Genomic DNA, 57,671 nt, shown 5'->3' on the forward strand with positions numbered 1-57,671 from the left:
ACACCATATACGTCATAGAGCAATCATTCTTTTGGATGATGAAGGAAATGAAATTATTTTGCCGAAAGAAAAGCAAATTCCTTCAGATTTCTTCCGCAAGGGAGAAAATGTCCGTGGAATTATTGAGAGTGTAGAGTTAAAAGGCAATAAACCGGCTATCATTATGTCAAGAACAGCTCCTGTTTTCTTGGAGAAATTGTTCGAACAAGAGATACCAGAGGTGTTCGATGGCTTGATTACCGTTAAAAATGTTGTTAGAATTCCTGGTGAAAAAGCTAAGGTAGCAGTAGATTCTTATGATGATAGAATAGATCCTGTAGGAGCCTGTGTAGGTATGAAGGGGTCAAGAATTCATGGTATTGTAAGAGAACTTGGAAACGAAAACATTGATGTAATCAATTATACCAACAATATTCAGCTTTATATTACAAGAGCATTAAGTCCAGCAAGGGTAACTTCCATCAAAGTAAATGAAGAGACTAAACATGCAGAAGTATTGCTTAAACCAGAAGAGGTTAGTAAAGCAATTGGTAGAGGTGGCCACAATATTCGCTTAGCTGGTCAATTAACTGGTTATGAGATTGATGTATATAGAGAAGGTGCTGAAGAGGATGTTGAATTAACAGAATTCTCTGATGAGATTGAAGGATGGATTATAGAAGAATTCAGCAAGGCAGGATTGGATACCGCCAAGAGTGTATTGGAAGAGGATGTACAGGACTTGGTGAAGAGAACAGATTTAGAAGAAGAAACAATTCTAGAAGTAATAAGAATTCTTAAAGAAGAATTTGAAGAATAACAGATATAAGTTTATATTACAGGCAATTTATGGCTCAAACAATTAGATTAAATAAAGTATTACGAGAACTCAATATTTCTATTGACCGTGCGGTTGATTTTTTGGAATCAAAAAACGTGGAAATAGAGAAAAGTCCGAATACTAAAATTTCAGAAGAGGTCTACGGGATTCTTTCCAATGAATTTCAAACAGATGCCAGTAAGAAGGTGGCGTCTAAGGAAGTAAGTGAGGCCAAGCAGAAGGAAAAAGAAGAACTTCGTGAAATCCGCGAACGCGAGTTGGAGGAGAAAGCGAAAAAAGCTGAAGCTAGTAGGCAGCAAGTGGTCAAGGCGAGGGTTGAACTGAGTGGTCCAAAACAGGTAGGAAAAATCGACTTGGACACACCTAAGCCTGAAGAGGCCCAAAAAGAGGAGGCACCTAAAGAGGAAGAAGCTCCAAAGGTTGTTGAGGCACCTAAGGAAGAAGCTCCCAAAGTGGAACAACCACCTAAAGAGGAAGAGCAAAAACCAGTTGAAGCAGAAGTGAAGACTCCAGAACCTAAACCAGCACCAGCTCCTAAGCAAGAAGCTCCTAAAAAAGAGGAGAAAATATCCAAACCTGAGCCAAAAAAGGATATTCAACCTAAAAAAGAGCCTGTAAAGGAGAAGAAGCAGGTGCCTGCCGATAAACCAAAAGAGTTTCCAGAAGGCCGTGTGGAAACCAAATATCAAAAACTTACAGGGCCAAAAATTGCCGGTGAAAAAATAGATTTATCTCAGTTTGATAAACCTAAGAAGAAAAAAGAAGATAAAAAGCCAGCTGCTTCTTCAAATGACGCTAATAAGAAAAAGCGTCGTCGTATAAGCAAGACTGGAACTGATAATAGACCTAACTTCCAAAATAATCGCGGAAACCAAAAAGGTGGCGGATATAAAGGAAAAGGAAAGCGACCTACGGTTGTGAAAGAAGAGCCTAGCGAAGCAGAAGTACAAAAACAAGTTCGTGAAACTCTTGAAAAACTTCAAGGTAAATCCAGTAAAGGTAAAGGAGCTAAGTACCGTAGAGAGAAAAGGGAACATCATAGAGAACAGACAGAAAAGAGTCTTGAGCAACAACAAGCTGAAAGTAAAATCCTTAAAGTAACTGAGTTTGTTACTGCGAGTGAAGTTGCTACAATGATGGATGTGTCAGTAACACAGATTATTTCGGCATGTATGTCTCTTGGAATGATGGTAACCATGAATCAGCGTTTGGATGCAGAAACCCTTTCTGTAGTAGCAGATGAATTTGGTTACGAGGTTGAGTTTGTTACTGCTGATATTGAAGAGTCAATAGAAGAAGTAGAAGATAAACCAGAAGACTTGACACCAAGAGCTCCAATCGTTACCGTGATGGGACACGTAGACCACGGTAAAACTTCGCTTTTGGATTACATTCGTAAAGAAAATGTAATTGCAGGAGAGTCTGGTGGAATTACACAGCATATTGGAGCATATGGAGTAACCTTGGATGGAGGTCAGAAAATTGCCTTCTTGGATACTCCGGGTCACGAGGCCTTTACTGCCATGCGTGCGCGCGGTGCTCAAGTAACCGATTTAGCTATTATTGTAATTGCGGCAGATGATGCCATCATGCCACAAACAAAAGAAGCTATCGCTCACGCCCAAGCGGCTAATGTGCCAATTGTATTTGCAATCAACAAAATTGATAAGCCAGGTGCTAACCCTGATAAAGTAAAAGAAGGATTGGCAAATATGAACTTATTGGTGGAAGATTGGGGTGGTAAAATTCAATCTCATGATATTTCAGCCAAAACAGGTCAAGGTGTTAAAGAATTATTAGAAAAGGTATTACTAGAAGCCGAATTATTAGAGCTTAAAGCAAATGCCAATAAATTGGCTAATGGTACTGTAGTTGAAGCGTTTTTGGATAAAGGAAGAGGATATGTTTCAACTATTTTAGTTCAGGCTGGTACTTTAAAAGTTGGTGATTATGTGCTTGCTGGTAAAAACAGCGGTAAGATAAAAGCAATGCACGATGAAAGAGGTAATGACGTTAGTGAAGCAGGACCGTCGACACCAGTTTCTATTTTAGGTTTGGATGGTGCACCTCAGGCAGGAGATAAATTCAATGTATTTGAGGACGAAAGAGAGGCAAAGCAAATTGCTGCGAAACGTACTCAATTACAGCGTGAGCAGTCTGTAAGAACACAACGTCATATTACTCTAGATGAAATTGGACGTCGTATTGCACTTGGAGACTTCCAGGAATTGAACATCATTCTTAAAGGAGATGTGGATGGTTCTGTAGAAGCCTTGACCGATTCGTTTCAGAAATTATCTACCGAAGAGATTCAAGTTAATATCATTCATAAAGGAGTTGGAGCCATTACAGAAAGTGATGTGTTATTGGCAACTGCTTCAGATGCTATCATCATCGGATTTAATGTGCGACCAATGGGTAATGCCAGACAAATTGCTGATAAAGAAGAAATCGATATCAGAATGTACTCCATTATCTATGATGCTATCAATGATCTTAAAGATGCTATGGAAGGCATGTTGTCTCCTGAGCTTAAGGAGGAGATTACGGGGACTGCTGAAATTCGAGAAATATTCAAAGTCTCTAAGATTGGAAGTATTGCAGGGTGTATGGTTACCAATGGTAAGATATTTAGAAACTCTGGAATTAGACTTATTAGAGATGGTGTAGTAGTTTACACTGGGGAATTAGCCTCTTTAAAACGTTTCAAAGATGATGTTAAGGAAGTAGCCAAAGGCTATGATTGTGGTATGCAGATCAAGAACTATAACGACATCAAAGAAGGTGATATTATAGAAGCATTCCAAGAAGTAGAAGTTAAGAAAAAGCTGAAATAACTTTCAGTATCATAATAGGTATAAAAAAGGCGACCAAATGGTCGCCTTTTTGTTTGCTATGATGTCACTTTTATTTGATTTCTGTTTTTGGTTGAAAGATAAAAGCATTGGGGTAATTGGCTTTAATCTTGATAAGCGCTTTGTCAGCTTCTAAACGACTTCTAAAAGTGCCCACTTGTATTTTGTAGTGTGGAGTATCATATTCCATTGCTACCGGCCAATCTTCGTAGGTATCATTGAACTCTGATTGGGCTTTTTCTGCTCCAGAGCGATTTCCTGAAAAAATTTGTATTTTGTACAAAGCAACAGTGTTGATATCCTTTTTAAATTCCAAAAGTTGCGTGATTTCTTTGCTCTTGTCTACCGTTACAATTCCTTGTTGGGCATGTATGTAGGAAACAGCTCCTAAAAATAAGCAGAACCCTAGTAGCGCTTTTTTCGTATTTTTGTGAGTCATGATTCTAAAATGGTTTAAAATGAATGGTTTATTTGGGTGTAAATGATTTAGTATTATGGATTTACTGACGGCTAAAATATGAAAATAATTTCTAGAAATAGGCTGTCATATACATTATTATATATAGGCAAAACGGCTTATTTAGAATGCATATAAATTATCAGTTAACACTTCTGTAACATTTTTAGAATCCACTTTAAATGTTACTTTTGTGCGAGATTTTTATAACTGTATTTTTTTCTTTTTTTGAATGAAAAAATCATACCAAAGTTTGGAAGATAATTCAACTATTAATATGAAACAGGTGATATACCGTAAATTGACCTCTAAGATTATTCGATTAGGGTTTCTTGTTCTACTCACACTTTCAGCCTCTTTAAGGGCGCAAGAAGGAGACCCTGCAAAGGGGAAATCCTTGTTCAATACTAACTGTGCAGCTTGTCATAATTTAGACAAGCAAATGACAGGGCCTGCCTTGAGACACGTTGAAACTAGATTGGCCGATGAGCAAGGTTTGGACCGTGAGTGGCTTAGTGCTTGGATACGTAACAGTGCTGGATTGATTAAGTCTGGCGATGCGTATGCTAATCAAATTTTTGCAGAATTCAACAATACGCCTATGACGGCGTTCGCTACTTTAAGCGATCAAGATATAGCAGATATCTTAGCGTATACCGCGCAAGAGAAGGCTGAACCTAAAGTAGAAGTTGCCACGACGGGTGGTGCTGCTACACAAGCTTCTGGTTCGGGTATTTCAAATGAAATTATTTTAGGGGCTTTAGCATTGTTGTTTGCCTTGTTGGCAATGGCTTTGATTTTGGTGAGACAAACTTTAAACAAGTTTGCTGAAGCTAAGGGTGTTGACATTACTGAAGGCGAAGCTAGATTGCCATTATGGAAGGCGTTTGCTAAAAACCAATTCTTGGTTTTGGTGACTGCTATTTTCTTATTGTTGGCGAGTGCGTACTTTGTGTATGGTTACTTAATGCAGGTAGGGGTTGATCAAGGGTATCAGCCAGTACAGCCAATTCACTTCTCACACAAAATTCACGCAGGTGATAACGGTATCGATTGTAAATACTGTCACTCTTCTGCTCGTGTAAGTAAAACTTCAGGGATTCCATCTTTAAATGTTTGTATGAACTGTCACAAGTCAATCTACGAATATAATGGAGAGACTACTGTAGAGCATAGCAAAGAATTTTACGATGGTGAAATCCAAAAGCTATATGCAGCTGCAGGATGGAGCGATGCTGACCAAAAGTATACAGGAGAATCGCAGCCTGTGAAATGGATAAGAATTCATAATCTACCAGATTTCGCATATTTCAACCACTCACAACACGTTTCTGTTGGAGGGATTCAGTGTCAAACTTGTCACGGTCCAGTTGAAGAAATGGAAATCATGTATCAACATGCTCCACTTACTATGGGATGGTGTATCAACTGTCACAGAGAAACAGAGGTGAAAGTTCAGGATAATGAGTACTATGCTAAGATCCATGAACAATTATCTAAAAAGTACGGAGTAGAAAAGCTTACTGCTGCTCAAATGGGTGGTCTGGAATGTGGTAAGTGTCATTATTAATTTATTAAGAAGTAATTCAATTATATAATATGTCATCAAACAAGAAATACTGGAAAAGTGTTGAAGAGCTTAACGAGAACAGCTCTATTGTTGAGACGCTAAAACAAAACGAATTTGTTGAAGAGATTCCAACTGATGAGTTTTTAGGAGATAAGGCCTCCTTGGAGAGTTCTTCTACAACACGTCGTGATTTCTTAAAATACGTTGGCTTTAGTACAGCTGCTGCTTCTTTGGCAGCCTGTGAAGGGCCGGTAATTAAGTCTATCCCTTACGTAGTGCAACCGGAGGAAATCGTTCCTGGTGTTGCCAACTACTATGCAACGACGATTGCAGATGGATATGACTTTGCAAGCGTTTTAGTTAAAACCCGTGAAGGTCGTCCAATTAAAATCGAAAACAATGCTTTAGCTGCTGTTAATGGTAGTGCCAATGCAAGAGTGAACGCATCTGTTTTAGGATTGTACGATAGTTTAAGGGTGCAAGGACCAATGAAAGGTGATGCTGCGATCACTTGGAATGAATTTGATGCGCAAACAAATCAAAAACTGAATGAGGTTAAGGCTTCTGGAAAACAAATTGTGTTGTTAACTCAAACGTTTGCCAGTCCTTCAACTTCAGCTTTGATTGCTGAGTTTGCTGCCAAGTTTGGAAACGTTAAGCACGTACAATACGATGCGGTTTCTGAATCTGCTGCATTAGATGCTTACCAAGCTAAATACGGTGAAAGAGGTCTTGCTAACTACGATTTTTCCAAAGCGTCAACTATCGTATCGATAGGTGCAGATTTCTTAGGAGATTGGCAAGGAGGCGGATTTGATTCTGGATATGCTAAAGGACGTGTACCTAACCACGGTAAAATGTCTAGACATATTCAATTTGAATCAAACATGTCGTTAACTGGTGCCAACGCCGATAAGCGTGTACCATTAACACCTACACAACAAAAACAAGCTTTAGCAAAACTTTATACATTAGTGGTTGGTGGATCTGTATCTGCAGACTTACCAGAAGCTGTGGCTCAATCAGTTGCAAATGCTGCTGCTCAAATTAAGAGCGCTGGTGCTAATGCTGTAGTTGTAACAGGACTTCAAGATGTAAATGCTCAAACTGTGGTATTGGAAATCAATAGCCACTTGAAGAGTAAAGCATTTTATCCTAAAACAACTATCAAAACTAGACAAGGTAACGATAAGGCTGTAGCTGCTTTGGTAGCAGATATGAAAGCTGGTAAAGTTGGAGCTGTCATCATGAGTGGTGTAAACCCAATGTATACCTTACCTAATGCTGCTGATTTTGCTGAAGGATTAAAACAAACAGATTTGTCAATTGCATTCTCTTTGAAGAAAGATGAAACGTCTGCGTTGACACAATATATCGCTGCAGCACCTCACTATTTGGAGTCTTGGGGTGATGTAGAAATGAAGAAGGGACACTACGGGTTAACACAGCCTACTATTCGTCCTTTGTTCGACACAAGACAATTCCAAGAAGCTTTATTGAAGTGGAATGGAAGTGCAACAACTTATCACGATTATATCAAGCAAACTTGGAATGCTAGTGTATTGGGAGGAGCTTCTTTCAGTCAAGCATTGCATGATGGTGTGTTTACTACTAACCACAGTGTTGTAGTGGAAACTCCAGAAGGTGCTCACCACGAAGACAAAACGTTTGTTGGTGGTATCATTGAAGATGTTGCTGAAGGATTAGGTCTTAAGAAAGAAGAGGAAGGTACTGTAGAAACGACTACAGCTACTTCTGGAGCTGCCGCAGCAAGAGCTTTGGCAGGGGCCACTTCTCAAGGAATGGAATTGGTATTCTATTCTAAAACAGGAATGGGAGATGGTCAACAGGCCAACAACCCTTGGTTGCAAGAATTCCCAGATCCTATTTCTCGTGTGTCTTGGGATAACTACCTAACGGTATCCAAGGCAGATGCAGAAAGCTTAGACTTGAAAAACGTACACGTAGCTACCGGAGCTTTAGATGGTAGTTATGCCGATGTAACCGTAAACGGAACGACCTTGAAGAATGTTCCTGTGTTGATCCAACCAGGGCAGGCTAAAGGAACTGTTGGTTTAGCGTTTGGTTATGGTAGAACTGAAGGATTGAAAGAAGAAATGAAGACGGGTGTTAACGCCTTTACGTTATACCAAGATTTCAATACAGTTCAAAATGTAACGGTGGCTGCTGCTGCCGGAATGCATGAGTTTGCATGTATCCAGTTGCACAATACCTTGATGGGACGTGGAGATATTGTTAAGGAAACTACCTTAGAGATTTTCAATACGAAAGATAAATCTCATTGGAATGCTATTCCTGTAGTGTCTTTGAACCACGAAGAAACGCCTGTAACATCTCCAGATGTTGATTTATGGGATGAGTTCGATCGTTCTATCGGGCATCACTTTAACCTTTCTATCGACTTGAACGCTTGTACAGGTTGTGGGGCTTGTGTAATTGCATGTCACGCTGAAAACAACGTTCCTGTGGTAGGTAAAGAAGAAGTGCGTCGTAGCCGTGATATGCACTGGTTACGTATCGATAGATACTATTCTTCTGAAGACTCTTTCGAAGGGGATAATGAGAAGAAAGACAATATCGCTGGACTTGGAAGTTCATTGACAGGATTTGGAGAAATGGAACATCCAGCCGACAATCCTCAAGTAGCTTTCCAACCAGTAATGTGTCAGCACTGTAACCACGCACCTTGTGAAACTGTATGTCCTGTTGCGGCAACGTCACACGGTCGTCAAGGACAAAACCACATGGCTTATAACCGTTGTGTAGGTACTCGTTACTGTGCAAACAACTGTCCTTATAAAGTACGTCGATTCAACTGGTTCCTTTACAACGGAAACGATGAATTCGATTATCATATGAATGACGATTTAGGTCGTATGGTATTGAACCCAGACGTAGTGGTACGTTCTCGTGGAGTTATGGAAAAATGTTCTATGTGTATCCAAATGACACAAAAAACGGTTCTTGACGCTAAACGTGATGGACGTGTGATTAAGGATGGTGAATTCCAAACAGCATGTTCTGCAGCTTGTAGCAGTGGTGCCATGGTATTTGGAGATATCAATGATAAGGATAGTAAAGTAGCCCACCTTAAGGATGATAACCGTATGTATCACTTGTTAGAGCACATTGGAACAAAACCAAACGTGATCTACCAAACTAAGGTGAGAAACACAACAGAAGCATAATAAAACAAACTAAGAAATAATTATAAAAGGATTATGGCGTCTCATTACGAAGCACCTATTAGAAGACCTTTAGTTACAGGCGAGAAATCATACCACGATGTAACCGTGGATATTGCCAAGCCAATTGAAGGTAAAGCAAACAAACAATGGTGGATAGTTTTTAGTATTTCACTTGTGGCTTTCCTTTGGGGAATCGGGTGTATTTTATATACAGTATCCACAGGTATCGGTACTTGGGGATTAAACAAAACTGTGGGCTGGGCCTGGGATATTACCAACTTCGTTTGGTGGGTAGGTATTGGTCACGCAGGAACTCTGATCTCTGCAGTATTATTGTTATTCCGTCAAAAATGGAGAATGGCCATTAACCGTTCTGCAGAGGCGATGACTATCTTCTCGGTAGTTCAGGCGGGATTGTTCCCAATTATTCACATGGGACGTCCATGGTTAGGATACTGGGTATTGCCAATCCCAAACCAATTTGGATCGCTATGGGTTAACTTTAACTCGCCGCTTCTTTGGGACGTATTCGCGATTTCAACGTATTTATCGGTATCATTGGTATTCTGGTGGACTGGTTTATTACCTGACTTCGCAATGATCCGTGACCGTGCAGTGAAGCCTTTTCAAAAGAAAATTTATTCATTATTAAGTTTTGGATGGACAGGTAGAGCTAAAGACTGGCAACGTTTTGAAGAAGTATCTTTGGTATTGGCTGGTTTGGCAACACCACTTGTACTTTCTGTACACACCATCGTATCGTTTGACTTCGCAACATCGGTGATTCCTGGATGGCACACTACCATCTTCCCTCCGTATTTCGTTGCGGGTGCAATTTTCTCTGGATTCGCGATGGTAAATACCCTTCTTATTATTATGAGAAAGGTATGTAACCTTGAAGATTATATTACTGTACAGCACATCGAATTGATGAACATCGTAATCATGATTACGGGTTCTATCGTAGGTGTGGCTTATATTACTGAGTTATTTATTGCATGGTACTCTGGAGTGGAGTATGAGCAATATGCTTTCTTGAATAGAGCAACTGGTCCTTACGCTTGGGCGTACTGGATGATGATGTCTTGTAACGTATTCTCTCCACAGTTCATGTGGTTCAAGAAACTTAGAACAAGTATCATGTTCTCTTTCTTTATCTCTATTGTGGTGAACATAGGAATGTGGTTTGAGCGTTTCGTAATTATCGTTACCTCATTGCACAGAGATTACCTTCCGTCTTCTTGGACGATGTTCTCACCAACATTTGTGGACATAGGGATCTTTATCGGAACTATTGGATTCTTCTTTGTATTGTTCTTATTGTACTCTAGAACATTCCCAGTAATTGCACAGGCAGAGGTTAAGACAATCATGAAGTCATCTGGTGAGCGTTACAAGAAGATAAGAGAAGCAGGCGAAAGCCTAGTAGGTACAGGAGCAGACGCACGTACTTCTGGAAGTCAAGTTAACAACTCTAAAAACTAATTGCAGCATATGGAATCTTCATCAAAAGTAATTCACGCAATATATACCGACGACGATGTGTTGATGTCGGCAGTGAAGAAGGTAAGAGCTGAGAAACATCATATAGAAGAAGTTTACACGCCATTTCCGGTTCACGGACTAGACAAGGCGATGGGATTGGCACCAACACGTATAGCTATTGCAGCTTTTATTTACGGATGTATTGGTTTAACGGTAGCCATCACCATGATGAACTTCATCATGATCGAAGACTGGCCACAAAACATTGGTGGTAAACCTAGTTTTAGTTATATAGAAAACATGCCTGCATTTGTGCCTATCATGTTTGAGTTGACCGTATTTTTTGCAGCTCACTTAATGGTAATCACGTTTTACCTACGCAGTAGAATGTGGCCATTCAAGAATGCTGAGAACCCGGATCCAAGAACTACAGATGACCATTTCTTAATGGAAATCCCAGTTCACGGTAATGAAGCTGAATTGGAGCAACTACTTAAGGAAACCGGTGCAGTAGAAATTAATATAGTTAACAAAGACGAAGCACATTAATATGAAATGAACAGAGCGTTTTGGAAGTTTCTTAAACGCTTTGTGAGTTGCATCTGAGGACAATAAAAAACAGAAATTTACAGATGAAAGGCTTAATAAAAATAACAGTTTTATCAATTATAGCAGTGGCATTTGTGTCTTGTAAGAAGGATTCAAGACCAAACTACCAGTTTATGCCAAACATGTACGAGTCGGTAGGATATGAGACCTATTCAGAGTCTGATGCCTTTGCAAACGGAGTGGAAGCTCAAGTTCCTGCAGAAGGAACCGTAGCAAGAGGGTACTTACCTTTTGACTTTGACAACACTGCAGAAGGCTATGCGCTAGCAAAAACTAATTTAATGAGTCCTTTGGATTCTACTCAAGTAGATTTGGCTAAAGGAAAAGAACTATACGACATCTACTGCGGGATCTGTCATGGTAACAAAGGAGATGGCCAAGGTAACTTGGTAAAGCGTGAAAAGATATTGGGTATCCCTAGATATGACGATGCTGGACGCGCCATCACAGAAGGTAGTATCTACCATACTATATACTACGGTAAAAATGCGATGGGTTCATATGCCAATCAGTTAAGTGAAGAAGAACGTTGGCATGTGGTTGCATACGTTTTAGACCTAAAAGCGAAATTAGAAAAATAAGATTGATAAAGATTATATAAAGACATGTATACATTCTCAAATAGATTAAAGACATTCTCTATCGCATTAATGATTATCGGAGCGGTAGGTGTTCTTATTGGTTTTATGACATCTCATAAATCTTTTGAAGAGGTAGAAGCCATAGTTGCTGCTGAAAGTGCCCACCACGGTGGAGGACATGATGCTGAAGCAGCTCATGTAGCGCCTGCAGCTTCACATGACACACATGCTGCAGATGGACATGGTGGTGAAGAAGTTAACCATGAAGATGCACATAAAAAGCATATAGAACATGTGCAACACCAAATTGCCAACAGACCTTGGTCTGCGCTTTACGTAGCAGCTTTCTTCTTTATGATGATTGCACTTGGAGCTTTGGCGTTTTATGCTATCCAGTTTGCTGCACAAGCAGGTTGGTCTCCCGTATTGTTTAGAGTAATGGAAGGTATTACAGCCTATGTATTGCCTGGTGCAGTAATCGTAGTATTGATTGGTGTAGCCTCAGGAACTATTGGTCATTACAATCTATTTGTATGGATGGATCCAGAAGTTGTAGCTCATGATAAATTGATCCAAGGTAAAGCAGGATGGTTGAACACTTGGGGCTTCGCTATTAGAGGATTTATCTTTATTGCAGGATGGTTTTTATACCGTCACTTTGCTCGTAAATTTTCTATCGCTCAGGATAGCGCCGATGATAACAAGAACTTTAAAAAGTCATTCCGTATTTCGGCTGCTTTCTTAGTATTCTTCATTTACACTGAATCTATGATGTCTTGGGATTGGATCATGAGTGTTGACCCACACTGGTTCTCTACTTTATTTGGATGGTATGTGTTTGCAAGTATGTTTGTAAGTGCGATTACTGTAATTGCTATGATTACACTTTATCTGAAAAACAAAGGCTTATTGCCATTTGTAAATGATAGCCACTTGCATGACTTAGCTAAATTCATGTTTGGTATTTCTATTTTCTGGACCTACTTATGGTTCTCTCAGTTCATGTTGATTTGGTATTCTAACATTCCAGAGGAGGTAACTTACTTTGTAACGCGTTTGGAGGATTACAAATTGCCATTCTTAGGTATGGTTGCCATGAACTTCTTGTTCCCATTATTATTGTTAATGAACAGTGATTACAAACGTATTCCTTGGTTTGTTGTTATGGCTGGTGTAGTTATCCTTGCAGGTCACTACCTAGATATATTCAACATGATCATGCCTGCCACTGTTGGTGACAGATGGTTCATTGGAATTCCGGAAATTGGTTCAGTATTGTTATTTGGTGGATTGTTCATTTTTGTGGTATTTACCGCCTTGACAAAAGCACCTTTATTGGCCAAAGGAAATCCATACATCAAAGAGAGTGAACATTTCCATTATTAATATAACTAAATAAAGAAGAGAAACGACAATGACTGCTTTTTTAACAATTATAATAGTACTATTTATAGCTATTGCGATTTGGCAAATGGTGAAGATATTTGATTTGGCCCAAGTGGGGACTTCAAATTCTCAAATTGCCGATGATAAGGACAACAAACTTAATGGCTATTTAATGATAGGTTTCTTAGTCTTCATTTATGTTATAACGATTGTAAGTATCGTTAAATGGGGAGACTTACCATTATTGTCCAATTCTGCCTCAGAACACGGACCACAAATCGATAACTTAATGACCATTTCATTGGTAATTATCTTTATCGTACAAACCATTACTCAGTTCTTATTACACTACTTTGCCTTTAAATACAAAGGTGAAAAAGGAAGAAAGGCTTTATTCTATGCCGATAACAACAAATTGGAAGCTATCTGGACTATTATTCCTGTAATTACTTTGGCAGGTTTGATTATCTACGGTTTGTTCACTTGGACAAGCATTATGAATGTAGATGAAGATGCCGATCCTTTAGTAGTTGAATTGTATGCACAACAGTTTAACTGGAAAGCGCGTTACGCTGGTCAAGACAATGTGTTGGGTATGGCTAACGTAAGATTGATTGATAACGACCGTGCTAACATCCTTGGTTTGGACGAAGCTGATCCAAATGCTCAAGACGATGTAATCACTACAGAATTACATTTACCGGTTGGAAAGCCTGTATTGTTTAAAATGCGTTCTCAGGATGTATTGCACTCTGCTTACATGCCACACTTTAGAGCACAAATGAACTGTGTTCCTGGTATGATTACTCAGTTTGCATTCACGCCTACAATCACGACTGCTGAAATGCGTCAAAACCCAGATATCGTTGATAAAGTGAAAAACATCAACGACATTAGAACAGAGAAAAGTAAAGAGTTAGTTGCTGGTGGCGAGGAAGCTTTAGATCCTTATGAATTTGATTATTTGCTATTGTGTAATAAGATTTGTGGAAAATCTCACTACAACATGCAAATGAAGATCATTGTGGAAACACAAGAGGAATATGACGCTTGGATTAAGGAGCAAGCAACTTTTAAGAATACGATAACAGCTAACTAAAAAAAGATAAAAACGATATAAGATTATGTCAGCACACGCAGATACTCACGCTCACGACGATCACGGGCATCATCATAAAGAGACTTTTGTAACTAAGTACATCTTTAGTATGGACCATAAGATGATTGCCAAGCAGTACTTGATTACAGGTACTATCATGGGAATTATCGGAATTGTTATGTCGCTTATGTTCCGTATGCAAATTGCATGGCCGGAAGAACCTAATGTGCTTTTTGAAGCATTATTAGGGAAATGGGCACCTAATGGTGTTATGGATGCCGATATTTATTTGGCTTTGGTTACTATTCACGGAACCATCATGGTATTCTTTGTATTAACTGCTGGTTTGAGTGGTACGTTCAGTAACTTGTTAATTCCCTTGCAAATTGGAGCAAGAGATATGGCCTCAGGATTCCTTAACATGGTATCTTACTGGTTGTTCTTCTTGTCAAGTGTTATCATGGTATTGTCTTTGTTTGTTGAAGCTGGTCCAGCTGCAGCAGGATGGACTATCTACCCGCCACTTTCTGCCTTACCAATGGCACAAGGAGGTTCTGGAGCAGGTATGACACTTTGGTTGGTAGCTATGGCTATTTTCATCGCATCTTCTTTGTTAGGATCTTTGAACTATGTGGTAACTGTTATCAACTTGCGTACAAAAGGAATGTCTATGACACGTTTACCGTTGACTATTTGGGCGTTCTTTGTAACTGCTATCATCGGTATTATTTCATTCCCGGTATTATTATCTGCAGCTTTGTTATTGATCATGGATAGAAGTTTTGGAACATCATTCTTCTTATCAGATATCTTTATTCAAGGTGAAGTATTGCATTACCAAGGAGGGTCTCCTGTATTGTTCGAGCACTTGTTCTGGTTCTTAGGTCACCCTGAGGTATACATCGTATTGTTACCTGCATTGGGGATTACTTCGGAAATTATCTCTACCAACTCACGTAAGCCTATCTTTGGTTACCGTGCCATGGTAGTGTCAATTTTGGCAATTGCATTCTTGTCAACCATCGTATGGGGTCACCACATGTTCGTATCAGGTATGAACCCATTCTTAGGGTCGGTATTTACCTTTACAACATTATTGATTGCAATTCCATCGGCTGTAAAAGCATTCAACTATATCACAACGCTTTGGAAGGGTAACTTGCAAATGAACCCTGCTATGTTGTTTTCTATTGGTTTGGTATCTACGTTCATCACTGGAGGTCTTACCGGAATCATCTTAGGGGATAGTGCTTTGGATATTAACGTTCACGATACATATTTCGTAGTGGCTCACTTCCACTTGGTAATGGGGATCTCTGCATTGTACGGAATGTTCGCTGGTATCTACCACTGGTATCCAAAAATGTTCGGACGCATGATGAACAAAAACTTGGGTTATATCCACTTCTGGATTACTGCTATCTGTGCTTATGGAGTATTCTTCCCAATGCACTTTATCGGGATGGCAGGTTTACCAAGACGTTACTATACGAACTCTAACTTCCCATTGTTTGACGATTTGGCAAACGTAAACGTTGTAATTACTGTGTTTGCTTTAATTGGAGGAGCGTTCCAGTTGGTATTCTTGTACAACTTCTTTAGCAGTATGTTCTTTGGTAAGAAAGCTGAACAAAACCCATGGAAATCCAACACGCTTGAATGGACGACTCCAGTGGAGCACGTTCACGGAAACTGGCCAGGGGAAATTCCTCACGTACACCGTTGGGCTTACGACTATAGCAAGCCAGGTCACGAGGCGGATTTCGTACCTCAAAACGTTCCATTAATGGACGGAGAAGAAGAATTACAACACTAAGAGAATTCATTTCTTATTAATCATATCAAGCCTTTCTGAGTTTTCAGAAAGGCTTTTTGTTTATCTTTGCTTTTGTATGAATGACAATTTAAACCCCTCCAATGAACACTTTTCCCCAGAGGAAATGGATGTTGAAAAGGCCTTGCGCCCCTTGTCCTTTGATGACTTTACAGGACAGGATCAAGTGTTGGAAAACCTCAAGATTTTTGTAAAGGCAGCCAATCTTAGAGGTGATGCTTTAGACCACACCTTGTTTCATGGCCCTCCTGGTTTGGGTAAAACCACCTTGGCTCATATTTTGGCCAATGAACTTGAGGTAAGCATCAAAGTAACTTCTGGGCCTGTTTTGGACAAGCCTGGAGATCTTGCGGGCTTGTTGACCAACTTAGATGAGAGGGATGTATTGTTTATTGATGAAATCCACCGTTTGAGTCCTATTGTGGAAGAGTATCTGTACTCGGCCATGGAGGATTATAAAATTGATATCATGATTGAATCTGGTCCTAATGCCAGAACCGTTCAAATCAACTTAAATCCGTTTACATTGATTGGGGCTACTACACGATCTGGATTATTGACATCGCCCATGCGTGCCCGTTTTGGTATTAGCAGTAGACTTCAATATTATTCTACGGAATTGTTATCTACCATTGTTGAACGTAGTGCCAATATCTTAAATGTGCCAATTTCTATGGAAGCAGCTATAGAGATTGCAGGGAGAAGTAGAGGAACACCTCGTATTGCCAACGCATTGCTGCGTAGGGTACGTGATTTTGCCCAAATAAAGGGAAATGGCAGGATTGATATAGAAATTGCCAAATTCAGCTTAAAAGCGCTTAATGTGGATGCCCACGGACTCGATGAAATGGATAATAAGATCTTGACCACCATTATCGATAAGTTTAAAGGCGGACCTGTTGGAATTACCACTTTGGCAACTGCTGTAAGTGAAAGTGGAGAAACTATTGAAGAGGTCTATGAACCATTTTTGATTCAGCAAGGATTTATCATTCGAACCCCAAGAGGGAGAGAAGTCACCGAATTGGCCTATAAACATCTTGGAAGAGTTAAAGGTGGTATTCAAGGGGGATTATTTTAAATACGTTTAAGTTTCCTCATTACGTTTTATGACTAAGTACACATATCCCAATAAAGTTTCTTTTTTAAAGTTTGTGCTAAAGTCATCCGAAATTGCCAAGAATCCAATTCCATTTCATCGGGAAATGTTTGCCGCTAGTGGAGAATCTTTCAGCATTAAAACGCCTTTCAATCCGCCAATTATCTTGACTAAAGATGCAAAGATCGCCAAGCATATTCTTCAAAAGCAGCACAAACTGTATGAGAAGTCCAAACTGCAAACCCAGTTTTTGTCGAAATATGTGGGGTATGGACTTTTAACGTCTACGGGAAGTTATTGGCTCAAGCAACGTCGGCTAATTCAACCTGCATTCCATAAAGATAAATTAAAACAGTTGGTGGCCATTATTGATACCACCATCAATGAACAGGTTAACAGTTTTCCAACGGATAGGATGGAAGAATTATACCCGTTGATGAATACTTTGGCTTTTGAAGTGGTTGCCAAATCGCTTTTTAATTTTTCTGCCGATCAAAATACCCTAAAGCGACTTCAGTTTATAATTGCCGAACTTCAAAACTTCATTGTTAAGGAAATACGCCAACCCCATAAACGTTTTTGGTATCACTTAAAAGGGGACATGAAATATCACCAGAAGTTGGTTAAAGAGAGTAGGGAGATCATTGAAAATATAATTAACGAACGAAGAGCGTCAAAGGAACAGCATGATGACTTGTTAGACATGTTGTTAAAGGCAGAATACGAAGATGGCTCACATATGAGTAACAACCAACTCATTGATGAAATTTTGATTTTGTTTGTGGCAGGCCATGAAACTACAGCCAATGCCTTGACCTTTACGTTGTTTTTATTGGCTACAAATCCTAAGGAGTTGGTAAAGGCTAAAGCCAATTCATTGCCCATCACGGATGCGACCCAAGCTTTTGATGCCTTGCCAAAACTTACATACATCAAACAATGTGTTGAAGAGGGTATGCGCTTGTATCCATCAGCATGGATTACCGATAGGGTAGCTTTGGAAGACGATACCGTAGGAGAATTTTACATCAAAAAAGGAACTTTGTTGGGAGTTTCCATTTATGAAATGCACCGAAACTCGAACTACTGGAAGGCTCCAGAAATATTCAATCCAGATAGGTTTTCAGAAGATAATAGAAAGTCAACAGCTTTTGCCTATATGCCTTTTGGCGCTGGCCCCCGTTTGTGTATTGGGAACAATTTTGCCATGTTTGAAATGATGCTGGCCATCAATACCATTCTTCAAAAATTTGACATTTCTACGAACAAAACCGAAGTTAAAATCAATCCGCTCATCACTTTAAAACCGGTGGATGTTGCAATGGCGTTTCATCCAATTCATTAAGAAGTTTAAGCACGATTCCATACTGTATTAATGAGTATTGATTTCATTTAATTGATTGAAAATTACAATTTATTGAAGGTTTTTTCATGGTCAATTCTTAATTATGATTGTAATTTTACTTTATAAATTTGATAGTAAAGGTTAGCGGCTTTATCACTATTATTTCTTCCTAAGCATAACATTATTAATCATCACAATATCGGTATTTGCTTTTTTAGCCGATAATGGTTTTGAATCCTATTTAAGGTGTAATTGTTAAGAATCATCATCAAAATAAATCATATAATCAAAAAACGGACAATTATGAAAAAAATCATTATCGGCTTAATATTTTTTGGATTCGCCAACCATATGAATGCTCAATTTGACGTAGGTCTTCACGGTATTCACTTAGAACCTGTTGAAATTAAAATAATTAATTTGGATTATGCTAAAAAGGTCATTGATAAGAATGCCGCTCTTGGAGTAGTCAATTTGCAGAAAGAAGTTGCTAATTTCGATCTTATTGCTTCTGAACTATATGATGAGGAGCGCAATATTTTTCCTTTAAAGTTTGAGTATAAGCACGGAAAAATATATGCCACATTTAATGAAGATGGCATAATTTTAAGATCCTTCGAAAAATTTAAGAACATTGCATTGCCTTTTGCTGTTCGGAGAACAGTAAAGGAATTATATCCCAATTGGTCATTGAGAAAAACATCTTATGAAGTGACCTACTACCTAGATGAAGATGTTGAAAGAACCTATTATGTACAGATCATAAAGGAGAAGCAGAAAAAAGTACTTCGACTGGACACATCTGGAAGATTACTTTAATTTGATCTTAGCTTAAAAATCGCCATGGAAATAAGGCGGTTTTTATTTGTTTAGGAATTACGAAATATGAATCTTCGATATTTCGTATATTTAATAGTTGCCCCTTTAGGTTTGAGAAGATAAAAAAAACTAGGGTATTATGTGGGCAAATAGAGCAGTATTCTTCACAATTTTCTTTCTGTTGATATCTACTTTGGCTACTAGCCAGAACATTCAAAACGATTTTGAAGTAAGCTATTTTGATATTAAAAAAGGGCCTTGGGCCCGGGTTTATGATATGTACAAGGACCACAATAATTTTTTGTGGTTAGCTACTTCTTTGGGACTATATAGGTTTGACGGTAGAGAATATAAACGCTACGCAAAGGATTCCCGTAAAGCCAATACGCTCCCTAACAACCTTATTTATACTGTTTGTGAGGATAATTACAATCGTCTTTGGGTAGCTGGTTTCGATTTTGATCTGGCTTATTTAGATAGAAGTACTGACACTTTTACCGAAGTAGATTTAGATGGCTTTCAGGAATTGGGAGGGCATGTTTTTGACATTATTTTAGGAGCTGAAGACCAATTGCTACTTCTTACTAGAGGGGCTGGCTTAGTGGAGTTTGCTAACTTTGGTAAGCCAAACAATTTATTGAAATATCATTGTAAGGATCTAATTTTTTTCTCAGCCAAGATAGATGGTCACGGGAAGATTTGGCTTGGTACCAATCAAGGGGTATACTCTATTTCAAATCCAAATGATATTGAGGGAACTTTTAAAAAAGAATTGGAATTAGAGGGAGAAATCCATTCGATAGAAATATATAAAAACAAGTTGCTTCTCGGAGCCAACTTAGGTTTTTATATGTACAATTTGGACACTTCAAAGTTGAAAGAAATCGAGTTGCCATTTTATCAAAATAGTCCAGGCATTGTAAGAAATGGTATTGTGCCTGTAGAAGGTAGTAAATTTTGGATTTCCATAGCTTGTAAAATTTTGGAGTTTGATGCAGGTCCTGAAACGTTTAAAGATAATATTACTACTACTAATAATAATTTGCCCTTTGCAGGATATGGTACTTTACTAAATTTTGGAAACAACCAGATAATATCTGTATTTAGAAAAGGCTTGTATTTGTTTGATTTGAATCCATCCACTTTTGGGAATATAGGTATCTACGACCTCAATGATGAAGCTTCGGAATGGGGTGCTGTACTTTCCATATTTGGGGATTCTGGGGATCTGTGGTATGGGAAATTTGAGGGTGGTCTGTGTTTAAGGCGTGATGGCAAGGAGTATTATTATAGCTTAGATGGTGTACATGGCAAACAACAAAAGGGGTATCCTCAAGTGCTGTGTTTTGCCAAGGATTCTATTCGGAATAAAATCTGGTATGGTGGAAATTTTGGATTGGGATATATAGATCTGGATACTTTTGATCCTGAATTTCCAAAACTCAATACCTTTTCTGGGGTAAGTAAAGAATTGTCTTTACTTGGAATAAACAGAATTTCGTGTATTCAAGTAGATACAAATGGAATGGTTTGGATTGGAGCTTCAGGACATGGAATTTATAATATTTTTGAAATGGAAAATGGAAGCTTTGAAGTTAACCATTTAGAGGCCACCTCTCAATCCATAAAAAATAAGCTTACCAATTACCCAACTTCTCTATTATTAAATGGCAAATCTCTTTGGGTAGGGACTGTAGGAGGAGGACTCTTGAGTTTGGAAGTGTCTTCAGATAACAAATCAGCTGAAATGTTAGGGCATTACACAAAAAGCTTGGATCCGCAGTCCATTTGTTCAGATTTTATTTTGGATATTGTTTTGGATAGTCAAGGAGACTTATGGGTTTCAACCTTTGGAGGTCTTAGTGAGTATTTGGGCCATGGTAAGTTCAAGTCCTGGCAGGAAATCCCTAATGTTAGTAACCCTGTCTTCCTAAGTTTGTTGAGTGACAATCAAAATAATATTTGGCTCACCACCTATGGAGAGGGACTTATAAAATATAATCCTAAAACCGATGAATTTCAGCAATATGGAGCCACGGAGGGTATTAAGAATTATGATTGGTCCAAGGGAAGGTTTAAAGGGGAAGATGGACGTTTGTATTTTGCAGGTGATTATGGAGTTACTTATTTTAACCCTGAAGATATAGACGCGTTTATCTCTAAAAAAAGGATTTATTTATCTGATATTAAAGGCAGAAAGAGTGATGAACAATGGGCATCGGGAACAGAACTTTCCCCACAGATTAATCTTATCCATGATCAATTTCCGTTACAGTTGCATTTTTCAACGCTTGGGTATTCAACAGAAGAACTAGAAAATCTTTATTATCGCATCACTCCTGGTAACGATAATTGGAGTAAAATGGTGGGGACGGATTTACAACTGATAGATTTACCTGCTGGCACCTATGCTTTGGAAGTTAATGGAGGCAATTATCAAGGGCTTTGGGATAAAACTCCTTTTGCGGTGCAATTGGATGTTACAGGGCCTTGGTGGAGTTCAAGCTTGGCCAAAATTATCTATTTGTCCCTGATTATTTTTGGAATCTTGTTATTGTATCGGTTTTTACTTTCCAGAAAATTGGCTCTTGAGGAGTCTAGAAGATTAAAGGAAGTGAATGATTCCATGACGCATTTTTATTCTGGAATTACCCATGACTTTAGAACTCCTATAACTGTTATTTTAGGTATTACCAATTATTTAAAGGGAGAAATACCCAAGACGTATAGTCCCAATTTAAGTTTGATAGAGAAGAGTGCCTCAAATTTGGTGCAGATGGTAGATAATATTATTGAATTGTCAAGAAATGAAAAAGGTTTGATGAGTCAACAAATGATTCAAGCCGATATTATTGCTTATATACTTTATCTTTCTTCTAGTTACCAAACTTTAGCAGAATTAAAACACATCAATTTTAACATAGACGTTAAAGAGGAATTCGTGGTTATGGATTTTGATAAAAACCATATAAAAGGTATTCTCGGCAACCTGTTGTCTAATGCCATAAAGTTTACTCCGAATGGAGGAAAGATATCCTTAGTTGTGGGGAGAGAAGTTAGTAATTTGAATATAACAATTACAGATTCTGGGATTGGCGTTCCTTTAGAGGAGCAGAATAGGATTTTCGAAAAATATTACCAATCCAAAAACGCTAGTAAAATATCAGAGAAAGGCTCAGGAATTGGGCTGTCATTAACAAAACAGTATGTTGAAATTTTAAAGGGGACTATCAAATTGGAAAGTTTGCCAGATGTTGGAACAAAGGTTGAGTTGTCAATTCCAATCCATAATAATGCTGAGTATCTTCAAGATTTTTTAGAGTGCAATAGGGAGGTTGATAAGGATAGAAATGAAAACTTAACACAGTTTCAAGAGTTGGACAAACAAAAACCAAACATCTTAGTAATAGAGGATCATGAAGATGTGAGAACGTATCTGAGATTACTTCTAAAAGATATATATGATGTTATAATGGCAACTAATGGAGAGGAAGGAATAGAGTTGGCCAATACCTATGTGCCAGAGCTTATTTTGTGTGATGTTATGCTACCAGATATTGATGGTTTTCAGGTAACGGAAAATCTCAAGTTAGGGAGTAAGACGGACCATATTCCCATTGTAATGTTAACTGCAAAGGCTGGACATGCCAGTAAATTAAATGGCTTTCATAAAGGGGCTGATGCCTATCTCACCAAACCTTTTGATGAGAAAGAATTGTTTGCTGTAATTGAAGGCTTGTTAAAAACTAGAGAATGCTTAGAGAATAAATCTGTTGGATTGACATCATCCATTAAAAATGGACATTTAGAAAATTCGCATCTTCAATTTGTGGAGGAGGTAAATCAAACGTTATTCAGTAATTATCAGGACACCAAATTTGGTCCAAAGGAATTGGCAGAACATCTAGCCATGAGTGATTCACAATTATATCGTAAAATTAAAGCTGCATTCAAGGTGTCTCCGGTTCAGTATATACGTTCCTATAGATTAAAGCAAGCCAAAGCGTTGCTTGGAAATACGAATAAAACAATCACTGAAATCTCTTATGAAGTTGGTTTTAACGATGCGTCATATTTTTCTAAGGTTTTCAAGAGTGAATATGGACAGACCCCTACAAAATTTCAGTAAATAAGATTACAGAAGTAAGTGATTTCATAAGAGGAATTCTTCAACTTGAATGATTCGTTCTAATAATTGAATGAAATTTCCAATTTGACGATTAACGCAAAGTGTACCTTTATAAATAATTACTCCTTAGGGCCACTTGGTACTGATTGATAGCAATAAGTATAACTTAAAAACGTATCATTATGTTAACCAAATGCCTTTCACTAAAAGCTCCAATTGATTTTTTTAACACAAAATTGCTCTCGTCTATCAAGTTCAGCTTTTACTTGGTAAGTTTAGGTTTAGTGTTTTCCTGTAGTTCTAATGAGATAACAGATTTAGAACCTGAATCCGTTATGTCTGCTTCGTCAGCAAAAGCGGCTTCCAGTCCTGGAACTCCCCAAATGATGTATGAGGGAATTATGGGAGGAGCAGGAAGTACCATTGGACCCGGTGGCGATTTATTTGTCACAGAAACCCAAACTGGAGAAATCTCTCGATTTAATTTAAAAACCTGGGAAAAAACAACATTTGCCAGTGGCTTGCCCACCATGATTCCAGACGTTGGAATAGGAGGTGCCATGGACATTGCTTTTATTGGAGGAACGGGATATGTGATAGTATCTTTAGTAGGGCCTTTTTTCGGGACTCCTGATGTGGTTGGAATTTACAGAATCGATGGTCCAAGCAGTTTTACGGTGATTGCAGATCTTGGTGCATTTTCTGAGGCAAATCCTCCAAATACAAGCTACTTTTTGCCTATGGGTGTTCAATATGCTATCGACACTTATCAAGGAGGGCTTTTAGTAACGGATGGTCACCATAACCGCGTATTGCATGTCACTACCGATGGAGAGATTACAGAAATGCGTGCCTTCCCAAATATTGTACCCACAGGATTAGCGATTTCAGGGAACAAAATTTTTATGGCCGAAGCAGGACCTATTCCCCATGATCCAGAAGATGGAAAGGTGGTCTATTTTACGGAAAATTCAACCTATGCGCCACCCGTGGCCTCAGGAGCTTCTTTATTGGTGGACGTTGAATTTGGTCGTGGCCAAAGTTTGTTTGCGATTTCTCAGGGAACATGGAATGGAATTGCAGAAGGTTCCGAAGCTTTTGAAAATACGGGAGCTTTGGTTAAGGCCAATCAAAATGGAACGTTCACTGAAATAGCCACAGGTTTAGATAGACCAACATCTCTAGAGATTGTAAAAAACACCGCTTACGTCGTAACACGTGATGGTGAAATTTGGGCCGTTGAGAATATTGCGAATGGCTCTTTTGGGAACTAGAAGGAATTTCCAGTTTTAAAAGATATTTTAACACTAATTAATATCGCCGGCTTAGGTCGGCTTTATTGTTTAGTTTTTTCGCTGTACATTGGCCACATGAAATCCACACAGACCTATACCCAACGAATCAAAACTGAAGCCAAGCGACTTGGCTTTTTGTCTTGTGGTATCAGTGAGGCTGGATTTTTGGAGGCCGAGGCTCCTAGATTGGAACAATGGCTCCAAAACAATATGCATGGAGAAATGCGTTATATGGAAAACCATTTTGACAAGCGTTTGGACCCAACAAAATTGGTGGAGGGTAGTAAAAGTGTCATTTCGTTGTTGCTGAATTATTACCCTGAAAAAACACAGGAGGCTACCAACTATAAACTATCAAAATATGCCTATGGAGCAGATTATCATTTTGTTATCAAAGATAAATTAAAGCAATTACTTGAGTTTATAAATGAAGATGTTGGCGAAGTCAATGGACGTGCCTTTGTAGATTCAGCACCGGTACTCGATAAGGCCTGGGCTGCTAAATCTGGTCTTGGGTGGATTGGAAAAAACAGTAACTTGCTAACCAAACAATTGGGTTCTTTCTATTTTATTGCAGAATTGATTGTTGATCTGGAACTGGAATATGACACGCCTACAACGGACCACTGCGGAAGTTGTACGGCCTGTATAGATGCCTGCCCTACGGAGGCCATTACAAGCGCTTATGTGGTAGATGGTAGTAAATGTATTTCCTATTTTACAATTGAATTAAAAGAGAATATTCCAACAGAATTCAAAGGGAAATTTGATAATTGGATGTTTGGCTGCGATGTTTGTCAAGACGTATGCCCTTGGAACCGATTTTCAAAACCACATAATGAGCCCTTGTTTAACCCTCATCCCGACTTGCTTTCAATGAGCAAAACAGATTGGGAAGAAATCACCGAGGAAACCTTTAATAAAGTCTTCAAAAAGTCGGCAGTAAAGCGCACTAAATGGTCTGGATTAAAAAGAAACATTCAGTTTCTAAAAGATTAGAGTTTAAGACTAAGGATTATTACATTTGTAATTCATATTAATCCAAATTTTATATGAGCAAACAAAGCAAACGCCGTGAAGCTTTGGTGTATCACGCCAAACCAACTCCTGGGAAAATTCAAGTAGTCCCTACCAAAAAATATGCAAGTCAAAGAGATTTGTCTTTGGCCTATTCTCCTGGAGTAGCGGAACCATGTTTAGAGATCGCTAAAAAAACAGATAACGTTTATAAATATACCGCCAAAGGAAATTTGGTGGCCGTAATTTCCAACGGAACAGCCGTTTTGGGACTTGGTAATATTGGTCCGGAAGCTTCCAAACCCGTGATGGAAGGAAAAGGATTGTTATTTAAAATATTTGCAGATATCGATGTGTTCGATATTGAAGTAAATACCGAAAATATTGATGAATTTATCCAAACGGTAAAAAACATAGCGCCTACTTTTGGAGGGATAAACCTTGAAGACATCAAAGCACCAGAAGCTTTTGAAATAGAGCGTCGCCTAAAGGAAGAGTTGGACATCCCTGTAATGCACGACGACCAACACGGAACGGCCATTATTTCTGCAGCCGCCTTAATTAATGCCTTGGAACTGGCAGAAAAGAATATAGAAGACGTAAAGATTGTAATAAGTGGAGCTGGTGCAGCAGCTATTTCCTGTTCTAGGCTATATCAGGCCTGTGGAGCCAAATTGGAAAACATGGTGATGCTAGATAGTAAAGGTGTCATAAGAAAGGACCGTTCAAATTTAACTCCTGAAAAGGCCGAATTTGCAACACATAGAGCCATTGATACTCTTGATGAAGCTATGGTAGATGCCGACGTATTTATTGGACTTTCTACTGCCGATATTGTGTCGCCAGAGATGTTGAAGTCAATGTCAAGTAATCCTATTGTGTTTGCCATGTCCAATCCAGATCCAGAAATAGCTTATGACTTGGCTATCGACACAAGGGACGATATCATTATGGCTACGGGCCGTAGTGACCATCCAAACCAAGTAAACAATGTGTTAGGATTTCCTTTTATCTTCAGAGGGGCTCTGGATGTACGTGCTACCAAGATAAACGAAGAAATGAAAATGGCTGCGGTAGAAGCTTTGGCCAAATTGGCTAAAGAGCCTGTGCCAGAACAAGTAAATATAGCCTACGGAGAAACCCGTTTAACTTTTGGGAGAGATTATATCATTCCTAAGCCATTTGATCCAAGATTAATTGCAGAAGTGCCTCCAGCGGTGGCCAAAGCAGCCATGGATAGTGGAGTTGCCAAAGAACCTATTGTTGACTGGGAAAAATATAGAGATTCCTTAATGGAGCGTTTAGGATCAGATAACAAGGTGGTGCGATTATTATTGAATCGCGCTAAAATGGATCCGAAGCGCGTTGTCTTTGCTGAAGCAGATCAATTGGATGTGTTAAAGGCTGCCCAGATAGCCTATGAAGAAGGCATTGCGTTTCCAATACTTTTAGGCCGTAAAGATGAAATTGAAAAATTAAAAGAAGAAATAGATTTTGATGCCGATGTACCAATTATAGATCCGAAATCGGATGAGGAATTGGAGCGCTTGAACAAATATGCAGAAGTGTATTGGAAACAACGCAAGCGTCGAGGTGTAACCCTATATTCAGCTCAAAAAGTGATGCGTCAAAGGAATTATTTTGCCGCAATGATGGTAAATGAGGGGGATGCTGATGCGCTTATTTCGGGGTATTCGCAAAGCTATCCTTCCGTAGTAAAACCAATGCTTGAGCTTATAGGTATGGCAAAAGGCGCAACCCGTGTAGCGACTACCAATTTGATGATGACCAGACGTGGCCCTATGTTTTTAAGTGATACGGCCATTAATATCGATCCGTCAGAAAAGGATTTGGCCAAGATTGCACAAATGACAGCCAAAACAGTGAAGATGTTTGGAATGGAGCCTGTTATGGCCATGATTTCATATGCCAATTTTGGGTCCTCAACAAATGAACGCACCAACAAGGTAAGGAATGCAGTATCCTATTTGCATAGATACTATCCAGATTTGATTGTGGATGGTGAATTGCAAACAGACTTTGCTCTGAACAGTGAGATGTTGCAGGATATTTTCCCATTTTCAAAATTGGCGGGTAAAAAGGTGAATACGCTTATTTTTCCAAATCTTGATGCGGCCAATATTACTTATAAACTCTTGAAAGAGCTTAATCAAGCAGATTCTATTGGGCCTATCATGATGGGGATGAGAAAACCAGTGCATATCTTACAATTGGAGGCCAGTGTGGATGAAATTGTAAATATGACAGCCATTGCAGTAATTGATGCCCAACAAAAAGAAAAAAGGGAGCAAGAACTCAAGGCGTCTATGGAAAAGTAACCCCCTTTCATTGTAAATAATTTTATTACATTTGAGAGGTTTAAATGAGGCTATTTAATGATTACACATATTCAGGGGAAACTTGTTGAGAAAAATCCAACCGAAGTTACCATAGATTGTAATGGAGTGGGCTACCTACTCCATATTTCTTTGCATACTTTCTCCAAAATTCCAGATCAAGAAAATTTAAAGTTATATACCCATCTTCAGGTAAGGGAAGATTCCCATACCTTATTTGGGTTTTCTTCTATGTCCGAAAGGGACATTTTTCGTTTGTTGATATCGGTAAGTGGTATTGGTGCAAATACGGCAAGGACCATGTTGTCCTCCTTAACGCCAAAGCAGGTTAGGGAAGGAATAGCAACTGGCGATGTGGCTTTAATACAGTCCATAAAGGGGATTGGAGCCAAAACAGCACAACGAGTTATTTTGGACTTAAAAGATAAAATTTTGAAAGTCTATGATATTGATGAACTTTCGGCCCCTCAAAGCAATACCAACAAGGATGAAGCGTTATCTGCTTTAGAAGTTCTAGGATTTAATAAAAAGCAGGCAGAGAAGGTGGTGGACAAGATTTTATCAGATCAGGCAGATGCAAGTGTGGAATCCCTTATCAAGGAGGCTTTAAAAAAATTATAAGAGAGATTTGAGTACAAATAACCCAATTTATACTAATTCAACCCGATCGTACCTACTTTTTAGTATTGTCATGTTTTTTGGTCTGCTCGGTTTTGGACAACAACAACAAGAGGAGGAGCAGGATAGTACCAAAACAGGGTTTACCATGGGAAGGATGACCATGCCCAACCCAAACAGCATTGTTTCAAAATATACCTATGACCCCGTTACGGATCGTTATATCTACACAGAAAAGGTTGGGGAATTCAACATCAATTACCCTATTATTTTAACGCCTGCAGAATATTATAAATTGGTATTGCAGGAACAGCAAAAGGGATATTATAAGCAAAAGATCGATGCTGCTGAGGGTAAAAAAGAAGGTAGCGAGGAGGAACAAAAAAATCTCTTGCCAGAATTTTATGTGAATTCAGGCTTTTTTGAATCGGTGTTTGGAGGGAATACTATTGAAGTAGTACCTCAGGGATCGGTGGAAATGGATTTGGGTGTACTTTATACAAAACAAGATAACCCAACATTTTCGCCAAGAAATAGAAGTAACTTCACCTTTGATTTTGACCAAAGAATTAGTCTAAGTTTATTGGGGAAAGTAGGAACTAGGCTTCAGGTTACGGCCAATTATGATACGGAATCGACCTTTGATTTTCAGAACTTAATAAAATTGGAATACACGCCTACTGAAGATGATATTATCAGAAAAATCGAGGTGGGTAATGTAAGTATGCCCCTAAATAGTTCCTTGATTACCGGAGCACAGAGTTTGTTTGGGGTGAAAACGGAGTTGCAGTTTGGTAAAACTACGGTAACTGCTGTGTTTTCAGAGCAAAAGTCGCAATCTCAATCTGTGGTAGCACAAGGGGGAGGAACCCTGGAAGAATTTGAATTCTTTGCTAGGGATTATGACGAAAATAGACACTTTTTCCTGTCTCAATATTTTAGAGAACATTATGATGAAGCCTTAAGTAGGTATCCTTACATCAACAATAATATTCAAATTACAAGGATAGAAGTTTGGGTTACCAACCGAAGTAATCAAACGGATAATGTTAGGAATGTTGTGGCATTTCAGGATTTAGGAGAATCTGATGTAATTGGGCTTGCTTCCCCGCCAGCGGGGTTTGTAAATGTGCCTGGAGGGGCATATCCGGATAACGGGAACAACGATTTTGATCCTTTAAATATTGGAGGACCGGGGTCGCAGTTAACGGACGCCGTAAGAGATATTACAACGGTAGAACAAGGTATTTTGGTTCCTGCCAACGAAGGTTTCGATTTTGGTAAATTGGAAAATGCGAAGAAACTTCAGGAAGGGTCGGATTATATCTTAAATACACAGTTGGGATATATCTCCCTTAATCAACGATTGCTTAACGACGAAGTACTAGCAGTTGCCTACCAATACACCGTAGGAGGAGAAGTGTATCAGGTTGGAGAGTTTGCCAATGATGGCGTTGAGGCAACCGATGTAAGTCAGGATGTTAATAATTCTGAAAACCAAATTGTGAACAACAATAGTTTGGTTTTAAAAATGCTGAAGAGTGCAATAACAAGTGTCGATCAGCCTATTTGGGATTTGATGATGAAAAACATCTATGATACAGGTGCTTTTCAATTGAGTCAGGAAGATTTTAAACTGAATATTTTTTACACAGAGGCCTCTCCTGTAAACTACATTTTACCAGTTGAAGGAACCTCTTTTCCGCCATTCGATAATAATACCACAGATCCAACAGATGATACTGCTATTAGTGAAACACCATTAATCAGGTTATTTCATTTAGATCGACTTAATTATAATAACGACCCTCAGGTTGATGGGGATGGGTTCTTCGATTTTGTCCCAGGGCTTACAGTATTGACCCAGAACGGGAAAATTATATTTACCAAGGTGGAGCCTTTTGGTCGCTATCTATTTGATGTTCTAGACGACGATGGTAACCCCAATAATAATGATACGGATTATGAATCGGATACCTATGCTAACCCTAACCAGGAAAAGTATGTATACGATATTCTATATAAGCAAACCAAGACGGCGGCCTTGGATGAGTCTGAAAAGAATAAATTCCAACTTAAAGGACGTTTCAAGTCTTCTGGGGGAGACGGTATTCCTTTGGGAGCGTTTAACGTGCCAAGAGGATCGGTGGTAGTAACTGCTGGAGGACGTGTTTTGGTTGAAGGAATTGACTATACGGTGAATTACCAATTGGGGCGTGTGCAAATTTTGGATGAAGCTTTGAAGGCTTCCAACACACCTATCAATGTGTCTGTTGAAAATAATGCTGTATTCGGTCAACAAACAAGACGTTTTGCAGGGGTAAATGTAGAGCACCAATTCAATGAAAATTTTGTGTTAGGTGGGACTTTCCTAAACTTAAGCGAACGACCAATCACACAAAAGGCCAATTACAATACGGAGCCTATCAATAATACTATTTTAGGATTGAATGGAAACTATTCAACGGAAGTTCCATTTTTGACGAGAATGGTTAACAAGTTGCCAAACATCGATACCGATGTACCGTCCAACATGTCTGTGAGAGGGGAGTTTGCCTATTTGTTGCCGGGAGCTCCAAAAGGAACCGATTTTAATAATGAAGCGACCTCTTATGTTGATGATTTTGAAGGGACACAGGGGGCCATAGATTTATTGTCTCCTTTAACTTGGTACCTGTCGAGTAGACCTGTTGGTTTGGGACGTAATTATCCTGGTTTTGCTGGAGAAGATGATAATGGTTTGCAAAATGGTTTTGACCGTGCCTTTTTGAACTGGTATACCATTGACCCAATTTTCTACAGCACCCAAAGACCTACCGGGATTAACGATGATGATATTTCCAATCTTTATACCAGAAGGGTGTTTATTGATGAGGTATTCCCTCAAGTAGACCTCGTGCAGGGGCAAAGTACCATAATATATACATTGGATTTGGCTTATTACCCTTCGGAACGAGGACCATATAACTTTGAATCTTCTGCGGCAGATGGTGAATTGGACAATCCTATAGATTCTTGGGCGGGGATTACCAGACAGATTACGTCTACCGATTTTGAACAGGCCAATGTTGAATATATTGAATTTTGGGTTCAGGATCCGTTTTTGGACAACCCTTCAAACCCTGGGGGAACTTTAAGTATCAACCTTGGGAATATTTCAGAGGATATTCTTAAGGATGGTAAAAAGCAATTTGAAAATGGCTTGCCCGAAGATGGAAATATAGATTTTCTTCAGAATAACTTGTCTGTTGATAAACCGTATGTAGTCCCTCAAAACCAATCCTTGATTTACACATTTGCCACAACAGGCCAGGAACGTACCAATCAAGATGTTGGGTATGATGGATATGATGATATTGAGGAAGCGCAAATGTTAACTGAATTGGGTGTAACCGGAAACTTTGGGGAAGACCCAGCTAAGGATAATTACACTTATTTCTTGAATACTGAAGGAAACATTTTTGAACGCTATAAAAAATATAACGGTACGGAAGGAAACTCTCCAGAGACTTTTACAGATACCAATAGAGGGTCAACCACTCAGCCGGATGTAGAAGACATCAATAGGGATAATACAATGAACACTATCAATAGTTATTTTGAATATAACATTGATATAAAGCCTTCTACCTTAAACGAGAACAACGAAAAAATTAATGATATCAAAACCCGCGAAGTAACCTTGCCCAATGGTGAAACTAGAGAAGTGGTTTGGTATCAGTTTAGAATTCCTATCAATGCGTCAGACAGGGTTGCAGTAGGAGGAATTACCGATATTAGATCTGTGCGATTTGCTCGTATGTATTTAAAGGAATTTACGCAACCAACGGTATTACGTTTTGCAACATTGGATTTGGTGCGTAGTGATTGGCGTCGTTTTACGGGCGATTTGGATAACGATCCTACCAATGAGAGTCCAAACTTAGAATTCAGTACTGGGGTTGTGGGACTTCAGGAGAATGAAGGGAATTATGTGTTGCCTCCGGGAGTGCAGTTGGAAGAGTTGAACAATAACAACAATATTGTTCGCCAAAATGAGCAATCGCTTGTAGTAAAGACCTGCCAGTTGGAGGCTACAGATTCCAAAGGAGTATTTAAAAATATTAACATAGATATGCGTCAGTACAAAAAGCTACGAATGTTTATGCATGCCGAAAATGGTGAATCAGGAACCTTGAACGATAACGACTTGGTTGGATTTATAAGGATGGGTAACGACTTTACGGATAACTTCTATCAAATTGAAGTGCCATTACAAGTGTCATCTGGGGGAATATCTCCTTCTGAGGTGTGGCCCGAAGCTAATGAGATTAACTTGCCATTGGAATTGTTGCAACAAATCAAATCTAAAGGGATTTTTGATGGTTCCTTAAGTAATGACGACCCAACTTTCTATGATGTTGTTAACGGTGAAGTGAGTGAAAACCCTGTGCCTGAATTCTCTCAATATATAGAAGGGCAACAGCGTATCGCCATTAAAGGAAATCCAAACTTTGGGGATATTAGAGTGTTAATGGTGGGGCTTAAAAATATCTCGTCCGCTCAAGTAGGAGGGTCTGGATATGATGTTTGTGGAGAAGTATGGTTTAATGAGCTTCGTCTTTCCGATTTACATAACGAAGGTGGTTGGGCTGCCGTTGTAGGAGTTGATGGTAACGTGGCCGATTTTGCTAATGTAAGTGCAACAGGAAGACAAAGTACATCTGGTTTTGGGTCGGTAGAACAAAGACCTAATGAGCGCAGTAGGGAAGATGTGCAACAGTACAATGTGGTTACTAATGTGAATTTAGGTCAATTATTGCCTAAAAAGTGGGGAATTCAAGTGCCATTCAATTACGGACAGGAAGAAGAAATGATTACTCCCAAATACGATCAATATTATAATGACCTTACTTTGGATTCTCGATTGGACGCAGCCAATTCTGAAGAAGAAAGGGAGCAGATACGCGTTCAGTCTGAAGATTATACAAAGCGTAAGAGTATCAATTTTATTGGCGTTAAAAAGCAAAGGGCAGCAGAGGCGAAGCCGCATGTATATGATCCGGAAAACTTAACTTTTAATTACTCCTACAACAAGGTAGAGCACCGCGATTTTGAAATAGAAAATTCCTTAGATCAAAGAGTAAGAGCTGGCGTTAATTATAATTATAATTTTACTCCTAAAAAGGTAGAGCCTTTTAGAAAGAATGATTCCTTATTTACTGGTAAGTATTGGAAAATATTTAAAGACTTCAATGTAAATATACTGCCAACAAGTTTCTCTGTAAATACTGATATTATTCGTCAGTTCAATAGGCAGAAGTTTAGAGAGGTTGAACTTACCGGAAACAATATTGGGCTTGAGGAATTATATAGACGAAATTATACTTTCGATTTCCAGTATGCTTTAAATTATAACGTTACCGATAATTTGAGCTTCAGTTTCAATGCGTCTAACAATAATATTGTAAGGAATTATTTTGTCAATGATCAGATTAACGGAAGACAGGATCCTAGTTTGAATGTTTGGGATGGTTTCTTTGATTTGGGAGATCCTAACATTCAAAACCAACAGTTCCAGTTGAATTATGAAATTCCATTGAACAAGATTCCAACATTGAGTTTCTTGAACGCGACCTATTCTTATACAGGCGATTTTCAGTGGCAAAAAGGGTCCGACTTAAATACTAATTTTGAGTATACCAATGAAGATGGAGTGACCAACTATTATAATTTAGGAAACTCAATACAGAATGCCAATACCCACGCTATTAATTCATCCCTAAATATGGAGAAACTTTATAGCTACTTAGGATTGGTTAAAAAGCGATCTAGAAGAACTTCAAGACAACCTCAAACAAGAGGAAGGGATGGTAAACGTGTTGTAAATGGAGCCGATGCCCGTAGCCAATCCGATAAAAAGCAAAGCAAAGTAGTTGGAGCCGCAGTAGATGTGCTAACTATGGTAAAAAGGGTTCAGATAAATTATTCTGAAAATAACGGAACTTACTTGCCTGGTTATACAAGAACTCCTGGCTTTATTGGGACAACAAAGCCAACATTTGGCTATACTTTTGGAAGCCAAAGAGACATTAGGGATATGGTAGCCCGAAATGGTTGGTTAACAGTGTTCCCTAACTTTAACCAGCAGTATACCGAATTGAATAATCAAACTTTGGATTATTCAGCCAATATTGAATTAATCAAAGATTTGAAGATTGATATCACGGGAGGAAGACTTTATTCTGAAAACATGACCGAAAACTTTAGAGTTGAGGATATGGACGCCGATGGCGAGTTGGATTATAATTCTTTAATCCAAAATTCATTTGGAAACTTCAATATTTCTACGGCCTTAATTAAAACAGCTTTTAGTACCAGTAACGAAACCCAATCTGATGCCTTTAACGACTTTAGGTCTAACCGTATGGTGGTTGCACACAGGTTGGCAAGAGAGTTTTATGGGAATGGCAACTATGCCTTGGATACTGAAGGTTATCCTTTAGGCTTTGGTAAAAATAGTCAAGCGGTATTATTGCCTGCATTCTTGTCGGCCTATACAGGATCTAATCCAGATAATGTAAAATTATCGGCATTTAGGGATTTTCCAATCCCAAACTGGCAGTTAAAATATACTGGGTTTATGAAGATGAAGTGGTTTAAAAAGAACTTCAAGCGTTTTTCAATTACCCATGGTTACCGTTCTAGCTATACAATTAACCAGTTCCGAACCAATTTGGATTATGTGGCTGCCAATCCAACTTTGGATTATGACAACCAAGATCCAGATGTACTTAATCAGTCCGGTAATTATAAAAGCAGAACACTTTTCAGCAATATAAACCTAGAGGAACAATTTAGTCCTTTGGTTCGTGTGGATTTTGAAATGAAGAACTCGGTAAAGATTTTGGGTGAAATCAAGAAGGATCGAATCCTGTCTCTTAGTTTTGACAATAACTTGATGACCGAAATCCAAGGTCAGGAATATGTAGTTGGTTTGGGGTATCGATTTAAGGATGTTCGCATTCGTTCTAAGCTTGCAGGCCCACAACAAATTATTAAGAGTGACCTAAACATGTCGTTGGATGTGTCTGTAAGAGATAACAAGACGATTATAAGGTATCTGGATTTGGATAATAATCAAGTAACATCTGGGCAGACCTTATGGGGAGTGAAGTACAAGGCAGATTACGCCTTTAGTAAATATCTTACTGGAATTTTCTATTTTGATTATTCGTTCTCAGACTATGCTATTTCAACAGCATTCCCACAAACTACGATTAGGTCTGGGATAACCTTAAGGTATAATTTCGGTAATTAACCCGGCAAAGCCGCTTTCTATTGAAAAAAAATAGAGAAAATTAGGTGATTCAGGTTTTAAAAAATTATTTTTGTGCCAATTAATTATTACACACAAAATGAATATACCGGCAGATTTAAAGTACACTAAAGACCACGAATGGGTTAAAGTAGATGGCGATGTTATTACTGTAGGAATTACAGATTTCGCACAAGGCGAATTAGGAGATATTGTCTATGTTGAAGTTGAAACATTAGATGAAACTTTGGAAGCGGAAGAAGTTTTTGGAACAGTGGAAGCCGTTAAAACCGTATCTGATTTGTTTTTACCAGTATCTGGTGAAATCATCGAATTTAACGAAGCCTTGGAAGATGCTCCTGAGTTAGTAAACAGTGATGCTTATGGAGAAGGTTGGATGATTAAAGTAAAGTGTTCGGACCTTTCTCAATTGGATGGGTTGATGACTGCAGAAGACTATAAAGCACTTATCGGTGCCTAAGTCTTTGGCGTTAATACTACTGCTTGCTTATGTGGTAGCATTAACTTTTTTGAGTCTAATGAACATTCATAAAATGCCAAGTTTAGGCTCGTCTTTTGATGATAAACTGTACCACCTTGGTGCGTATACGGTTTTTATGTTGTTGGGGTTCAATTTTTTTAGGCAAACCCAAATAAGATATAAAATTATTGCATCAGGGGCAATAATTGTGCTTTATGGCATTATTATTGAGGTATTACAACAAACACTTTCAACTACAAGAACCTTAGATGCCTACGATATGTTGGCTAATTTTATAGGTGTTCTGGTTGGAGTAATCATCATAAAGCTTACGGGAAACCTTAAGTTAAATTAAAATAATCGCTTGCTTTTTTAACTATTAATTGGTTATTTTAGCATTCTTAAATGTTTTAAGATATGGAACCGAAAAAAAATACCAAGGCCGACGTAGGTAGAAATAGCTCGATCTATTTCGCAGTGGGCTTGGCTTTAATGTTGTTGCTAACAAATTTGGCAATTAACTACAAAACGTACGACAAGGCTGCAATTGACATAGGTCAATTAACCATGGATGAGGAATTGGATGAGGAAATTCCAATTACTGATCAGCTTAAAACACCGCCACCACCACCGCCACCACCACCAGCAGCTCCCGAAGTTATTGAAGTGGTAGAAGATGAAGTGGAGGTTGAGGAAACTGTAATTGAATCTTCAGAGTCAAGTCAGGAGGAAGAAATTGTAGAAGTAGAAGAAGTTGTTGTAGAAGAAGTAGAAGAAGATATTGAGGTTCCTTTTGCAGTAATTGAAAACGTACCTGTATTCCCAGGATGTGAAAACGAAAAGGGAAACAATGCCAAAAAAGCTTGTATGTCTGAAAAGATTAGCAAGTTTGTAAATAAAAAGTTTAACACAGATTTAGCTAGTGAATTAGGTCTTTCAGGAAGACAGCGTATTAACGTTATCTTTAAGATCGACAAAAACGGTGAGATTACCAACATCATGGCTAGAGCACCGCACCCAGGTTTAGAAAAAGAAGCAAAGCGCGTAATTGGTTTGCTTCCAAAAATGAAGCCAGGAATGCAAAGAGGTAAGGCAGTAACGGTACCATATTCGCTGCCTATCTTATTCCAAGTACAGGATTAAGGAGCCTTAGTTTTAAAATATTAAAAAAACCCGTCTAAGTTTTAGGCGGGTTTTTTGTTTTTTGGTATGCTTATTGTGTTTTGGCATAATATTAACATCTTAAATTCAATATTATGAAAAATTTTAACAAAGAACGCAGTAATGCTGGCCAGAGCACTACTACTGTTGCAAAATCACAAAAGCATGATGTAAATTTACAAAAAAACTCCACCTTATATTTTCAAATAGGGTTAATTCTCTGCCTTTTGGTAGTGTATGGACTTTTTGAAATGGAATTTGAAACAAAGGTTCCTAAGTATGAATATGCGAAGGTTGAAGATGAGGGTTTTAATGAATTTGTTATGCAGGAATTTAAAGTATATGAAGAACCTGCTCCTCAAAAGAAAGTTCAACCAAAGGCTTCTAAAAAGCTGCTCATTAAAGAGCCCAAAATTGTTCATGATAATTTTGAAGACCTAGAAGCGCAAAATATTATTACTTCAAATCAAAACCTTACTAATGATATTTTAGATGCAGGTGATATTGATGTTGTGAAAATTGAGGAACCGGTTTTTATCTCAATTAATGGAGTAGAAAATGTACCTATCTATCCGGGGTGTGAAAAGGCTAAAGGAAATAAGGCTCGAAAAAAGTGCATGTCTGATAAAATAGCAAAATTGGTAAACAGAAAATTTTCAGCGGATATTGCCAGTGATTTGGGGCTCCAGGGCGTTCAAAAAATTTATGTAGAATTTAAAATTGGGAAATCAGGGGAGGTTAAGGACATTAAAGCTCGTGCGCCTCATTCTGGTTTGGAAAGGGAAGCAAAAAGGGTTATTAATAAAATTCCAGTAATGACTCCTGGGATGCAGCGAGACAAACCTGTAGATGTTTTGTATTCTCTCCCCATTATTTTTCAAGTCAAAAATTAAATAGTTGTTATTTGTTATTCAACCGTTACTCTTTGTGGGGTAACGGTTTTTTAATGGGCTTTTTTTGAAAAAGTAGTATATTTCGGCCATCAAAGGCCGACCGAATTTTATGAAGCGTATTGCACTAAGTTTTTTTATGCTGTTGAGTATTTATGGATTATCCCAAAGTACCGAAGCCTATCAAAAATCTCCTGTTTTTCCTGGATGTGAAACGGAACCGATAGACAATCTCAAGGTTTGTTTCAACAATAAGATCAATCAGTATATCTTCGATACTTTTAAAGTACCAGAAATAGTTAATGAGGAGGATTACCAAGGTGATATTAAAATTCTATTTGAAGTAGACGCAACCGGGACTTTTAAAGTACTATATGTGGATGCTGTATACGATAGTCTGGAAGATGAGGTGAAAAGGATATTTGGGGAATTGCCTAAAATAGCGCCAGGAACTTATAACGGCAATCCCACCTATTTTCAATATTCCATATCTGTAAAAATTCCTTTGGTCAATCCTCAAGAAATTTCTAATGAGGCTTATTCTCCGGCTGAACTGGCGCATAGCATTACCGATTTAAATGAAACCATTTCCAAAGAATACGATAGCATAAATAATGATATTGTTCCCTACGAAAAGTTGGAATACAACAGTCAGTTAAACATTCCTTTTACGCATACCTATTATGCCCGTTTTGATGGCCAAATGAATGTATTGGGGACTAACAGTCATACGGCAGCGAAGCCATTTGTGTATGCCGAGGTGGCTCCTTATTACGACTTTAAAGCTGAAAAAGAGTCGTTAGCTAAAGGAAGTGACGGTTGGTGGGGCCGAAAATTATGGGATGAGCATTTGGTGCAGGTACAGGGAAAGGACTATTGGTTCACTATCGACCCTATTTTTGACTTGCAAGTAGGTAAAGATACTGAGGCCGATTTTAGTTCAACTTATAACAATACACGTGGATTAATAGTGCAAGGTGGCTTAGGAAAGAAATTTAACTTTTCAACCTCTGTATATGAAAGCCAAGGTAGGTTTGCGCAATATTTCAATGACTATGCCGAAAGTCTTAAGGCTTTTGGTCCGGATCCGGCAATCGTGCCAGGAAGAGGAATTGGAAAGGCCTTTAAGGATAGGGGGTACGACTATCCTGTGGCAGAGGCCTATTTGTCCTATGCCCCAGCTAAGTTCATAAATGTGCAATTTGGACATGGAAAGAATTTTATTGGAGACGGATATCGCTCGCTTTTTCAAGGAGATGCTGCAAGTCCGCACACCTTTTTTAAATTGAATACGAAGTTCTGGAAAATTAAGTATACCAATACCTGGATGTGGCTCAAGGATGTGCGTCCGGAAATTGTTGAAGACAAATCTTTTTTAACCAAATATATGGCTAACCATTATTTGAGTTGGAACGTATCCAAACGACTGAATATTGGTTTTTTTGAATCTGTTTTGTGGACCGATACCAATGGCCGGGGATTTGATATTAATTATTTAAATCCCATCATCTTTTTTAGAGCACTTGAATTTGAAGCAGGTCAGGGCGCGGGGAATGCCATTGTAGGGGCCTCGGCAAAATATAAATGGAATAATAAGGTAAACCTTTACGGGCAGTTTATTTTAGACGAGTTCTCCTTGGGAGACGTTAAAGGCGGAAATAAAAGCTGGAAGAACAAGTTTGGATATCAGATTGGGATGAAATATTTCAACGCCTTCAAAGTGGATAATTTAATGCTGCAGTTGGAGTATAATAGAGTTCGACCTTATACCTATTCACATAATACCATAGTGTTAAACTATGGTCATAACAACCAATCCATGGCCCACCTTTGGGGAGCCAATTTTAGTGAGCTTGTCATCATAGGTCGTTATAACTACAGACGTTGGTTTGCCGATGCCAAATTCATCATTGGAAAGCGTGGATTCGATTACAATACCGAGGAAGACAGCTTTAGCTATGGTGGCGACATCTATCGCAATTACAATGAACGGCCGTTTGATACGGGCGTAGAAGTAGGGCAAGGAATTACAACCAATACTTTTAATGCCGAATTACAAACAGGCTACATTATTAATCCAGTGAGCAATTTGAAGTTGTTTACCAATATTAGTTTTAGAAACTTTAATCCAGAAACCAATTCGGCAGACTTGGCCAATAGGGATACCTTTTGGTTTAGTTTAGGCGTGAGAACAGATTTGTTCAATTGGTATTACGATTTCTAATTTTTTTTTTGTATCCTTGAAAAATTAATTTTATTCTCTTATGATAAAACTAACCAACGCTTCCTCCTCAACACTGAAAAAGCTAATTTTCGGCGTCGTTATGTTTAATATGCTTGTGGTGTCTCCTTCCAATTTTTCAGAAGGCAATTCAAAGCTCATCATTTCGTTTCTGTCTTTAGTATTTGTATTGGGTATTTCTGCGCTTCTGATAAAGCGAGGTGAGCTCCCTAAAGCTAGATTGAAGCCAATGCTTGTTTTTGTTGGTTTTTCTTTTGTGTTGATGATGACAAAAATGTGGTTATAGAACTTTCCGATTCCCCATTCTAAAGGCTTCAAAATAAACCAAAGAACGGCATTGTCCAATAAGAATTAATAAAGTATCTTTGCCCACGCAAAAATTACAGCGACAAATTTTACGGGTTTGAGTATTAAAAATTCTTCAGTTTCAATAAGTTCAGTATTTTCTGATTTTAAGGAAATCACTAAAATAAGACTTTCGGTTAGTGTTGTTTTTTCTTCCATAGCAGGGTACTTGTTGGGTGCCGAAAGTATAGAATTGACCACTTTGATACTTCTGGCCTTTGGCGGGTATTTTATGGTGGGAGCTTCCAATGCATTCAACCAGATTATTGAGCGCGATTTGGACGCCAAAATGGACCGTACCAAAAACAGACCTATTCCTGCTGGGCGCATGTCGGTAAACACTGGATTTGCAATTGCAGTGTTGTTTACCATTTTGGGGATTATCACTTTATATATAATTAACCCAAGAACGGCCATGTATGGAGCCATTTCCATTTTCTTGTATACGAGTGTTTATACCCCATTAAAGACTAAAACACCATTGTCTGTGTTTGTTGGGGCCATTCCAGGGGCTATTCCGTTTATGTTGGGATGGGTGGCTGCAAGAAATGACTTTGGAATTGAGCCAGGAACCTTATTTGCTTTACAATTTTTTTGGCAGTTTCCGCACTTTTGGGCTATTGGCTGGTTTTTGTTTGATGACTACAAAAAAGGAGGTTTTTTTATGTTGCCAACAGGAAAGCGAGATAAGGGAACAGCTGTACAAATTATCATGTACACCATTTGGACCATTTTAGTGTCTATTATTCCGGTGTTTGGATTTACAGGTGATTTGAAACTTTCCATAGTTGCTGCAATTATTGTATTCCTATTAGGATGTGTGATGTTGTATTATGCCTTGGATTTATTTAAGAAACGAACTGCCCAAGCGGCCAGACAGTTGATGTTGGCCAGTGTATCATACATTACGTTGTTACAGATAGTATACGTTATAGACAAATTTTTGAGATAAATGGATTTAACCGAAGGAACCTTTCAAGAGAAAAATGCAAGAGCCAAAAAAATGATGCTATGGTTTGGCATCATTTCATTATTTATGTCTTTTGCTGGTTTAACAAGTGCTGTAATTGTTAGTAAGAGCCGCCCCGATTGGCTTAACGATTTTCAATTGCCAAGTGCCTTTGTTGTGAGCACCGTAATTATTGTGTTAAGTAGTGTCTCCTTTATTTTTGCAAAACGAGCGTTAAAGCAAGATAATAGAAGTTTGGCCACCTTGATGTTATGCTTAACTTTTGTGTTGGGAGTAATTTTTATATACAGTCAAGTTTTAGGGTTTTCTCAAATTATTGATTTAGGGTATAACTTTACGGGGCCTACCAGTAATGTAACCATGAGCTTTGTTTACATTATTGCTGCGGCACATATTGCCCACGTGGTTGCGGGGCTACTTTCCATTTTGGTAGTAATTTATAACCATTTTAAACAAAAGTATACTTCAACGGAAATGCTGGGAGTAGAACTGTCTGCAACCTTCTGGCATTTTGTGGATATCTTGTGGATATTCCTCTTTTTGTTTTTAAATTTTATAGGATAGTATATATTTGATTTTTTATTTGGTCTAAAGAAAAGCCTTTCGTAATCGCTTATTTGTTTTGAAAATATGGAAAGCGAAGTTTCTTTAGATGGATAAAATGATTATTTTTGTGCAAATTTTAACAAATAAACGCTTAATATGAATACTACAGTAGTGAATACTGGTACAGAAGGCAAAACTTGGGGAGGTGGAAATGAGCCTCTTAAGGCAAGTTACGGTAAAATGATGATGTGGTTTTTCATCGTTTCGGATGCTTTAACTTTTTCTGGATTTTTGGCAGCTTACGGATTTTCTAGATTCAAATTTATTGGAACTTGGCCTATAGCGGATGAGGTTTTTACTCACGTTCCGTTTTTACATGGTCAAGAATTGCCAATGATTTATGTTGCTTTTATGACCTTTGTTTTGATTATGTCTTCCGTAACTATGGTATTGGCTGTAGATGCAGGTCACCATATGAAAAAGTCTAAAGTGACTATTTATATGTTCTTGACCATTATTGGAGGTTTGATCTTCGTTGGATCTCAAGCTTGGGAATGGGCTACCTTTATTCAAGGTGACTATGGAGCTGTGCAAACTAAAGGAGGAAATATTCTTCAGTTTGTAAATACAGAAGGAGAACGTGTAGCATTGCGTGACTTTGTGGTGGCAGAACACTCTGAGCGTACAACTCATGAAAATAAAAACGGACTTTGGTTTGTTGGAGAATCTTCGTTGCCGACCTATACTGTAGAAGAAGTCGTAAAAGGATTGGAGTCTCACAGTGATATTTTGGTGAGAACCCAAACACTTGATGAACACGGGCACAAGACAGTGTTGACAAGAGAAGCGTCTTTAAAAGCACTTAAAACAAATGGTAAAATGGTGGTTGAAGGTGCTAACTTGCACGTAAATGAGTACGGATCACCTTTATTTGCTGATTTCTTCTTCTTCATTACTGGATTCCACGGTTTCCACGTATTCTCTGGAGTTGTACTTAACATCATTATTTTCTTCAATGTTATATTGGGAACTTATGAAAGAAGAGGAAGCTACGAAATGGTTGAGAAAGTTGGACTTTACTGGCACTTTGTAGATTTGGTTTGGGTATTTGTATTTACATTCTTCTACCTAGTTTAATTTATATAAAATAGTAACAATGGCACACGCACATAAATTAGAGATATTAAGAGGATTGGTTAAGTTTAAATCCAATACTCAAAAGATTTGGGGAGTATTGATATTGCTTTCCATTATTACAGCAGTAGAAGTTGTTTTGGGTATCTATAAGCCAGAAGCTTTAATGGCAAAGGTAATTGGGATGAAACTGCTAAACTGGATATTCATCATTCTTACCCTTGTTAAGGCTTATTACATTACTTGGGATTTCATGCACATGAGAGATGAAACGTCTGGTTTAAGAAGAGCTGTGGTTTGGACAGGAGTATTCTTAATCTGTTACCTTGCCTTCATTCTTTTAACCGAAGGTGATTACATTCAAAGTGTATATTCATCAGGTTACATTAAAAATGATTTTTAAAACGTTACTTAACGTTAAATAGATATAAAAAAGACGGTTATTCAACCGTCTTTTTTATTTTTGCACCCATGAAAAACAATCAAGTAAAGCGTAATCTGGTATTAGGAATTCTTTTCTTGCTTCCAGTGATGTTTGTTCTTGTTTTATCGCTTTCAAACGATAATTACAACACTTTGGAAATCGTGCATGAGAATGTTCAAGATTTACCTCAAAGAAGCGATTCCGATATCCAACTGAAAGATCATTTAACGGTTTTGGGATTCTTTGGAAAGCATCCCAAGGAACAATCTACGCCAGCCTTAAACCTTAAGGAGTTAATCTATGATAAATTCAAGGGGTTTAAAAAGTTCCAAATAGTTATTTTGGTGACACCAGAATCCAAAACTGAAGCAGAGGAATTGTTCAAGGAAATTGCCAGTTATGAAGATATGCGCTTTTGGCATTTTGTAACACTTGATGAATCGAGCATTCAAAAGGTGTTTCAAAGTTTGAAATCTGATATGCAGTTGAATGAAAACCTATCTACAGAACAAGTGTTCATTGTGGATACCGATTTGAAGCAACGCGGTAGGACAGATGATCGCGAAGATTGGGAAAAGAAAAAGAATTTGGATCCTTATCCGTTGTATTCATACAGTGCTATTGAAGTTGCTGAGTTGAAAAACAAGTTAAGTGCCGAAGATTTACGAATTTTGTTTACTGAATACCGTGAACGCCGCAAGGGAAATTATGATTCAACCCAAAGGCGTGCTAACGATTTAAAAGACCATAGCGATGAGCAATAAAACAAACTATTCATACGTAGGGATTGCCTTCATTATCTTGGTTTTTGGAATCATTTTTGTTCCAAAAATTGTGGATAGAATTAGCAATGAAGATATCACTAGAAAGGAAAGTAGAAGCGATCAAGCCAAAACCAAAAATGAAGAAGTTGAAGCTACTGAATTGGCTTTTTTAAACATTAATGGCGAACCAAAAAAAGTGCCGGATTTCAGTTTTGTAGATCAAAATGGAAATCAAATTACCAATAAGGACTATAAAGGTAAAGTGTACGTTGTGGAGTTTTTCTTTACAACATGTCCTTCGATATGTCCTAAAATGAACAAGAATTTGGTTCAGATTCAAAATGAATTCAAGGAATTTAAAGATTTTGGTGTGGCATCGTTTACCATTAATCCAGAACACGATACTCCAGAAGTTTTAAAAACCTATGCCGATAATTATGGCATCACAAATCCTAACTGGCATTTAATGACAGGCGATAAGGATGCTATTTACGATTTGGCCAATATTGGGTTCAACCTGTATACCGGCGAAAATGAAGAAGTGGCTGGTGGTTTTGAGCATTCAGGGAATTTTGCCTTAATAGACAAAAATGGCTACATCCGTTCAAGAGTGGTTGCTGGAAATCCTTTGATTTTTTACAATGGGATAATTTCGGAAGCAGAACAAAAGGACGATGAGGGCCAAGAACAGCAAATAACAATGCTCAAGGAAGACATTGCACAACTATTGCAAGAATAATAAATAACGACCATTCAAGATATGAGTAATCAACAACTACTGGAGGAAAAGAAATATAACAAATGGATTGTAATTTTATCGATTGCAATTCCTTTGGCAGTGGCAGCTCTTTTTGGAGTGAATCTAAGAAGAATGGGCTTCGATGTTGAGCCATTAACCTTTTTGCCTCCTATTTATGCGGCTATCAATGCTGTTACGGCATTTGTGTTGGTATTGGCGTTTTTCGCTATCAAGAATAAAAAGATTAGTCTCCATGAACGATTAATGAAATTCGCAATTTTCCTTTCGGTAATGTTTCTTGTAATGTATGTGGCCTATCACATGACGAGCGATTCTACCAACTTTGGTGGTGAAGGGGCCATAGCCTATGTGTATTATTTTATTTTGATAACTCATATCGTACTTTCTGTAGTGATTATTCCTTTTGTTTTAATCACTTATGTAAGGGCAATTACCAAAAACTTTGCAAGGCATAAAAAAATAGCCAAAATAACCTTTCCCCTTTGGTTGTATGTGGCCATTACTGGTGTTGTGGTGTATTTAATGATTTCACCTTATTACGTATAGTCATGAAATCTAAATGGATAATCTTTTGTATTGGCTTTTTACTATCCCTAAACTCTTTTGCGCAATGTGCTATGTGCCGTGCTGTTTTGGAGAGTGAGGAAGGACAATCGGCAGCAGAGGGTGTCAATAATGGGATTGTATATCTTATGGCTATACCATATATCTTGATAGGTGGCCTTGGATTTATAATCTATTACAAATTCTTTCGGACCCAAAAATCAAAATAGTTTCATTTTACTGTAACATATTTTCATTATTTCAGTCTTAATAGTGTACCCTGTTAAGTAATTCTTAACAATTTGTTAGTATAAAAGGTGTTAACTTTTATGTAACATTGTATAGGTGATAACTATCTGTTTATGATTGAAATAAATAATATTCACAAGTCTTACCATATGGGGAGCAATAGCCTTCATGTGTTAAAGGGAATCAATTTTAATGTAAAGGAAGGCGAACTGGTTTCCATTATGGGATCATCGGGGTCTGGGAAGTCTACATTATTGAACATTTTGGGCATGCTTGACGAAGCGGATTCAGGTGAATACCGTTTGGATGGATTTCCTATTAACAATCTAAACGAAAAAATTGCCGCTAAGTATAGAAATGAATTTCTAGGATTTATTTTCCAATCCTTTAACTTAATTAATTACAAAACAGCCTTAGATAATGTCGCGCTCCCATTGTATTATCAGGGTGTTAAAAGAAGGGAGCGTGTGGATAAGGCAAGGCATTATTTGGAAAAAGTGGGCCTTGGGCCTTGGGCCAACCATTTGCCAAGTGAACTTTCAGGTGGGCAAAAGCAAAGGGTTGCCATTGCAAGGGCATTAGCCAGCGACCCAAAGGTTTTATTGGCCGATGAGCCGACAGGTGCTTTGGATACAACAACATCCTATGAGGTTATGGAGTTGATTCAGGGGATTAATGATGAAGGCAAGACTATTTTGGTGGTGACTCACGAACACGATATCGCCAATATGACCAAACGAATTGTAAACCTCAAGGACGGCGTAATTATTGATGATAGTTTGGTAGAACAAGTTAGAGCTTCTCAATATGTTTGATATTGAACGATGGCAGGAAATCTTTGAAACGCTACGAAAAAATAAACTTCGAACGTTTTTAACCGGGCTTTCGGTGGCCTCGGGGATATTTATACTTGTTATTTTGCTAGGGTTCAGTAAAGGCATAGAAAATGGTGTGACGTCGCAGTTCCAAAGGGATGCTACTAACATGATAACGGTTTGGACCAATAGAACTACTAAGGAATACAAAGGCCTAAACCCTGGTCGATACGTCCAACTAAAGAATGGTGATTTTGATATGGTTTCTACCAAGTACAAAGATTACTTGGAGTATAAGTCATCTCTTCATGGTATGTGGGGAGTGACCATGACTTATGGAAATGAAAGTGGAAGTTACCGTATCAGAGGCGTGATGCCTGAACATCAATTTATTGAAAATGCCGACATCTTAAAAGGACGTTTTATAAATCAAGCGGATCTTGATGAGGCCAAAAAGGTAGCTGTTATTGGCAACAAGCTTAAACGAGATTTATTTAAGGATGAAGATGCCATAGATAAGAATATCTTAATGTATGGTATGAATTTTAAGGTTATTGGAGTATTCACTGATCCAGGTGGGGATCGGGAAGAAGATCAAGCTTATATACCGATATCTACGTCGCAAAAAGTATTTAATATAGGGGATAACATTCGGAACATGTTGTTCACGGTAGAGATGTCCGATAATTTTTCTGATGCGGTTGCCTTATCTCAAAACATTTCCACGGAAATAGAATCCCAAATCAAGCAAATGCATACGGTAGCTCCAGATGATACTGGAGCAGTTAGGGTTTATAACACGCTTGAAGAAGCCAAGAAAATATACAAGCTAATAGATACCATTAAGGCTGTGTTTTGGTTTGTGGGAATAGGGACAATTATTGCGGGAATAGTAGGCGTGGGAAACATCATGCTTATAATTGTAAAAGAACGTACCAAAGAAATAGGTATTCGAAAAGCTTTAGGCGCTTTGCCCTGGTCAATAATTGGTATGATTATTCAGGAGGCAGTTTTTGTAACCATGTTTTCTGGACTCTTCGGGTTGATTTTTGGTTTAGGATTATTGGAAGCCGTGGGGCCTCAGGTGGAAAGTGATTTTATAAAGTATCCACAAGTAGATTTTAATATAGCCATAACCACTGTGTTTATTTTGGTGTTTGCGGGAGCATTGGCTGGGTTTATTCCAGCATATCGGGCAGCAAAAATTAAGCCTATTGAGGCATTAAGGGACGAATAATATGTTTAATAAAGATCGTTGGGACGAAATATTACAGGCGCTTGCCACTAATAAATTCAGAACGTTTTTAACCGCTTTTGGCGTTTTTTGGGGTATCTTTATACTAGTATTATTGTTGGCTCTAACCAATGGACTGAAAAATGGTGTCACTGCAGATTTTGGTGACTTTGCCACTAATTCCATGTTTATGTGGACCCAAAGAACTTCTGTTCCTTACAAAGGAATGCCCAAAGGGCGAAACTTCAATTATAAATTGGATGATGTAGAGGCTATTAAAGCTCAGGTGCCCAATTTAAAATATGTGTCTCCCCGAAATCAGTTGGGTGGGTTTAGGGGATCCAACAATGTTACTAGAGGAACCAAAACTGGAGCTTTTGAAATCTACGGTGATTACCCGGAATACATTAATCAGCAACCTATGGATATTCTGCAGGGTAGATTTATTAGCTATTCCGATATCAATACCAAACGGAAGGTGTGTGTTATTGGAACTGATGTTGTCAAGGGACTTTATGATAAGGGAGAGGAAGTCATGGGGTCTTATATCAAGATTAATGGTGTAAATTTTATGGTAGTGGGCACTTTTAAGATGAGCAACAGTCAAGGTGATCGCGAACAGGATGCCAATACTGTATATATTCCATTTACAACGTTTGGTCATGCCTTTAATCGTGGAGATAATGTTGGTTGGATGGCCATTACAGCAGTTGATGATATAACGATAACATCTGTAAAGCAGCAAGTCTTCGATTTAATGAAAGCTCGACATAAAGTGGCTCCAGAAGATGACAGGGCCATTGGTCACTGGGATTTATCCGAGCAGTTTGAGCGTATAAATGGGCTTTTTACCATCTTGACTATTGTTGGTTATTTTGTAGGGGCCTTGGTACTTATGTCTGGAATTATCGGGATTAGCAATATCATGCTCATTGTGGTGAAAGAACGAACTAAGGAGATAGGAGTACGTAGAGCTTTGGGAGCAAGTCCTTGGACTATAAAGGGGCAAATACTTCAGGAAAGTCTTCTTTTAACGATTCTGTCTGGAATGGTAGGGATTTCCTTTTCGGCTTTCATGATTTGGCTGCTCAATTACTTGTTGGATAGTAGTGGCCCCGTTGAAAATTTTGCGAACCCAAGTGTTAACATGACCGTGGTGTTTACGGCGTTAATAATATTGGTGGTATCTGGATTGTTAGCAGGATTGATACCAGCCAATAGTGCCACCAAAATGAAACCTGTTGATGCCCTGCGAATAGAATAAAACTTGAAACATCCTAACAAACCAAATAAATAGCATTACCGATGAAAAGAACAAAAACCGTTATTATTCTCATGTTTATAGTGATTGCGTTTTCTGCAGCGCTATACTATTTATGGCAAAAAAATCAGGAGAATCCTATTAAATATACTACCGAAGCACCTAGCGAGCAAACTATTGTAGTAAAAACGGTGGCAACAGGGAGTATTGTTCCAAAGGAAGAAGTATTGATAAAGCCAAATATTTCCGGAGTAATAGAAGAGATTTTTATTGAAGCGGGAGAATATGTAAATTCGGGAGATCTCATTGCCCAGATTCGAGTGATTCCAAATGTATCTTCATTAACAAGTGCTAAAAATAGTATCGCAAGCAGTCAAACGGCATTGCAAACAGCACAAATTAATTTGGAAACGCAGCAGGCAAATTATGACAGACAGAAAGCTTTGTTTGATAAAGGGGTGATTTCTGCTAATGATTTTGAAAGCATAAAAAACACCTATTTACAAACCAAGCAAAGTGTAGAGCAGGCAAAGATTAACCTGACTTCAGCCAAACAGAATTTTGATATTATTAAAACCGGAACCACGAGCGGTTTGGGAAATATTGCACAAACCCAAGTAAGAGCAACGGTTTCGGGGATGGTTTTGGACGTACCGGTTAAAGTGGGAAATCAAGTGATTGAAGCCAATAACTTTAATGAAGGAACATCCATCGCATCGCTGGCAGATGTTAAAAAAATGATATTTGAAGGAAAGGTAGATGAGAGTGAGGTTGGAAAAATAAAGGAAGGTTTGCCATTAGAAATTACTGTAGGAGCTATCGAGAACAAAGAGTTTGATGCGGTCTTGGATTATATTGCTCCAAAAGGTGTGGAGGAAAATGGGGCTATTCAATTTGAAATAAAAGGAACCCTTACCAAAATGGATACCACCTTTATAAGGGCTGGTTTGAGTGCCAATGCAGCCATTATTTTGGATAAAGCAGAAAAGGTGTTGGCTATTAAGGAAGCCTTGGTGCAATACGATAAAGAAACAAAATTACCTTTTGTCGAGATTGAAAAAGGCGATCAGGATTTTGAACGTAAAGATGTTGAGTTGGGGATTAGTGACGGGATATATGTTGAGGTGAAAAAGGGTGTAACAAAAGATGATAAAATTAAGGTGTGGAACCAGCTACAGGGAGCACCTCAGTATGCTCAAAATTAATTCGTGAATTTTGTAACACTTTAACATTTACACAGACTTATAAACCGATTATGAAAAAACAATTTTTCCTATTTATAGCGCTTATTTCCTTTGCTGCTCAAGCCCAAGAAAAAAAATGGACCCTAGAAGAATGTGTAGAATACGCTTTGGAACATAATATTTCCATCCAGCAATCCGCACTAGATTCAGAGTTGGCAGATATTGACAAAAATCAGGCAGTTTCAAATTTTTTCCCAAATTTAAGCGCCTCGGCATCCTACAATATAAACACTGGGGCCAATATTAACCCAGCCACCAACCAGTTCGAAAATGAGACTTTTAAATCGGCTTCTGGAGGAGTTAGCTCAGGTGTTAATATTTTTGCGGGGTTAAGAAACTGGAAAAGCCTTCAAAGAGCAAAATTGAATCAATTATCATCTCAGTATGCTTTAGACAAGATGAAAGATGATATCTCATTGTTTGTCGCAAATTCATTTTTGCAAATTTTATTCAATAAGGAACAGCTTAAAGTACTTCAAGCTCAAAATGTAATTACTCAAGAAAATTTGCAGCGAACTCAAGAAATGGTCAATGCAGGAACCTTGCCTGAAGGAGATCTTTTGGAAATTAAAGCAACCGATGCTACCCAAAAACAAGAAATCATTGCAGCAGAAAATACATTGTTTATATCAAAACTTGGCTTAGCACAATTGTTACAGATAAAGGACTATCAAAATTTTGATATTGTAGATGATGAATATGATATTATCTCGGAAAATATTTTGAATGAAAATGCGCAAACTATAGCTGATAAGGCAAAGGTTGAATTGAATGATATTAATATTGCTGAAACAAGTTTGTTAATTGCAGAAAAGGACTTGTCTTTGGCACGTTCAAACTATTTTCCAACACTATCTGGTTTTTTAAGTTACAACACGCGTTGGTCTAGTACGCAAATAGACCCATTTACTGGAGAAGAAATCGTATTTTTGGACCAGTTGTATATATTCGATGGTACAGCAATAGGATTTCAATTGAATGTTCCTATTTTTAATCGGTTTACAACCAGGAATAGTGTAAATAGAAGTAAGGTAAATGTTGAAAGAGCGAAATACCAATTGGAGCAAGCTGAGTTGGATCTAGAATCTAATGTATATCAAGCATACAATGATGCCAAGAATGCTAAGAAAGCCTATGAAGCTGCGGTTCAAACTGAAGAAGCAAGGCAGTTGGCTTTTGAGTATTCAAAGGAGCGTTATAATGTGGGATTGTCTAATGCGTTTGATTTTAACCAATCGCGCACGCAATATGAAAATTCGCAATCGCAAGTTATTAGAACCAAATACGATTACATATTTAAACTCAAAGTTTTGGAGTTCTATTTTGGAATTCCAATCACCCAAATTAATTAGATTTTATGAGTAAAAAAGGACTCATTGCTCTTCTCGCAATCATAACTTTAGCTATTGTTTTAGTTGTAGGTAAAAAAATAGGCTGGTTTGGTAAGCAAGGGAATTTTAAGGTTGTAGAAACTCAAGAAATTGCCTTAATGGATATTGTGGAAACCGTTTCTGCTACAGGAAAAATCCAGCCGGAAATAGAAGTGAAATTATCCAGTGAGGTTTCTGGAGAAATTATTGAGCTGCCAATTGTGGAAGGGCAGCAAGTTAAAAAAGGGGATCTTTTGGTGCGTGTTAATCCGGATATTTATCAGTCCAATTTAAACCGTTCTCAAGCTACTTTACAAAATTCCAGAGCGGGCTTAAGTCAGGCAGAGGCTTCTTTGAAAGAAGCAAAAGCTAATTATGATAGAAACAAGATTCTGTTTGAAAAAGGCATTATTTCCAAGTCCGATTGGGATAAGGCCATTTCTTCTTATGAAGTGGCACAAGCCAGTAAGGAGTCTGCCTATTTTAATGTGCAGAGTGCGGCTGCAACCGTAAATGAGTCAAGGGACAATCTTAGCAGAACAACTATTTATGCTCCCATGAGTGGAACAATTTCCAAATTGGATGTGGAGTTAGGTGAGCGAGTTGTAGGAACCCAACAAATGGCTGGTACCGAGATTATGAGAGTGGCCAACCTGAGTAATATGGAAGTAGAGGTTGATGTGAACGAGAATGACATTGTAAAGGTGCAAATTGGTGATTCTGCAATCGTTGAAGTGGATGCCTATCTTAAAAAGGAATTTAGAGGAATTGTAACCGAAATAGCTAATTCAGCAGAAGGAAATTTAACAGCAGATCAGGTTACCAATTTTAAAGTAAAAGTTAGAATTTTAGATGAATCCTATAAAGATTTAACCGAAGGTAAACCTGAACATTTTTCTCCCTTTAGACCAGGAATGACGGCTACGGTTGACATAATTACAACGACAAAAAATAGTGTAGTTGGAGTGCCTATTAGCGCTATTGTAATAAAAACGGATACAAGTTCAGGCAAGCCATCTGGAGCTCCCAAAATGGGAGGTGGCATCTTAGATGAAAAATTTGAGTGCGTATTTGTCAGAAATAATGATGAAGCCAAGTTGAAAGTGGTAAAAACGGGAATTCAAGATGATGCCAATATTGAGATAGTTTCAGGGCTTTCCGAAGGTGAAGAAATTATTACCGGGCCATACAATGTTGTTTCTAAAACCTTGAAACCTGGTGATAAAATAGAAATACAATCAGAAGAAAGTAAGCAGGAGGAGATTTAGTTTAGGGTTGCAATTATGGCGTTGATATTAAGTATAGAGACAACTACCACCAATTGTTCGGTGGCAATTTCTGAGGAAGGAAAAACAATTGTTTTAAAGGAAGATAATGGAAATGGGTATTCTCATGCAGAATCTTTGCATGTGTTTATCGATGAGGTTATAAAATCTGCCAATATACAGGGTGCAGAATTGGATGCTATTGCAATCAGTAAAGGACCTGGATCATATACGGGGTTAAGAATTGGGGTGTCCGCAGCGAAGGGATTATGCTTTTCGCTGGATAAACCATTGATTTCGGTATCTACTTTAGAGGCTTTGGCATGTCAAGTAAATGCTTTTGATGGAGTCATAGTTCCCATGTTGGATGCTCGAAGACTAGAGGTGTATTCTGCTATTTTTGACAACAATTATAAAGCAATAAGAGAAGTTCAAGCCGAAGTATTGGATGCGGATTCCTATGCTAAGTATTTAGAAAATGGTTCAGTTCACTTTGTAGGTAACGGAGTAGAAAAAACAAAGGGGCTGATTTCGCACCCCAATGCCATTTTTGTGGAAGGAAAGTTGCCATCGGCAAAAGAAATGGGAGCTTTGGCTTATGATAAGTTCAAAAAAAACGACATCGAAGATGTCGCTTATTTTGAACCTTTTTATTTGAAAGACTTCATTGCATTAAAGCCTAAGTCTTAATTAGCCTTCTTTGTGAATTTCCACACTGTGTGGGTAAGGAATTTCAATACCTGCAGCATCAAGTGCTTCTTTGGTACTTTCCATAACATCAAAGTATACAGTCCAGTAATCTTCAGTTTTACACCATGGTCTTACGGCAAAGTTTACCGAGCTATCGGCTAATTCCAAAACGGTTACCGATGGCGCCGGATCTTTTAATACTTTAGGGTGAGATGTCAATTGCTGCATGAGGACTTCTTTAGTGGCTTTGATATCGGCATCGTAGCTCACACCAAAAACGAAATCTACACGTCTAGTACCTAATGAAGTATAGTTGATGATGTTTCCGTTGGATAAAGAACCATTTGGAATAATAATTTCCTTGTTGGATAGTCCTGTTAATTTGGTAGTGAAGATTTCAATTTCCTTAACAACACCCATTTCTCCTTGGGCTTCAATTAAATCTCCAATTTTGATAGGTTTGAAAATCATGATTAAAACACCTCCAGCAAAATTCGCTAATGACCCTTGAAGAGCCAATCCAACTGCCAAACCTGCTGCGGCAATAATGGCTGCAAAAGAGGTGGTTTCAACCCCAACAGTTCCTAGAACAACAATTATCAGAACTATTTTTAAGGCCCAATTTAGGAGGTTTAAAAGAAATTTTTTGAGACTGATATCATAATCTCCTTTGTCTAAAATTTTCTTAGTAGTGTTGAACAATATTTTAATGACCCAGGACCCAATGATCCAAATTGCAATGGCTCCAAGAACCTTTGGTCCAAAATTTACAATTAAGTCATATCCTTTGTCTACCCATTTTTGTAGTTCCATATAAGTGTGTTTTAAATTATTAATCAAATGTAGGGATAATCATTTAAAACTGAAAGTGTTAATACGTAAGTAACAGAAATTTAAAATTTAGGAGGCATTACAAATTTTCACTTCAAAATCATTTCCAGGGCTTTGTCTGTTTCAGTCACAGGAAGTTGGCAAGTTTTGTTCACACAAACATAAATCATTGTTTTGTTGTCAAGGTAGCGATCCTTTAATAATGGTGATTCTTTTGCTGAGGTACTGCCAGCAATGAGCTTGTTGGGAATATAAAATTCGTTGATTTCCGAAAGTTTGTTAGAGGCATTTTTGCCCACCACCACAACTTCATAAAATGGATTGGTGTAATTAAGCATTAAATCTAACCAATTTGAAAACCCAGAACCATAAGCCTTCATTTCTTCTTGAACATTATTCAGCAGGGTAGTTGCTGTTTTTTGGTAATAGTCGTTATCAAAATAATGAGATAATTTGAAAAGGTTTTTGGCCATTACTGAATTTGATGAAGGAATCACATTGTCTCTATATTCAATGTTTCTAGTCACCAAACTCGGGTCTTCGTTGGAGGTGAAAAAGAACATGCCGTTTTGGCTATCATAAAAATGATCTAGTGCATAATTGGTGAAATCTCTTGAATAATTTAACCATTGTTCATCCAAGGTGTTTTCGTATAAACTGATAAATGCGTCTGTAGTTAGGGCGTAATCTTCTAAAAAGCCATTAATGGAACTATGGCCATTTTTGTAGTTGTGGAATAAGCCTCCATCTTTTTTTAACTGTTGTTGAAGAATAAAATTAGCATTGTATTTTGCTATATCAAGATATTTTTCGTCCCGCAAGACTCTGTAGGCATCAACATACGCCTTGAGCATAATGGCGTTCCAAGAAGTGAGTGTTTTGTCATCCAGTCGAGGGTGCTCTCTCAAAGCTCTGGCTTTTAGCAAAGCTTGATGCCATTTATTTTTTTTCGAGTCAAGTTCATCTTGGTGTAAGTCAAATTTTTTACAGAACTCAACATCGTCAAGTGTCCTTATTAGCACATAATTATTGCCTTCCCAATGGCCGTATTGATTAACATTGTAATATTCTGCAAATAATGTGAAGTCGTTGGAAAGTAAGGTTTTTAATTCTTCTTTGGTCCAAACATAATAAGCGCCTTCTTCCAAATGTCCTTGGGTGTTATTGCTGTCGGCATCCAAGGCAGACATAAAAGCCCCTTCGGGAGTGGTGAGTTCTGTTTCAATAAAGTGTAACGTTTCGGTTATTACGTTTTTGTAAAGATCCTTTTTGGTGAGAAGATAAGCGTCTGCATACAGACTTACTAATTGCCCGTTGTCATAAAGCATTTTTTCGAAGTGAGGCACATGCCATTTATCGTCAACTGAATATCTGGAAAAGCCCCCGCCAATTTGATCAAAAATACCACCATAGGCCATTTGGGTCAAAGTAAGGTTGACAAAATCTAGTAAAGATTTGTCATTGGTTTGATAGGCATACCGCAATAAAAACTGATAGTTATTGGGCATCATGAATTTTGGAGCTCTTTTTAGGCCTCCGTTTACATGGTCAAAAGATTGTGACCACTCAGCAACAATACTATCTATTTGAGTAAGATTAAAATCAGGTGTTTCCTTGTTGAGGGTAACCAGGTTCATAGATTTGAGTCCTTTTTCCAACTGGTCTGCATAATTATAGAGCTGTTCTGGCTGTTCTTGAAACAGTTTGGAAATTTGTGACAGAGCACTCATCCATTGCTCCCTTTTAAAATAGGTGCCGCCCCAAACTGGCCTACCATCGGGGAGTGCAACAATATTCAGGGGCCAACCTCCGCTTCCAGTCATTAGCTGTACGGCATCCATATAGACTTGGTCTATATCGGGGCGTTCTTCACGGTCTACCTTTATGCTGATGTAGTTAGCGTTCATAACCTCGGCAACCTTTTCGTCTTCGAAACTTTCATGTTCCATAACATGGCACCAATGACAGGCCGAATAACCAACACTAATGATTATTAGTTTATTTTCCTCTTTGGCAAGTTGAAGGGTATTGTCGCTCCAAGGTTTCCAGTCAACAGGATTATGAGCATGTTGAAGTAGGTAGGGACTTGTTTCGTGTATAAGGTCGTTTGTAAATTGATGTGTCATGGGTTTGGAAGATTGACCGTTGCAACTAAATAATAAGATAATAAGAAAGAAAATCAGGTATCTCATAATTCAAATGTAGTGAAAAGCCATAAAAAAAGCGCCCGATGATTAGGCGCTTTAAGTCTTTAAGAGCAATGCTAATCAACCTCAAACGTAATTTTTACATTCACTCTGAATTCGGTGATTTCATCTCCTTCTACAACGGCACTGTGCGAATGCACAAATACAGATTTGATATTTTTAATGGTTTTGGAAGCGTGTTTCACTGCTGATTTTGCTGCGGCTTCCCAACTTTTATCGGAGTTTGCTAAAACTTCTATAACTTTTAAAACGGCCATAATAAGTAACTTTAAATGGTTAATAATAAGTGATGTATAAAGGTACAAATTATATAGGCGATTTTTTGGTTTTTACGTGGTGAATATTAGGTTAATTTAGTGATTTT

General features: G+C 38.1%; 42 protein-coding genes and 1 pseudogene (1 of these 43 only partly in view). 38 read left to right on the forward strand and 5 right to left on the reverse strand.

Features of this window, described 5'->3' with window-relative positions; all coding sequences use genetic code 11:
• Both nusA and infB read left to right on the forward strand, forming a co-directional pair.
• On the forward strand, positions 1-799 hold the 3' portion of the coding sequence (nusA, locus tag RBH95_RS03190) for a transcription termination factor NusA (RefSeq protein ID WP_307901285.1). It extends 434 nt beyond the left edge of the window; only the last 799 of its 1,233 coding nucleotides appear in the window; its start codon lies beyond the left edge, outside the window; it ends in the stop codon at positions 797-799.
• A 29-nt stretch (positions 800-828) separates the two neighbouring features.
• Positions 829-3,657 carry a translation initiation factor IF-2 gene (infB, locus tag RBH95_RS03195; protein ID WP_307901286.1) on the forward strand — a complete coding sequence of 943 codons (2,829 nt, stop codon included), beginning with the start codon at positions 829-831 and terminating at the stop codon, positions 3,655-3,657.
• A 70-nt stretch (positions 3,658-3,727) separates the two neighbouring features.
• Here the strand turns inward: infB and RBH95_RS03200 are convergent, their stop codons facing one another.
• Positions 3,728-4,114 (reverse strand): SPOR domain-containing protein, encoded by a 387-nt coding sequence (locus RBH95_RS03200; protein ID WP_307901287.1) that lies wholly within the window; start codon positions 4,112-4,114, stop codon positions 3,728-3,730.
• 295 nt (positions 4,115-4,409) lie between these two features.
• Between RBH95_RS03200 and RBH95_RS03205 the strand changes: the two genes are divergently transcribed.
• The 22 genes and pseudogenes from RBH95_RS03205 (at position 4,410) to RBH95_RS03310 (ending at position 40,637) form a co-directional block, all read left to right on the forward strand.
• Entirely contained in the window at positions 4,410-5,702 is a 1,293-nt protein-coding gene (locus RBH95_RS03205) for a cytochrome c3 family protein (RefSeq protein ID WP_307902221.1), read from the forward strand.
• 29 nt (positions 5,703-5,731) lie between these two features.
• A complete protein-coding gene (locus tag RBH95_RS03210) occupies positions 5,732-8,911 on the forward strand; it encodes a TAT-variant-translocated molybdopterin oxidoreductase (RefSeq protein ID WP_307901288.1) in 3,180 nt (1,059 codons plus the stop codon).
• Between the two features lie 33 nt (positions 8,912-8,944).
• Positions 8,945-10,366: pseudogene (gene nrfD / locus RBH95_RS03215) on the forward strand (NrfD/PsrC family molybdoenzyme membrane anchor subunit); the annotation flags it as partial.
• Between the two features lie 39 nt (positions 10,367-10,405).
• Positions 10,406-10,945 (forward strand): DUF3341 domain-containing protein, encoded by a 540-nt coding sequence (locus RBH95_RS03220; RefSeq protein ID WP_053992935.1) that lies wholly within the window; start codon positions 10,406-10,408, stop codon positions 10,943-10,945.
• A gap of 83 nt (positions 10,946-11,028) precedes the next feature.
• Complete coding sequence (locus tag RBH95_RS03225) at positions 11,029-11,586, forward strand: cytochrome c (RefSeq protein ID WP_307901289.1); 558 nt, start codon at positions 11,029-11,031, stop codon at positions 11,584-11,586.
• Positions 11,587-11,610: 24 nt separating this feature from the next.
• The gene (locus RBH95_RS03230) at positions 11,611-12,972 is read left to right on the forward strand and encodes a quinol:cytochrome C oxidoreductase (protein ID WP_307901290.1); all 1,362 of its coding nucleotides are present in this window, start codon (positions 11,611-11,613) and stop codon (positions 12,970-12,972) included.
• Positions 12,973-13,000: 28 nt separating this feature from the next.
• Positions 13,001-14,071, forward strand: coding sequence for a cytochrome c oxidase subunit II (locus RBH95_RS03235; protein ID WP_307901291.1), 1,071 nt, complete (start codon positions 13,001-13,003; stop codon positions 14,069-14,071).
• A gap of 25 nt (positions 14,072-14,096) precedes the next feature.
• On the forward strand, positions 14,097-15,887 hold the full coding sequence (locus RBH95_RS03240) for a cbb3-type cytochrome c oxidase subunit I (RefSeq protein WP_053978113.1): 1,791 nt from the start codon (positions 14,097-14,099) through the stop codon (positions 15,885-15,887).
• A 76-nt stretch (positions 15,888-15,963) separates the two neighbouring features.
• Positions 15,964-16,986, forward strand: a complete 1,023-nt coding sequence (gene ruvB / locus RBH95_RS03245; protein ID WP_307901292.1) for a Holliday junction branch migration DNA helicase RuvB — start codon at positions 15,964-15,966, stop codon at positions 16,984-16,986.
• A gap of 28 nt (positions 16,987-17,014) precedes the next feature.
• The gene (locus RBH95_RS03250; protein ID WP_307901293.1) at positions 17,015-18,349 is read left to right on the forward strand and encodes a cytochrome P450; all 1,335 of its coding nucleotides are present in this window, start codon (positions 17,015-17,017) and stop codon (positions 18,347-18,349) included.
• Between the two features lie 303 nt (positions 18,350-18,652).
• A complete protein-coding gene (locus tag RBH95_RS03255; protein ID WP_307901294.1) occupies positions 18,653-19,168 on the forward strand; it encodes a hypothetical protein in 516 nt (171 codons plus the stop codon).
• A 139-nt stretch (positions 19,169-19,307) separates the two neighbouring features.
• Positions 19,308-23,297 carry an ATP-binding protein gene (locus RBH95_RS03260; RefSeq protein ID WP_307901295.1) on the forward strand — a complete coding sequence of 1,330 codons (3,990 nt, stop codon included), beginning with the start codon at positions 19,308-19,310 and terminating at the stop codon, positions 23,295-23,297.
• Positions 23,298-23,479: 182 nt separating this feature from the next.
• The gene (locus RBH95_RS03265; protein ID WP_307901296.1) at positions 23,480-24,571 is read left to right on the forward strand and encodes a ScyD/ScyE family protein; all 1,092 of its coding nucleotides are present in this window, start codon (positions 23,480-23,482) and stop codon (positions 24,569-24,571) included.
• 96 nt (positions 24,572-24,667) lie between these two features.
• The gene (gene queG / locus RBH95_RS03270; RefSeq protein WP_307901297.1) at positions 24,668-25,591 is read left to right on the forward strand and encodes a tRNA epoxyqueuosine(34) reductase QueG; all 924 of its coding nucleotides are present in this window, start codon (positions 24,668-24,670) and stop codon (positions 25,589-25,591) included.
• A gap of 53 nt (positions 25,592-25,644) precedes the next feature.
• A complete protein-coding gene (locus tag RBH95_RS03275) occupies positions 25,645-27,948 on the forward strand; it encodes an NADP-dependent malic enzyme (RefSeq protein ID WP_307901298.1) in 2,304 nt (767 codons plus the stop codon).
• 57 nt (positions 27,949-28,005) lie between these two features.
• Positions 28,006-28,587 carry a Holliday junction branch migration protein RuvA gene (ruvA, locus tag RBH95_RS03280; RefSeq protein ID WP_307901299.1) on the forward strand — a complete coding sequence of 194 codons (582 nt, stop codon included), beginning with the start codon at positions 28,006-28,008 and terminating at the stop codon, positions 28,585-28,587.
• 7 nt (positions 28,588-28,594) lie between these two features.
• Positions 28,595-35,884: a cell surface protein SprA gene (gene sprA, locus RBH95_RS03285; RefSeq protein ID WP_374047809.1), complete on the forward strand. Its 7,290-nt coding sequence runs from the start codon at positions 28,595-28,597 to the stop codon at positions 35,882-35,884.
• 97 nt (positions 35,885-35,981) lie between these two features.
• The gene (gene gcvH, locus RBH95_RS03290; RefSeq protein WP_307901300.1) at positions 35,982-36,362 is read left to right on the forward strand and encodes a glycine cleavage system protein GcvH; all 381 of its coding nucleotides are present in this window, start codon (positions 35,982-35,984) and stop codon (positions 36,360-36,362) included.
• 58 nt (positions 36,363-36,420) lie between these two features.
• Positions 36,421-36,717: a VanZ family protein gene (locus RBH95_RS03295; protein ID WP_307901301.1), complete on the forward strand. Its 297-nt coding sequence runs from the start codon at positions 36,421-36,423 to the stop codon at positions 36,715-36,717.
• Between the two features lie 62 nt (positions 36,718-36,779).
• Positions 36,780-37,505, forward strand: coding sequence for an energy transducer TonB (locus RBH95_RS03300; RefSeq protein WP_307901302.1), 726 nt, complete (start codon positions 36,780-36,782; stop codon positions 37,503-37,505).
• Positions 37,506-37,618: 113 nt separating this feature from the next.
• Positions 37,619-38,416: an energy transducer TonB gene (locus tag RBH95_RS03305; protein WP_307901303.1), complete on the forward strand. Its 798-nt coding sequence runs from the start codon at positions 37,619-37,621 to the stop codon at positions 38,414-38,416.
• Between the two features lie 109 nt (positions 38,417-38,525).
• Positions 38,526-40,637: a gliding motility protein RemB gene (locus tag RBH95_RS03310; protein WP_307901304.1), complete on the forward strand. Its 2,112-nt coding sequence runs from the start codon at positions 38,526-38,528 to the stop codon at positions 40,635-40,637.
• Between the two features lie 30 nt (positions 40,638-40,667).
• Here RBH95_RS03310 and RBH95_RS03315 read toward each other — a convergent pair whose 3' ends face one another.
• Complete coding sequence (locus tag RBH95_RS03315; protein ID WP_307901305.1) at positions 40,668-40,973, reverse strand: hypothetical protein; 306 nt, start codon at positions 40,971-40,973, stop codon at positions 40,668-40,670.
• 91 nt (positions 40,974-41,064) lie between these two features.
• On the opposite strand from RBH95_RS03315, the gene cyoE reads away from it, so the two are divergent.
• The 14 genes from cyoE (at position 41,065) to tsaB (ending at position 54,269) form a co-directional block, all read left to right on the forward strand.
• Entirely contained in the window at positions 41,065-41,952 is an 888-nt protein-coding gene (cyoE, locus tag RBH95_RS03320; protein ID WP_307902223.1) for a heme o synthase, read from the forward strand.
• Positions 41,953-42,534, forward strand: coding sequence for a cytochrome c oxidase subunit 3 (locus RBH95_RS03325; protein ID WP_307901306.1), 582 nt, complete (start codon positions 41,953-41,955; stop codon positions 42,532-42,534).
• 138 nt (positions 42,535-42,672) lie between these two features.
• Positions 42,673-43,653: a cytochrome c oxidase subunit 3 gene (locus tag RBH95_RS03330; protein ID WP_307901307.1), complete on the forward strand. Its 981-nt coding sequence runs from the start codon at positions 42,673-42,675 to the stop codon at positions 43,651-43,653.
• Positions 43,654-43,672: 19 nt separating this feature from the next.
• Complete coding sequence (locus RBH95_RS03335) at positions 43,673-44,053, forward strand: cytochrome C oxidase subunit IV family protein (protein ID WP_307901308.1); 381 nt, start codon at positions 43,673-43,675, stop codon at positions 44,051-44,053.
• Positions 44,054-44,121: 68 nt separating this feature from the next.
• Entirely contained in the window at positions 44,122-44,838 is a 717-nt protein-coding gene (locus RBH95_RS03340) for a hypothetical protein (protein WP_307901309.1), read from the forward strand.
• Positions 44,828-45,577: an SCO family protein gene (locus RBH95_RS03345; RefSeq protein ID WP_307901310.1), complete on the forward strand. Its 750-nt coding sequence runs from the start codon at positions 44,828-44,830 to the stop codon at positions 45,575-45,577. Before RBH95_RS03340 ends, RBH95_RS03345 begins: the two co-directional genes overlap by 11 nt.
• A 21-nt stretch (positions 45,578-45,598) precedes the next feature.
• Positions 45,599-46,144: a DUF420 domain-containing protein gene (locus RBH95_RS03350; protein WP_307901311.1), complete on the forward strand. Its 546-nt coding sequence runs from the start codon at positions 45,599-45,601 to the stop codon at positions 46,142-46,144.
• Positions 46,145-46,503: 359 nt separating this feature from the next.
• Positions 46,504-47,205, forward strand: a complete 702-nt coding sequence (locus RBH95_RS03360; RefSeq protein WP_307901313.1) for an ABC transporter ATP-binding protein — start codon at positions 46,504-46,506, stop codon at positions 47,203-47,205.
• A complete protein-coding gene (locus tag RBH95_RS03365) occupies positions 47,198-48,442 on the forward strand; it encodes an ABC transporter permease (RefSeq protein ID WP_307901314.1) in 1,245 nt (414 codons plus the stop codon). The genes RBH95_RS03360 and RBH95_RS03365 overlap by 8 nt, the downstream gene beginning before the upstream one ends.
• 1 nt (position 48,443) lies before the next feature.
• Entirely contained in the window at positions 48,444-49,703 is a 1,260-nt protein-coding gene (locus RBH95_RS03370) for an ABC transporter permease (protein WP_307901315.1), read from the forward strand.
• 41 nt (positions 49,704-49,744) lie between these two features.
• Entirely contained in the window at positions 49,745-50,905 is a 1,161-nt protein-coding gene (locus RBH95_RS03375; RefSeq protein ID WP_307901316.1) for an efflux RND transporter periplasmic adaptor subunit, read from the forward strand.
• 50 nt (positions 50,906-50,955) lie between these two features.
• Positions 50,956-52,296, forward strand: coding sequence for a TolC family protein (locus tag RBH95_RS03380; protein WP_307901317.1), 1,341 nt, complete (start codon positions 50,956-50,958; stop codon positions 52,294-52,296).
• A gap of 5 nt (positions 52,297-52,301) precedes the next feature.
• Positions 52,302-53,582, forward strand: a complete 1,281-nt coding sequence (locus RBH95_RS03385; RefSeq protein ID WP_307901318.1) for an efflux RND transporter periplasmic adaptor subunit — start codon at positions 52,302-52,304, stop codon at positions 53,580-53,582.
• Between the two features lie 15 nt (positions 53,583-53,597).
• On the forward strand, positions 53,598-54,269 hold the full coding sequence (gene tsaB, locus RBH95_RS03390; RefSeq protein WP_307901319.1) for a tRNA (adenosine(37)-N6)-threonylcarbamoyltransferase complex dimerization subunit type 1 TsaB: 672 nt from the start codon (positions 53,598-53,600) through the stop codon (positions 54,267-54,269).
• On the opposite strand, the gene RBH95_RS03395 is transcribed toward tsaB, so the two are convergent.
• The 3 genes from RBH95_RS03395 to RBH95_RS03405 form a co-directional block, all read right to left on the reverse strand.
• Positions 54,270-55,082 carry a mechanosensitive ion channel family protein gene (locus RBH95_RS03395; protein ID WP_307901320.1) on the reverse strand — a complete coding sequence of 271 codons (813 nt, stop codon included), beginning with the start codon at positions 55,080-55,082 and terminating at the stop codon, positions 54,270-54,272.
• Between the two features lie 107 nt (positions 55,083-55,189).
• Complete coding sequence (locus RBH95_RS03400) at positions 55,190-57,226, reverse strand: thioredoxin domain-containing protein (protein ID WP_307901321.1); 2,037 nt, start codon at positions 57,224-57,226, stop codon at positions 55,190-55,192.
• Between the two features lie 137 nt (positions 57,227-57,363).
• Positions 57,364-57,564, reverse strand: coding sequence for a dodecin family protein (locus RBH95_RS03405; protein ID WP_307901322.1), 201 nt, complete (start codon positions 57,562-57,564; stop codon positions 57,364-57,366).
• Positions 57,565-57,671 lie beyond the last annotated feature (107 nt).

Origin of the sequence: Mangrovimonas sp. YM274, from assembly GCF_030908385.1 — a bacterium.
Classification (GTDB): Bacteria; Bacteroidota; Bacteroidia; order Flavobacteriales; family Flavobacteriaceae; genus Mangrovimonas_A.

Coding starts and splice junctions, on each gene's coding strand:
- infB (WP_307901286.1), top strand. CDS start 829: ATGGCTCAAACAATTAGATTAAATAAAGTATTACGAGAACTCAATATT.
- RBH95_RS03200 (WP_307901287.1), bottom strand. CDS start 4,114: ATGACTCACAAAAATACGAAAAAAGCGCTACTAGGGTTCTGCTTATTT.
- RBH95_RS03205 (WP_307902221.1), top strand. CDS start 4,410: ATGAAACAGGTGATATACCGTAAATTGACCTCTAAGATTATTCGATTA.
- RBH95_RS03210 (WP_307901288.1), top strand. CDS start 5,732: ATGTCATCAAACAAGAAATACTGGAAAAGTGTTGAAGAGCTTAACGAG.
- RBH95_RS03220 (WP_053992935.1), top strand. CDS start 10,406: ATGGAATCTTCATCAAAAGTAATTCACGCAATATATACCGACGACGAT.
- RBH95_RS03225 (WP_307901289.1), top strand. CDS start 11,029: ATGAAAGGCTTAATAAAAATAACAGTTTTATCAATTATAGCAGTGGCA.
- RBH95_RS03230 (WP_307901290.1), top strand. CDS start 11,611: ATGTATACATTCTCAAATAGATTAAAGACATTCTCTATCGCATTAATG.
- RBH95_RS03235 (WP_307901291.1), top strand. CDS start 13,001: ATGACTGCTTTTTTAACAATTATAATAGTACTATTTATAGCTATTGCG.
- RBH95_RS03240 (WP_053978113.1), top strand. CDS start 14,097: ATGTCAGCACACGCAGATACTCACGCTCACGACGATCACGGGCATCAT.
- ruvB (WP_307901292.1), top strand. CDS start 15,964: ATGAATGACAATTTAAACCCCTCCAATGAACACTTTTCCCCAGAGGAA.
- RBH95_RS03250 (WP_307901293.1), top strand. CDS start 17,015: ATGACTAAGTACACATATCCCAATAAAGTTTCTTTTTTAAAGTTTGTG.
- RBH95_RS03255 (WP_307901294.1), top strand. CDS start 18,653: ATGAAAAAAATCATTATCGGCTTAATATTTTTTGGATTCGCCAACCAT.
- RBH95_RS03260 (WP_307901295.1), top strand. CDS start 19,308: ATGTGGGCAAATAGAGCAGTATTCTTCACAATTTTCTTTCTGTTGATA.
- RBH95_RS03265 (WP_307901296.1), top strand. CDS start 23,480: ATGTTAACCAAATGCCTTTCACTAAAAGCTCCAATTGATTTTTTTAAC.
- queG (WP_307901297.1), top strand. CDS start 24,668: ATGAAATCCACACAGACCTATACCCAACGAATCAAAACTGAAGCCAAG.
- RBH95_RS03275 (WP_307901298.1), top strand. CDS start 25,645: ATGAGCAAACAAAGCAAACGCCGTGAAGCTTTGGTGTATCACGCCAAA.
- ruvA (WP_307901299.1), top strand. CDS start 28,006: ATGATTACACATATTCAGGGGAAACTTGTTGAGAAAAATCCAACCGAA.
- gcvH (WP_307901300.1), top strand. CDS start 35,982: ATGAATATACCGGCAGATTTAAAGTACACTAAAGACCACGAATGGGTT.
- RBH95_RS03295 (WP_307901301.1), top strand. CDS start 36,421: ATGAACATTCATAAAATGCCAAGTTTAGGCTCGTCTTTTGATGATAAA.
- RBH95_RS03300 (WP_307901302.1), top strand. CDS start 36,780: ATGGAACCGAAAAAAAATACCAAGGCCGACGTAGGTAGAAATAGCTCG.
- RBH95_RS03305 (WP_307901303.1), top strand. CDS start 37,619: ATGAAAAATTTTAACAAAGAACGCAGTAATGCTGGCCAGAGCACTACT.
- RBH95_RS03310 (WP_307901304.1), top strand. CDS start 38,526: ATGAAGCGTATTGCACTAAGTTTTTTTATGCTGTTGAGTATTTATGGA.
- RBH95_RS03325 (WP_307901306.1), top strand. CDS start 41,953: ATGGATTTAACCGAAGGAACCTTTCAAGAGAAAAATGCAAGAGCCAAA.
- RBH95_RS03330 (WP_307901307.1), top strand. CDS start 42,673: ATGAATACTACAGTAGTGAATACTGGTACAGAAGGCAAAACTTGGGGA.
- RBH95_RS03335 (WP_307901308.1), top strand. CDS start 43,673: ATGGCACACGCACATAAATTAGAGATATTAAGAGGATTGGTTAAGTTT.
- RBH95_RS03340 (WP_307901309.1), top strand. CDS start 44,122: ATGAAAAACAATCAAGTAAAGCGTAATCTGGTATTAGGAATTCTTTTC.
- RBH95_RS03345 (WP_307901310.1), top strand. CDS start 44,828: ATGAGCAATAAAACAAACTATTCATACGTAGGGATTGCCTTCATTATC.
- RBH95_RS03350 (WP_307901311.1), top strand. CDS start 45,599: ATGAGTAATCAACAACTACTGGAGGAAAAGAAATATAACAAATGGATT.
- RBH95_RS03360 (WP_307901313.1), top strand. CDS start 46,504: ATGATTGAAATAAATAATATTCACAAGTCTTACCATATGGGGAGCAAT.
- RBH95_RS03365 (WP_307901314.1), top strand. CDS start 47,198: ATGTTTGATATTGAACGATGGCAGGAAATCTTTGAAACGCTACGAAAA.
- RBH95_RS03370 (WP_307901315.1), top strand. CDS start 48,444: ATGTTTAATAAAGATCGTTGGGACGAAATATTACAGGCGCTTGCCACT.
- RBH95_RS03375 (WP_307901316.1), top strand. CDS start 49,745: ATGAAAAGAACAAAAACCGTTATTATTCTCATGTTTATAGTGATTGCG.
- RBH95_RS03380 (WP_307901317.1), top strand. CDS start 50,956: ATGAAAAAACAATTTTTCCTATTTATAGCGCTTATTTCCTTTGCTGCT.
- RBH95_RS03385 (WP_307901318.1), top strand. CDS start 52,302: ATGAGTAAAAAAGGACTCATTGCTCTTCTCGCAATCATAACTTTAGCT.
- tsaB (WP_307901319.1), top strand. CDS start 53,598: ATGGCGTTGATATTAAGTATAGAGACAACTACCACCAATTGTTCGGTG.
- RBH95_RS03395 (WP_307901320.1), bottom strand. CDS start 55,082: ATGGAACTACAAAAATGGGTAGACAAAGGATATGACTTAATTGTAAAT.
- RBH95_RS03400 (WP_307901321.1), bottom strand. CDS start 57,226: ATGACACATCAATTTACAAACGACCTTATACACGAAACAAGTCCCTAC.
- RBH95_RS03405 (WP_307901322.1), bottom strand. CDS start 57,564: ATGGCCGTTTTAAAAGTTATAGAAGTTTTAGCAAACTCCGATAAAAGT.